Source organism: Erythrobacter rubeus, assembly GCF_014705715.1.
Lineage (GTDB): Bacteria > Pseudomonadota > Alphaproteobacteria > Sphingomonadales > Sphingomonadaceae > Erythrobacter > Erythrobacter rubeus.
This window is the reverse complement of the sequence record NZ_JACXLC010000001.1, coordinates 1518942-1575325: the sequence shown is the minus strand read 5'-3', so window position 1 is coordinate 1575325 and position 56384 is coordinate 1518942. Positions and strand designations below refer to the sequence as shown.

At 59.5% G+C, this 56384-nt stretch carries 56 protein-coding genes (1 of these 56 only partly in view); 25 read left to right on the top strand and 31 right to left on the bottom strand.

What is annotated here, in order from left to right; genetic code table 11:
- Nucleotides 1-66: 66 nt before the first annotated feature.
- The 5 genes from IB285_RS07715 to IB285_RS07695 form a co-directional block, all read right to left on the bottom strand.
- Nucleotides 67-1005 carry a nuclear transport factor 2 family protein gene (locus IB285_RS07715; protein ID WP_190787633.1) on the bottom strand — a complete coding sequence of 313 codons (939 nt, stop codon included), beginning with the start codon at nt 1003-1005 and terminating at the stop codon, nt 67-69.
- A 108-nt stretch (nt 1006-1113) separates the two neighbouring features.
- Entirely contained in the window at nt 1114-2130 is a 1017-nt protein-coding gene (locus IB285_RS07710) for an alpha/beta hydrolase (RefSeq protein WP_199803346.1), read from the bottom strand.
- A gap of 116 nt (nt 2131-2246) precedes the next feature.
- Complete coding sequence (locus tag IB285_RS14950) at nt 2247-2810, bottom strand: helix-turn-helix domain-containing protein (RefSeq protein WP_199803345.1); 564 nt, start codon at nt 2808-2810, stop codon at nt 2247-2249.
- Between the two features lie 432 nt (nt 2811-3242).
- Entirely contained in the window at nt 3243-4214 is a 972-nt protein-coding gene (locus tag IB285_RS07700; protein ID WP_190787631.1) for an MBL fold metallo-hydrolase, read from the bottom strand.
- A 63-nt stretch (nt 4215-4277) separates the two neighbouring features.
- Nucleotides 4278-5273 carry an alpha/beta fold hydrolase gene (locus tag IB285_RS07695; protein WP_190787630.1) on the bottom strand — a complete coding sequence of 332 codons (996 nt, stop codon included), beginning with the start codon at nt 5271-5273 and terminating at the stop codon, nt 4278-4280.
- 135 nt (nt 5274-5408) lie between these two features.
- On the opposite strand from IB285_RS07695, the gene IB285_RS07690 reads away from it, so the two are divergent.
- Complete coding sequence (locus IB285_RS07690; protein ID WP_190787629.1) at nt 5409-6296, top strand: LysR family transcriptional regulator; 888 nt, start codon at nt 5409-5411, stop codon at nt 6294-6296.
- A gap of 20 nt (nt 6297-6316) precedes the next feature.
- Here the strand turns inward: IB285_RS07690 and IB285_RS07685 are convergent, their stop codons facing one another.
- The 3 genes from IB285_RS07685 to IB285_RS07675 form a co-directional block, all read right to left on the bottom strand.
- Entirely contained in the window at nt 6317-7843 is a 1527-nt protein-coding gene (locus tag IB285_RS07685; protein ID WP_190787628.1) for an FAD-binding oxidoreductase, read from the bottom strand.
- Nucleotides 7844-7948: 105 nt separating this feature from the next.
- Entirely contained in the window at nt 7949-8422 is a 474-nt protein-coding gene (locus IB285_RS07680; RefSeq protein WP_190787627.1) for a nuclear transport factor 2 family protein, read from the bottom strand.
- An 847-nt stretch (nt 8423-9269) separates the two neighbouring features.
- The gene (locus IB285_RS07675; RefSeq protein ID WP_190787626.1) at nt 9270-11087 is read right to left on the bottom strand and encodes a serine hydrolase domain-containing protein; all 1818 of its coding nucleotides are present in this window, start codon (nt 11085-11087) and stop codon (nt 9270-9272) included.
- Nucleotides 11088-11205: 118 nt separating this feature from the next.
- Here IB285_RS07675 and IB285_RS07670 point away from each other — a divergent pair, with 118 nt between their 5' ends.
- Nucleotides 11206-12771, top strand: a complete 1566-nt coding sequence (locus IB285_RS07670) for a winged helix-turn-helix domain-containing protein (RefSeq protein WP_190787625.1) — start codon at nt 11206-11208, stop codon at nt 12769-12771.
- Between the two features lie 87 nt (nt 12772-12858).
- Here the strand turns inward: IB285_RS07670 and IB285_RS07665 are convergent, their stop codons facing one another.
- The 11 genes from IB285_RS07665 to IB285_RS07615 form a co-directional block, all read right to left on the bottom strand.
- Complete coding sequence (locus IB285_RS07665) at nt 12859-13269, bottom strand: DUF6691 family protein (protein ID WP_190787624.1); 411 nt, start codon at nt 13267-13269, stop codon at nt 12859-12861.
- Nucleotides 13269-13688, bottom strand: coding sequence for a YeeE/YedE family protein (locus IB285_RS07660; RefSeq protein ID WP_190787623.1), 420 nt, complete (start codon nt 13686-13688; stop codon nt 13269-13271). Before IB285_RS07660 ends, IB285_RS07665 begins: the two co-directional genes overlap by 1 nt.
- 23 nt (nt 13689-13711) lie before the next feature.
- On the bottom strand, nt 13712-14578 hold the full coding sequence (locus IB285_RS07655) for an MBL fold metallo-hydrolase (protein WP_190787622.1): 867 nt from the start codon (nt 14576-14578) through the stop codon (nt 13712-13714).
- The gene (locus IB285_RS07650; RefSeq protein ID WP_190789030.1) at nt 14575-14907 is read right to left on the bottom strand and encodes an ArsR/SmtB family transcription factor; all 333 of its coding nucleotides are present in this window, start codon (nt 14905-14907) and stop codon (nt 14575-14577) included. Before IB285_RS07650 ends, IB285_RS07655 begins: the two co-directional genes overlap by 4 nt.
- 119 nt (nt 14908-15026) lie before the next feature.
- Complete coding sequence (locus IB285_RS07645) at nt 15027-16427, bottom strand: hypothetical protein (RefSeq protein WP_190787621.1); 1401 nt, start codon at nt 16425-16427, stop codon at nt 15027-15029.
- 69 nt (nt 16428-16496) lie between these two features.
- Nucleotides 16497-17141 carry a peptidoglycan-binding domain-containing protein gene (locus IB285_RS15130; protein ID WP_190787620.1) on the bottom strand — a complete coding sequence of 215 codons (645 nt, stop codon included), beginning with the start codon at nt 17139-17141 and terminating at the stop codon, nt 16497-16499.
- Nucleotides 17138-17755 carry a hypothetical protein gene (locus IB285_RS07635; protein WP_190787619.1) on the bottom strand — a complete coding sequence of 206 codons (618 nt, stop codon included), beginning with the start codon at nt 17753-17755 and terminating at the stop codon, nt 17138-17140. Before IB285_RS07635 ends, IB285_RS15130 begins: the two co-directional genes overlap by 4 nt.
- A 269-nt stretch (nt 17756-18024) precedes the next feature.
- The gene (locus tag IB285_RS07630) at nt 18025-18741 is read right to left on the bottom strand and encodes a C39 family peptidase (protein ID WP_190787618.1); all 717 of its coding nucleotides are present in this window, start codon (nt 18739-18741) and stop codon (nt 18025-18027) included.
- Nucleotides 18742-18807: 66 nt separating this feature from the next.
- Entirely contained in the window at nt 18808-19911 is a 1104-nt protein-coding gene (locus IB285_RS07625) for a hypothetical protein (RefSeq protein ID WP_190787617.1), read from the bottom strand.
- A 21-nt stretch (nt 19912-19932) separates the two neighbouring features.
- Nucleotides 19933-20559 carry a hypothetical protein gene (locus IB285_RS07620; RefSeq protein WP_190787616.1) on the bottom strand — a complete coding sequence of 209 codons (627 nt, stop codon included), beginning with the start codon at nt 20557-20559 and terminating at the stop codon, nt 19933-19935.
- On the bottom strand, nt 20556-21014 hold the full coding sequence (locus IB285_RS07615) for a hypothetical protein (protein WP_190787615.1): 459 nt from the start codon (nt 21012-21014) through the stop codon (nt 20556-20558). The genes IB285_RS07620 and IB285_RS07615 overlap by 4 nt, the downstream gene beginning before the upstream one ends.
- Before the next feature lie 573 nt (nt 21015-21587).
- Here IB285_RS07615 and IB285_RS07610 point away from each other — a divergent pair.
- The 7 genes from IB285_RS07610 (at nt 21588) to IB285_RS07580 (ending at nt 29277) form a co-directional block, all read left to right on the top strand.
- A complete protein-coding gene (locus tag IB285_RS07610) occupies nt 21588-21857 on the top strand; it encodes a LuxR C-terminal-related transcriptional regulator (RefSeq protein ID WP_190787614.1) in 270 nt (89 codons plus the stop codon).
- Between the two features lie 69 nt (nt 21858-21926).
- Nucleotides 21927-22841: an aminotransferase class IV gene (locus tag IB285_RS07605; protein ID WP_190787613.1), complete on the top strand. Its 915-nt coding sequence runs from the start codon at nt 21927-21929 to the stop codon at nt 22839-22841.
- Entirely contained in the window at nt 22838-23560 is a 723-nt protein-coding gene (locus tag IB285_RS07600; protein WP_234033090.1) for a sulfotransferase-like domain-containing protein, read from the top strand. Before IB285_RS07605 ends, IB285_RS07600 begins: the two co-directional genes overlap by 4 nt.
- Nucleotides 23561-23629: 69 nt before the next feature.
- Nucleotides 23630-25264 carry an acyl-CoA dehydrogenase family protein gene (locus IB285_RS07595; protein ID WP_190787612.1) on the top strand — a complete coding sequence of 545 codons (1635 nt, stop codon included), beginning with the start codon at nt 23630-23632 and terminating at the stop codon, nt 25262-25264.
- A gap of 59 nt (nt 25265-25323) precedes the next feature.
- The gene (gene otsB, locus IB285_RS07590) at nt 25324-26067 is read left to right on the top strand and encodes a trehalose-phosphatase (RefSeq protein ID WP_190787611.1); all 744 of its coding nucleotides are present in this window, start codon (nt 25324-25326) and stop codon (nt 26065-26067) included.
- Nucleotides 26064-27866, top strand: coding sequence for a glycoside hydrolase family 15 protein (locus IB285_RS07585; RefSeq protein WP_190787610.1), 1803 nt, complete (start codon nt 26064-26066; stop codon nt 27864-27866). The genes otsB and IB285_RS07585 overlap by 4 nt, the downstream gene beginning before the upstream one ends.
- A gap of 7 nt (nt 27867-27873) precedes the next feature.
- Nucleotides 27874-29277 carry an alpha,alpha-trehalose-phosphate synthase (UDP-forming) gene (locus IB285_RS07580; RefSeq protein WP_190787609.1) on the top strand — a complete coding sequence of 468 codons (1404 nt, stop codon included), beginning with the start codon at nt 27874-27876 and terminating at the stop codon, nt 29275-29277.
- A gap of 9 nt (nt 29278-29286) precedes the next feature.
- Here the strand turns inward: IB285_RS07580 and IB285_RS07575 are convergent, their stop codons facing one another.
- Entirely contained in the window at nt 29287-29745 is a 459-nt protein-coding gene (locus IB285_RS07575; protein ID WP_190787608.1) for a response regulator, read from the bottom strand.
- Nucleotides 29746-29925: 180 nt separating this feature from the next.
- Between IB285_RS07575 and IB285_RS07570 the strand changes: the two genes are divergently transcribed.
- Together IB285_RS07570 and trxB are read left to right on the top strand one after the other, a co-directional pair.
- Nucleotides 29926-30717 carry a tyrosine-protein phosphatase gene (locus IB285_RS07570; RefSeq protein WP_190787607.1) on the top strand — a complete coding sequence of 264 codons (792 nt, stop codon included), beginning with the start codon at nt 29926-29928 and terminating at the stop codon, nt 30715-30717.
- Nucleotides 30718-30796: 79 nt separating this feature from the next.
- Nucleotides 30797-31774, top strand: coding sequence for a thioredoxin-disulfide reductase (gene trxB, locus IB285_RS07565; RefSeq protein ID WP_190787606.1), 978 nt, complete (start codon nt 30797-30799; stop codon nt 31772-31774).
- Between the two features lie 16 nt (nt 31775-31790).
- Here the strand turns inward: trxB and IB285_RS07560 are convergent, their stop codons facing one another.
- The 3 genes from IB285_RS07560 to IB285_RS07550 form a co-directional block, all read right to left on the bottom strand.
- The gene (locus IB285_RS07560; protein WP_190787605.1) at nt 31791-32249 is read right to left on the bottom strand and encodes an MAPEG family protein; all 459 of its coding nucleotides are present in this window, start codon (nt 32247-32249) and stop codon (nt 31791-31793) included.
- 19 nt (nt 32250-32268) lie between these two features.
- A complete protein-coding gene (locus IB285_RS07555) occupies nt 32269-32721 on the bottom strand; it encodes an MAPEG family protein (protein WP_190787604.1) in 453 nt (150 codons plus the stop codon).
- Nucleotides 32722-32790: 69 nt separating this feature from the next.
- Nucleotides 32791-33750: a threonine ammonia-lyase gene (locus IB285_RS07550; protein WP_190787603.1), complete on the bottom strand. Its 960-nt coding sequence runs from the start codon at nt 33748-33750 to the stop codon at nt 32791-32793.
- A gap of 271 nt (nt 33751-34021) precedes the next feature.
- Here IB285_RS07550 and IB285_RS07545 point away from each other — a divergent pair, with 271 nt between their 5' ends.
- Both IB285_RS07545 and IB285_RS07540 read left to right on the top strand, forming a co-directional pair.
- Nucleotides 34022-35233 carry a saccharopine dehydrogenase family protein gene (locus tag IB285_RS07545; RefSeq protein ID WP_190787602.1) on the top strand — a complete coding sequence of 404 codons (1212 nt, stop codon included), beginning with the start codon at nt 34022-34024 and terminating at the stop codon, nt 35231-35233.
- A 67-nt stretch (nt 35234-35300) separates the two neighbouring features.
- The gene (locus IB285_RS07540) at nt 35301-35636 is read left to right on the top strand and encodes an antibiotic biosynthesis monooxygenase family protein (RefSeq protein WP_190787601.1); all 336 of its coding nucleotides are present in this window, start codon (nt 35301-35303) and stop codon (nt 35634-35636) included.
- A gap of 106 nt (nt 35637-35742) precedes the next feature.
- Here IB285_RS07540 and IB285_RS07535 read toward each other — a convergent pair whose 3' ends face one another.
- Nucleotides 35743-37254 (bottom strand): winged helix-turn-helix domain-containing protein, encoded by a 1512-nt coding sequence (locus tag IB285_RS07535; RefSeq protein WP_190787600.1) that lies wholly within the window; start codon nt 37252-37254, stop codon nt 35743-35745.
- A 101-nt stretch (nt 37255-37355) separates the two neighbouring features.
- On the opposite strand from IB285_RS07535, the gene IB285_RS07530 reads away from it, so the two are divergent.
- The 5 genes from IB285_RS07530 to IB285_RS07510 all read left to right on the top strand — a co-directional run bounded on the left by IB285_RS07530 (nt 37356) and on the right by IB285_RS07510 (nt 42598).
- Nucleotides 37356-38075, top strand: coding sequence for a sterol desaturase family protein (locus tag IB285_RS07530; RefSeq protein WP_190787599.1), 720 nt, complete (start codon nt 37356-37358; stop codon nt 38073-38075).
- A gap of 131 nt (nt 38076-38206) precedes the next feature.
- Nucleotides 38207-39397, top strand: a complete 1191-nt coding sequence (locus tag IB285_RS07525; RefSeq protein ID WP_190787598.1) for a carboxynorspermidine decarboxylase — start codon at nt 38207-38209, stop codon at nt 39395-39397.
- Between the two features lie 148 nt (nt 39398-39545).
- A complete protein-coding gene (locus tag IB285_RS07520) occupies nt 39546-40766 on the top strand; it encodes a type III PLP-dependent enzyme (RefSeq protein ID WP_190787597.1) in 1221 nt (406 codons plus the stop codon).
- A 58-nt stretch (nt 40767-40824) separates the two neighbouring features.
- Nucleotides 40825-41688, top strand: a complete 864-nt coding sequence (locus IB285_RS07515) for a DUF5694 domain-containing protein (protein WP_190787596.1) — start codon at nt 40825-40827, stop codon at nt 41686-41688.
- A 73-nt stretch (nt 41689-41761) separates the two neighbouring features.
- The gene (locus tag IB285_RS07510; protein WP_190787595.1) at nt 41762-42598 is read left to right on the top strand and encodes a universal stress protein; all 837 of its coding nucleotides are present in this window, start codon (nt 41762-41764) and stop codon (nt 42596-42598) included.
- A 19-nt stretch (nt 42599-42617) separates the two neighbouring features.
- Here the strand turns inward: IB285_RS07510 and IB285_RS07505 are convergent, their stop codons facing one another.
- Both IB285_RS07505 and IB285_RS07500 read right to left on the bottom strand, forming a co-directional pair.
- Entirely contained in the window at nt 42618-43859 is a 1242-nt protein-coding gene (locus IB285_RS07505) for a GGDEF domain-containing protein (protein ID WP_190787594.1), read from the bottom strand.
- A 170-nt stretch (nt 43860-44029) separates the two neighbouring features.
- Complete coding sequence (locus IB285_RS07500) at nt 44030-45139, bottom strand: serine hydrolase domain-containing protein (protein ID WP_190787593.1); 1110 nt, start codon at nt 45137-45139, stop codon at nt 44030-44032.
- A 169-nt stretch (nt 45140-45308) separates the two neighbouring features.
- Here IB285_RS07500 and IB285_RS07495 point away from each other — a divergent pair, with 169 nt between their 5' ends.
- Nucleotides 45309-46259, top strand: coding sequence for a carbon-nitrogen hydrolase family protein (locus IB285_RS07495; RefSeq protein ID WP_190787592.1), 951 nt, complete (start codon nt 45309-45311; stop codon nt 46257-46259).
- On the opposite strand, the gene IB285_RS07490 is transcribed toward IB285_RS07495, so the two are convergent.
- From IB285_RS07490 to murI, 3 genes are all read right to left on the bottom strand, one after another.
- Nucleotides 46256-46948: a nitroreductase gene (locus IB285_RS07490; RefSeq protein WP_190787591.1), complete on the bottom strand. Its 693-nt coding sequence runs from the start codon at nt 46946-46948 to the stop codon at nt 46256-46258. The two genes, IB285_RS07495 and IB285_RS07490, sit on opposite strands and share 4 nt — an antisense overlap.
- Before the next feature lie 69 nt (nt 46949-47017).
- On the bottom strand, nt 47018-48238 hold the full coding sequence (gene hemA / locus IB285_RS07485) for a 5-aminolevulinate synthase (protein WP_190787590.1): 1221 nt from the start codon (nt 48236-48238) through the stop codon (nt 47018-47020).
- 105 nt (nt 48239-48343) lie between these two features.
- Nucleotides 48344-49105 carry a glutamate racemase gene (gene murI, locus IB285_RS07480; RefSeq protein ID WP_190787589.1) on the bottom strand — a complete coding sequence of 254 codons (762 nt, stop codon included), beginning with the start codon at nt 49103-49105 and terminating at the stop codon, nt 48344-48346.
- 147 nt (nt 49106-49252) lie between these two features.
- Here murI and plsY point away from each other — a divergent pair, with 147 nt between their 5' ends.
- The 6 genes from plsY (at nt 49253) to IB285_RS07450 (ending at nt 55440) form a co-directional block, all read left to right on the top strand.
- On the top strand, nt 49253-49849 hold the full coding sequence (plsY, locus tag IB285_RS07475) for a glycerol-3-phosphate 1-O-acyltransferase PlsY (RefSeq protein WP_190787588.1): 597 nt from the start codon (nt 49253-49255) through the stop codon (nt 49847-49849).
- Nucleotides 49846-50958, top strand: coding sequence for a DNA-processing protein DprA (gene dprA / locus IB285_RS07470; protein ID WP_190787587.1), 1113 nt, complete (start codon nt 49846-49848; stop codon nt 50956-50958). Before plsY ends, dprA begins: the two co-directional genes overlap by 4 nt.
- 30 nt (nt 50959-50988) lie before the next feature.
- Entirely contained in the window at nt 50989-51708 is a 720-nt protein-coding gene (locus tag IB285_RS07465; protein ID WP_190787586.1) for a glycerophosphoryl diester phosphodiesterase membrane domain-containing protein, read from the top strand.
- 162 nt (nt 51709-51870) lie between these two features.
- A complete protein-coding gene (topA, locus tag IB285_RS07460; protein WP_190787585.1) occupies nt 51871-54441 on the top strand; it encodes a type I DNA topoisomerase in 2571 nt (856 codons plus the stop codon).
- 97 nt (nt 54442-54538) lie between these two features.
- Nucleotides 54539-54850: a hypothetical protein gene (locus IB285_RS07455; RefSeq protein ID WP_190787584.1), complete on the top strand. Its 312-nt coding sequence runs from the start codon at nt 54539-54541 to the stop codon at nt 54848-54850.
- 113 nt (nt 54851-54963) lie between these two features.
- Complete coding sequence (locus IB285_RS07450) at nt 54964-55440, top strand: response regulator (protein WP_328705869.1); 477 nt, start codon at nt 54964-54966, stop codon at nt 55438-55440.
- A 9-nt stretch (nt 55441-55449) separates the two neighbouring features.
- Here IB285_RS07450 and IB285_RS07445 read toward each other — a convergent pair whose 3' ends face one another.
- Nucleotides 55450-56067, bottom strand: coding sequence for a hypothetical protein (locus IB285_RS07445; RefSeq protein ID WP_234033089.1), 618 nt, complete (start codon nt 56065-56067; stop codon nt 55450-55452).
- A 14-nt stretch (nt 56068-56081) separates the two neighbouring features.
- Nucleotides 56082-56384 carry the 3' portion of a GTPase Era gene (gene era, locus IB285_RS07440; RefSeq protein WP_199803449.1) on the bottom strand. The gene runs 600 nt beyond the window's last position, so 303 of the gene's 903 nt are visible here — the last part of the coding sequence; the start codon falls outside the window, past its right edge — the gene reads right to left on this strand; its stop codon occupies nt 56082-56084.

Below are 56384 nucleotides of genomic sequence, written 5' to 3'. Positions count from 1 at the left end.
GAAGTCCATCGTCTAACATGATGCTGCTGACACTCTTTAGATGGTCGGGGCAATCAAAACTTTGACCTACTCTCCAATAGCAAAGGCATAGCCGAAGGGTCTCGGGTCGTAGTATTCGCGAAATAGCGTGATCTTGCCGTCAGCGTTGACGTGGAACAGGCCGCCATAGGTCTGCTTGTACTCGCGTCCGGTCGGGATAATATCGACCCGCCCACGATACTCGGCGAAGACCATCTGGGGATCCTTGAGTGGATGGATGACCAGATGATCTGTGAAGTTCGGATTGGCGGCATTTGCAGGCCAGCCTGAATAGAGTTCAATCAGTGCTTCACGACCGACTACCCGACTGGGCGTGCCTTCGGTTGCAAATGGCATATCCTGAACCGCGTCTTCAGCCCAGACCCTGTTCACTTTGGCCATATCGTTCTGTTCGAGGCCGGTTAGGAAATCGACCACAGCCTGCCGAGTGCGCTGCCGCTGGATATAGGGTGCTGGGTCTGTGTTCGCTGCTTCAACCGCAGGATCAAAGACGTCGCGAGAACCTTCTTCTCCGGTCACGGTCAAAGTCATTGACGTAACCTGCCAGACACCTTCCTCTTCCGCACCGTCGAGCTCAAACGCATAATTGTAGCGACCGCTGACCTGCCAATGCTGGCCGTCGATCCAATGATCCGCGACGACATTGGCAGTCGCAGTCGCAAGCCGCCCATTCACATCGACATCGATACCAGACACGTCATGGCGGGTCCGGTCGAAGCCCGGCAGGGCGCTGGCCCATTCTGTCATCAAGGCTTGCGGGCTCTTGATCTCGGCTGGCGCGCCATTGAGGCTGGAATAGTCGACCAGAACTTCATCATCGAATAGCTTCTCGAGTGTCTCAAATTCAGACTGGTCAGCCAGATTGGCGATACTTTCGATGACCGTTTCGACTGCGGCGACATCGGAAGATTCAGTTTGGATAGGTTCTGCGAGAGCTGGCGTGGCGGTAGCGATTGCAAGTGCCATGGCGAGAGTCCTTTTTTTTAGGAGCATGTTGAGGGTCCCTTGTTGGAGAGGACTTCCCGGTACCGATCGGGAGGGGAAAGGCACCGGGAAATATGGAGATGGTTAGGCTCAGCTGCGCTCGAAGTGAGCGGTGACAGCTTCAATTGCAGGATCAACGCCGTTGGCTTGATCGTAAAAGTCGAACTGGGTCACGCCATCGAGCCAAACTTGCGACTTGGGTGCGGTCAGGCTTTCGTAGAATTCCTTGGCGCCGTCAGGGATCGCGGCGGCCTCAGAATGCACGATCAAGGTCGGTTCATTGATGCCGCTCGCTGCACGCACGCCATCGAAGTTCAACCAGCCTGTCCAAGAGGCAAGATTGAAGGTGTTTTCCCATTCCGGGATCATTCCACGGCTTGGATCGGAGTAATATCCATCTAGCGCCATCAAAGCGTCGGACCCTTCCGGGCCACCTGCGGTAATCAGCTGAGGCTCGCCAGTTGAGCGTTCTGTCGCCTTTGCATTGCGGGCAGTTTCGAGAAGGCCGTTGACGCCATCTTGGCCTCCATAGACAGCTTCAACGATCGGTTGATTGTGCAGCCAAGGCGCTACCAAAGCGATTGAGCGGAAGATGTCAGTGCGTTCGGCAGCGGTGGCCATGTATCCTGAAGAGGCGCATATCCCGAGTCCATGCACCTCACGCACCTCTGCCCGGGAGGCAAGGTAACGGCCTGCTGCCTCGATATCGGTGATCTTCATTTCCGGATTTTCAAGACTGCGGGTCGAACCTTCGCTCTCACCCCATGTGCGAAAATCGAAGGCAAGAGCGACCATGCCGTTCTGTGCCAAACGTTCGGCATAAAGTGCAGGCATTTGTTCCTTGATGGTTGTCCACGCTCCGGTAACCACCACGGCCTTCGCTGCGTTTTGTGCATCGACACCCGTAGGTACATAAAGTGTACCAACAATGGTTTCACCTGCGGATTGGAAGGTCACGCGCTGCGTCGTGAATGCCGCTTGCTGAGTGTTGGTGGCGGCAATTTCGTTGGACATGGCAAACGCTCCATTGGTTGTCGCCGGAAGGGCTTCAGCAGAGAGGACGACGGCTGAAGCCGACAGTGCGATAGTCTTGAGGGAATTGAGCACTAGGGGTCTCCTTGGGTTCGTTCTGATGAACCCTAGATACGAGACCGCATTCGCCATTGCTTGACGTTGCCTGCTTGAGATTTGAAGATTCCGACTATTGCACCAGCATGCATCTTTTAGGCGTGGCGACGCTGCCAAGCGCTAGGTGTTTCGCCCCGATACTGCTTGAAGACCCGTGACATATGCGGCTGATCGGAAAAGCCACAAGCGTGCGCGACTTCGATCGCTGCCTTGCTTTTGTCAGCGAGCATTTTGGCAGCCTGTTCCACCCGATACCGCATCAAGAATTGATGCGGCGTATCACCCACTGTTCTCTTAAACAGGCGCGTGAAATGCGATGCAGACAGCCCAGCTTCGCGGGCAATGTCTTCGATCGAAATTGCATCACCAAACCGCTGCGACACAAAATCGAGGACGCGTTTGTAATGAGCGGGAGTAAAAGCGCGCGAGAATGCAAGCTCCTCGGATTGTTCATCTCCATAACGCTCTACAAGTTTGACAAGAAATATCCGCGCCAGACTTTCGAACATGATTTGCGAACCGCTGGAGGACTGCCGCAGCGCCTCGTACAGCATAGTCGCAGCCGCAGTAAGGTCGGCATCCTCGAACTGCGGCGTATCGACCAATTGCTGATGCGTGAGCACCTTTCCGAGCTCATTCTGCGTGAACGCCTCCAGCATGGCCGGATCGAGAGTTATTACGATGCATCGTGAGTGCTCGTGCCAGCGCCATCCACTCTTGATCCCTGACGGGGTGACAATGACTTCATTCTTACGGAACGTGAAATCCCGGTGTTCTTCCCCGCGCCAGTTCTCAACTCGGTGCGGTTCGGCTTTCAGATTGATCAGAATGTGATGCTGTGAAAACACCTCATGCGGCATACTTGCCGGTTCGGCTTCGAAATACTCGAGCGAAAGCAGCTCGGCCGCACTCGGCCGAACTGAGCCGTCGCTCATTAGTATCGGAGCAGAAGGATAGATGTCTTGATATCTTCGCATGGCACAATAGCTGTCGTGTCTGAAGTATTCCATTATGGAACGCGGTCAAATCTTAATGGGATCTGGAGGCGGGCTCTGGGTCGAAAGCGGTCGGCCCGCTGTTTGGCAACTTGTTCAAGCAGGCGGCCAATCGAAGTTAATGACGTCACCATCGGCAGGCGCGAATACGCGCCTCTGAATATCGGAATCGACCTTAGCAACCGCTGCCATGAAGTCTTTACGCGACGAAAAACAATGGTCGAGAGCCTCCATGTGAACCGCGATCACAAACGCGTTCTTATTGTAGCGACTAACCATTTCGACCAGCTCGGCTCCTTGCGCTGCATCCATGAGCAGGATTTCCGGTGACAGCGCTTCGACGACAGGCCCGCCAGTGTGGGCGATCACGATGTCCGGCTTATATAGTGAGAGGATGTGATCCATCTCGACTACGTCGAGGATGGTGTCACCGGCCCAATAAATGGTGGGCATGCCTGGCGCGGAAAGCACTATGCCGTTCACGCCGCCCATAAGCTCCCCGACCTTTCCCTCCCCGTGAAGAGCCCAGGTTTGGGTTAGCGTGACGCCCCTGAATGTCGTCGAGTTGCTGTCTTCGTCATCGATTTCGCGCACATCGGTGAAACCATAGTCCTTCAGTCGCTGGCTGTGGCTCACTGTCTTGGCAGGGTCACGAGGGCTTATTGGCGCGCGATTTCGCGGTGTGATGAGCGGGATGTCCTTTGAGAGGATTTTGGCCGCAGCGTCGTCGAAATGATCTTCGTGAAGGTGGCTCACGATGACCGCATCGATGTCCGCCACGATGTCGTGCACAGGTGCTGGCAGCTCAACCGTCGGATTGGGTGCGATTCCTGCAAAAGACGGCAGTTCTCCCTTCGCGGACAGCATCGGGTCGAGCAGAAAAGTCATCCCGGCGTAGTGAAGTCTGGCTGTCGCGTTGCGGTAGAGCTGATATTCAACCTTGGCGACATCCAGCGCAATGCGCTTCTTTCCCGTCGCGATCGGAAGGCCGACCAAGGCTGAAGCGATCGCCGCGGCGCCGGTTTGTCGAAGAAATGAGCGCCGGGTCGGGATTTGGTGCAATCTCATGACACGTCCTTTCAGGAAAGGGGTGCGAGGCGGCGTCCTCCTGAAACCGCCTCGCAAACTTGTTCAGTCGATGCCGCGCGCAGTCAGGAAGGCGCGGATTTTTCTGGCAATCAGCTGGGCGTCCTCTTCCAGGGCGAAGTGCCCGGTATCGAGCAGGTTGAAGTCGAGATCTTCGACATCGCGCTTGAATGCTTCGGCGCCGGCAGCCGGGAAGAACGCATCGTTCTTTCCCCAGACGACGAGCACGGGCGGCTGCTCATTGCGCAGATAGGCTTGCCACTCGGGATACATTGCGACGTTGCTGCGATAGTCATAGAACAGGTCGAGCTGCACCTCGTGCTGCCCCGGACGCGAGAGGCGTTCATGGTCGAGAATCCAGTTGTCCGGGAGAATAGCGTCGGGGTTTCGCGTTCCGTGCGTGTATTGCCAGCGCAGACCTTCAAGGCTGAAAACGTTCTTGGCGATATTCGCCTCAAGCTCAGCGTTTTGGCCGCGACCCTCTTCCCACAACTGCATGATCGGGCTCCACGCCGCTTCATTCAGGCCCGCTTCGTAGAGATTGCCGTTTTGAGTAATGATCGATTGCACACGTTCAGGGTGCTGTGTCGCAATCCGAAGGCCAACGGGCGCGCCGTAATCCTGGATCACAAGAGAGTACTCATCGACGCCTTTCTGTTCGAGGAATGTGTCGACGGTTTCTGCGATATTGTCGAAAGTGTATGCGTATTCGTCGCGCGATGGGAAGTCGCTGGCACCGAAACCGGGATAGTCAGGCGCAATCAGGTAGTAATCTTCGGAAAGTAGGGGGATGAGCTCACGGTATTGGTGCGAGGAGTGTGGAAAGCCGTGGAGCAGAACCAGCGCCGGATTGGAAGGATCGCCGGCTTCACGAAAGAATATCTCGGTATCGCCGACCTCCTCAAATCCATAGGCAACGCTTTGCGATGTGGATTGGGCGATGCTTTGTGGCGCCGCGAAAAGAGCAGTTCCGGCGCCAACAGTCGCCATCGTAGCGGCGACCGAGGCGAGGAGAGCGAAGCTGTTGAAGTGTTTTTTCATGGCTTATTCCTTTGATCGGCTAGGGAGCGGATTTCTTGCTGTCGAAAAAGGAACTAGCTTTGTTGTCATGCGATGATAATCAGCTCATTGTAAAAGAACTTGTTCCGTTTTCAGGAATAATCTAGAGCATCGGCCATGGATCAACTCCGCGCCCTCACAGCGTTCGTTGCTGTCGCCGACGCTGGGACATTATCTGGTGCGGCGCGGTCACTTTCTCTCAGTCCGCCGTCGATCACGCGACTGGTTGGCGACCTTGAGGCCCATGTCGGCACGCAGCTGTTTCATCGGACGACCCGGTCCGTCACCCTCACCGAGGCGGGGACAGCCTATCTGATTGACGCGCGTAAAATCCTTGCCGCGGTCCAAGCGGCCGACGACGCGGCGCGCGGGGCGAACGAACGGCCTCAAGGCACGTTGCGCCTAACCGCATCGGTCCTGTTTGGTCAGCACTACATTTCGCCGATCGTGGCGGAGTTCTTAAAGAGGTTTCCGGAAGTGTCGGTCGACGCATTGTTCGTCGATCGGATCGTCAATATTGTCGACGAAGGGATCGATCTCGCCGTTCGGATCGGGCATCTGCCAGATTCCGCCCTCATCGCATCGAGGGTTGGCAAGGTGCGTTGGGTGCTGTGTGCCAGTCCCGACTATATCGAGAAGAACGGCGTGCCAATGTCCCCGGAAGAGCTAGCGGATCACGACATTATTGGCTTCGGGCCGTACCGCATCGAGAATTGGAGTTTTCGCGACAACAAAACCGTGGCTGTGCATCCACGTCTCAGCCTTTCAACTGTCTCAGGCACGATCGAGGCGGCAAAGCACGGCTTGGGATTAACACGGGTCCTGTCCTATCAGATTGGCCCGGAACTGGGCGATAGCGGGTTGCGGACCGTCCTCACGAACTGGGAAAAAGAACCAGTGCCCATTCACCTGGTCCACGCGGAAGGGCCCCTGGGTTCGGCAAAGGTCCGCGCGTTCAAGAGCTTCGCTGCCGATGCGCTACGATCCAATCACTTCTTGAATTAAAGGTGGTTGCTATGGCCTCTCTAAGAAGCGGGGCCGAAGGTTTCGAAGTGAATGCGATCCGTAGCCACGCCCTGTTGTTCGAGACCCGAGCGGAGGTCCGCGATAAAGGCTCCCGGACCACAAATCATGTAATGTGCCGCGTCCCCCGCATTGAGAGCGATCAGCGTCGCCGCATTGATCCGGCCGGCTGTATCGAAATCTATGCCTTGCCTGTCTTGGCTGTCAGGTCGGCTGTAAGCCATCAAGCTGCTGATTTGTCTATTTGCAGCGACCAAAGTTGCCACCTCCGATCGCATGGCGTGGGTCGATCCGCTGCGAGTACCATGGACGAACCACACCGGCCGATCACTGCTTTCGCCCGCAACGGCATGTAGCATGGACACCATTGGAGTGAGCCCAACGCCGGCGCTGACGAGTATCAGCGGGCAGTTGGTGCAGGGGACTGCGAAATCGCCTGAGGGCCGGCGCGCACGGATACGGTCGCCCACTTTCAGCACATCATGCATATAGCGCGAAGCAAGGCCTTTGCTCTCGCGTTTGATGGTCAGCCGGTAAAATCCCGAGGCGGGCGCGCCCGACAGAGAATAACTCCGGCGCACGGGTCCGGGTTGTCCCGGAATATCCAGCTCAATCGGTAGGTGCTGACCAGCTTCGACGGGTTCGAGAGGTAATCCATCGGCTCTGGCCAAATGAAACGACGTGATCCCCGCCGCTTCCTCGACCTTGTCGATGACGGTGAATTGGAGAAGGTCCTCGTCGTCTTCCGACCAGCGCAGGGACAGTGCAGCCGGTCGTTCGATAACCGCGTCGATTGTCATCTCGATCATTCGTCGAGCGCCCGGATCATGGCTGTCTTCGGGTTCCCAGTTGATTTGTGTTGTACCAGATACATGGAGCAACGCGCCGCTTTCGAAGTCAACGAAAACAAGGCCGATCTTCGGATTTACAAGGAGGTTCCCGATAGTGTTGAAAAAGTTGTTACCTGCGTAGTCGGGAATACGTAGATGGCCCTTGTCTATGACCGCCACGAAGCCAGGCTCGCCGCCGCGATGTGAGGAGTCGAAACCGTTTGATGAATGCTCGCCGTGGCGACGCTGTCCGGTGCCAATAAACATTGTATCTGCCGACTGGATAAGCGCGATTTGGCTCTCGCTCAGCGTTTTAGAACGGATTGCACGCTGCGGCGAAACTTTGCTCACACGTCTCCAACGGCGTTCACGGATATACTGCGGGCAATTCCCAAAGCTCTGAACAACCTTGATGCGCAGGCTCGAATCTGAAGGGAGCACCCTCCCGTTTATTCGATTGCGGCGACGGGTTGCCAATTCAATACCAAGAACACCTACGTCGCCGCCGTCCATCAGCGTTTCGACAAGTGGGTCATGCGCATCGGGTTGCGTTCGAACCGTCAGTGTTCGCTCATCGGGCGAAGAGATGAAGCCCTCGGGCCCGTCAATCAGTGTAACCCAGTGCTTCCCATTCGCATCCGCACCTGACACGACCAAGAAGGGCAGCTCGGAGAAAAACGTACGGTGCTGATCGGGCATGTACGGTCGGATGAAGTCCGCCGCCCACTCTGCGACATCTGTTGCACCCACGCGTTGCTGGGCGCGGATCTCGCCTGGGTGAAAGGGAGTTGCGGTACTCACGGCTTAGAAACCAAAATGGCTCAGGCCCGGATGATCTTCGGGCCGCCGGCCAAGTGGCCAGCGGAATCTGCGGTCGCCTACCGGAATCGGATGCTCGTTGATGCTGGCATGGCGCTGATCCATCAGCCCATTGGCGTCGAATTCCCAGTTCTCGTTACCATAGGCCCGAAACCAGTGGCCGCTGTCGTCGCGATACTCATATGCGTAGCGCACCGCGATGCGGTTGCCATCGTGGGCCCAGAGTTCCTTGATGAGGCGATAATCTAGCTCCTTCGCCCATTTTCGAGTGAGAAACTGCTCTATCTGCTCGCGCCCCTGAATGAACTCGGCGCGGTTACGCCAACGGCTATCCGGCGTGTAGGCGAGCGCCACCTTGGCCGGATCGCGCGAGTTCCAGCCATCCTCTGCAAGGCGGATTTTTTGCGCAGCAGTCTCGGCGGTGAATGGCGGCAAAGGTGGGCGCGTATCTGCGGTCATCTCGACTATCCTTAATCGTTTGGCCCAAAAAGACGGGCTCATGATGAAGACCTAGTTCACTTCGAGGATCGGATGAATGTCAGCATCTTGAAAAGCACTATTCCGAATATCGAAATAATGAGGCACCCCTTAGAACGGGCCACAGTGTACGGTTTTCCACCTTCATGACCGACGCAGGAGATACTCATTGTCCTGCTATTCCTAGTCTCTGTGTGATCCAAGAACGATAGCGCTGTGATTGGACAGTAAGCACGGATCGCATTTGTTCGCTGCGATCAACATGGCTCAGCCTCGCGCAGGCACAAAGGTCAGAGGTGGAGCGGGATGGAGCGCCGCCAGAGCGGACGCGGCGCCACACATCTTCTCGTAAATCCACCGATTGGAGAGCCGGGAAGTTTCGCTTGCTGCTATTCTCGCCAAAGTTCTCATGTTTGGATGGCAGCGGCAAGTGGCTACATGTTGCGAGATGTCTCGCTTTATGACGCTGCACTGCGGACAGAACGCGCCTCATTTGCCATGGCAAACAACACCGGGCGCAATACCCTGGCGGATGCGTAGGCATGCGCGCGTTCGTCTGGGAATATAAGTTGGGGTACCGGCCCAGTTTTCTCGAACTAAATTCATATATTTTGATATTATAAGTTCTCGATTTACGTCCCGCCTCTTCTGCCAATCGTGGATTTTCAGACTTGGGCAGAAGTCCGACACCGAACCAAAACGGTTGCGATGCCTAAAAAGACGATTTCGAAGCGCCAGCTCAACCCCGCAGAGTCGATATTCGTGCATTTCTAGGCCGGTCCCTGGGCGTTTGATTCAATATGAACAAAATCGATGAGCAGGCATTGACTTACAAAAGATCGGTCAATGCAGGAATAATGTACCCCCCGACGATTTGATCGCGCCAGCGGCCCCAAATGCCGCCCATGCGGTAATTACCGCCGGTGATAGCGACCACCAGCTCAAGATCGGGGACGACAATCAGCAATTGCCCTCCATTGCCGCTGGCCTGATATGACGTGTAGCTGCGATCACCCACAACAATAGGGTTCAGAACCCAGATGTACGCTTGCAATCCGCCGAAGTAGCTGTTTTGGAAGGCTTCCGGTGTCATACCCGTCGTTTCAGGACTGATCTCGATATAGGGCTTTGTCGACTCTTCAACCCAATTGGCGCTTATGATCTGGCGCCCATTCCACCTGCCTTCGGACACATACATCTTGCCAATCTTAAGGATGTCGCGTGGCCGGATATAGGCACCGCCACCCAGATAGCCTTCGCCGTTTGGCGCAAGCGCCCAGTGATAGGGACCGAAGTCTAGTGGTTTTGCTATGAGTTCGTCGAAGAGCTGATGGACAGGAGCCTCGCCGAATTCGACCAGACTGGCGCCAACAAGATTAGCGCTGCCGGAACAGTAAGCGTAGCGGCTTCCCGGGTCATGAAACATCGCGAGTTTCGCGGTGTAAAGCCAGTAGTCTGGCTCCTTTTCCTGCTCCCACATGTTCCACTCGTTGCCAGCCGACTCGCTAGAATTGACATCGCAATCGAGGCCGCTGGTGAAGGTCATCAAATCGTGTAGCGTGATATCGGCTTTGCGGTCGTCGCCGGCAGGGATGCCTGCATCCCGCAGCAATCCGGCGACAGGGCGATGCTCGGCCGTGATGGCGTGCCCTTGCTGCTGCAAGGCACCCACCATGACCGAGCCGAACACTTTGCCGAGCGATCGTACATCATGGCGCTTCTCCCAACCGTGACCGTAGAAATACTCCTCGTATACGAGCGACCCTCGTCGTGAGATCAACAATGAATGGATAAGATGCGGCTCGGTCCTGGGATCGAGCCCTGCGATCCTATCCGTCAGCTTGTGCAGCGCTTCACGGTCGAAGCCCGCCTGTTCGGGTGTGCCGACGCGCCATCCGTCATTAAGCTGCGGCGGAGGGCTGTAGCTTTCCGTACCCCGATTATCAGGCCGACTGACGTAAGCCAATCGGTCGGTATGGCTTGCCGGGATTAAGCCGATGGGTTCATTGAAACGATCATACTGGAGCCTTAGCCCTCCGTGTTCCTGTTGAAAGAGGCGATGTCGCTGTTCTTGTTCACCGCTTCCGCTGACGAGGCTCCATCCACCTGTAGATTCTGCCTCCACCCTAAACTGACTTGCGCCCAGAGTATTGTTACCCTCAGGGTTCCTGATGACGGCTGCAGTGCTCCCATCTTTGCCTTTGAATACATCCAGAAATACTGTGAATGGCCGGGGCTGAATTTCAATGTTGGCTCGCCACTTGTCCCGATCCGTGGACTTCAGCACCACAGGCGTAGCGACATATTGGTAGTCGAGTAGATTTGGCGGCTGAAACCAGTATCCGCTCACTTCGGATCTATCGGCATTCAACTGGCCGCGAAAAGCCTGCCCGTCGGGCAGCATCAACAAAATCTCGCTCTTGCTTCCCCTCGCCTTTACTATGGAGCCATCGACGTCGGCGAGCCAACTACCGTCGATCATTTTGAGCGTCAGGGCGCGCGAAGGATCTGGCTCCTCGGCACTCCACACCCACAAGCCGAACGGTGCGGTATTTGCTGCTTCGCCGCTTTGCTCCTGGCTTGTCCCAGAGGCGCTTACCGAGAGCAATGCCGCTCCGAGTGTGGCGCGTGCGATGCGCTTTTTCATTTCTCGTTTCCCAAATGACATCAATCAGCGAAGCATTGTCCCGGCGACTTTTTGCGTCACGTGAAGAAACTTGAAGATTCTTGAAGCATCGCTTTTCTGCGGCGATAAGAGATGCATTGTGCAATATGTCCTCAACGATGTGATCATCGACACTGAAGCGCGTTCAGTCTGGCGAGGCACGCGCGTAATAAGGCTCTCCGATTTGAGCTTCGATACGCTGCTATGCTTGGTTCGGGCAGCTCCCGAGCCGGTCAGCAATTCGGTTCTCGCGCAGGCCGTCTGGAATGCCGAGCATGTCAGCGACGAAACCGTTTCTCAAAGGATCGCGCTGCTGCGGAAGGCCTTGGGCGACGATCCGAAAAACCCCATTTACATTCGCACTGTGCGCGGGTCCGGATATGCTATCGCCAGTACAGCTGGAAGACTGGAGACTAAGGCCGCTAGAAGGAAGTGGCCATCCCTTAAGGCACCACAAGATGCCGCGGCGACCTATGGACTGGCGAGCGTGTTGATTGCGGTCGTCATTTTCTTCGTTGCGCCCGATATCGGTTCGGAAACCGCGCAAGACACATCGGAAGCTAGTAAGGCTTCAGAAGTGTCTCTTTTGGTGACGCGTGCCAACCAGCAGCTTGGTCTCCATCAATCCGTCGAGACCCATCGCGCTATTGCCATGCTCCGCGATGCCTTGCACCGAGAGCCTGACAATTTCGACGCGCGCCTTACGCTCAGCTTTGCTTTGTCGACCAAGGCGACCAAGTTTGGCGGTGGCCTCGAAAACAAGGAAGAAGCCGAAGCTCTCGCTCGCGCGCTGATCGAGGAAAGGCCCGAGGACAGCAATGCTTGGTCTGCGCTGGGTTATACGCTCGGCTCTCAAGGGCGCATGAATGAGAGCTTGTCGGCGCTGCAATACGCTTATCAATTGGATCCGGACAATGCGCCTGCAGGCTCGAGCGCAGCCTACGTGTTGCTGGTACAAGGACAGCTATATCAGGCACTCGATCTGGAATTTCAGGTGCTGGCGGCGGGCGGGAGATCGCGCTACGCCGAGATACAGATCGCTCAGAGTCTCGAACTGATCGATCATCCGGCCGCTGAGCGCTGGCGTAAAAAGGCCCTCACTCTCAATCCGGGACAGGTCGTCGTATTAAGCGAGATCGCGAGATCTCACCTTCGCAATGGCCGCGCTAGTGCTGCACTCGAAGCGCTCGAGCAGGCCAAGGGTGACGATCGCTCGGCTCCCTCGATCCTCCAATTAAAAGGGCGCGCGAAAATCGCGCTTGGACATGTCGATGACGCGAGGCGCGCCCTGGAGGCTGCCGGCTGGAAAGGTCAGTACGATCTCGCAGCGCTGGATGCGATGGCTGGGCGTAAAGCGCGCGCTGGCCAGCTACTTTCACCTTCCAAGCTCTCCGAACTCGACAGCGATCCCGATCCGGAATTTCGGATACAGTTGGCTGAGGTATTCGCTGCCCTCGGCGAAAACGAGGAGGCAAAGGCTTTAATGGCGCAGGCAGTCAACCTGGGCTGGAGGGATATCAAGTGGCTTGAGCAGTCCCCATTTCTCGAAGAGGTAATAGGCTCGATCGAATGGCAAGATTTGGAGGATCGGATCATGCGCGAACTTATTGCGCAGCGGCGATTGACAGAGGGCAACACAAAGCTTGCTCTTGCAATCAAGAGCTGAGCAAGCAGGGCAACATATTTCCGTCACCAAAGATCAGCACGGTGCTGCTTCGCCTGGTCTTTCGAACGCGTGTTGCATGGTCGTCGATCAGAGCTTTGCGGCGCGATGAACTGCCATTCCTGCGACCATGCTCGCGACGAAGATTCCGGCCGACATGGGCTCGATAACCAGCGCTGCGAGCCCGGGGCCAGGGCAAAGCCCGGCCAATCCCCAACCGATGCCAAACATGGCCGAGCCTGTCACCAGCCTGAGGTCGATCAAACGCGTGCCAGGCAACTGAAACTCGTCGGCAAAGGCGGGTGCTGGCATGCGGCCCTGGATGAGCCAGCCCAAGGCCATGACAGCTGTTGCCCCTCCCATGACGAAAGCGAGTGTTGGATCCCAATCGCCAAAGATATCGAGAAACCCTCTGACGCGTTTCGGGTCCATCATGCCGGAGACCGCCAGGCCGGATCCGAACAGGCCGCCTGACGCGAGCGAAACGAGGGCACGGCGCATCACCATGCCCATCCCGCCTCATTTGCAAGTGCGACCGTAGTTATTCCGCTCGCGATAAAAGTCAGCGTGGCGACGAAGGATCGACGGGAGAATCGGGACATCCCGCAAACCCCATGACCGCTGGTGCAACCACTCCCCAGCCGGGTGCCGAACCCCACAAGCAAGCCGCCGAAAATGAGCAAAGCGTTTGAAGGAGGGAAGCTGGATTCGATCGGGGAAATCAGGAAATGAACAGCGATGGCTCCAAGCAGCAGGCCGCCCATGAACATCCATGCAGACGACGCCGAAATGCCGGACTGACTAAGCGATAATGCTCTCGCAGCGATGCCGCTAATCCCCGCTATGCGTCCAGAACCCAGCAGCAGCAGCGCAGCGGCTAACCCGATCAGGAGCCCGCCAATCAGGCCTTCGAAGGGCATCGCTCCAGGGAAGGCTGTTATGGTCACAAGGCGTCTACCGGTACCTTAAGATAGGCGACCCCGTTGCTTTCTGCAGGGGGAAAAGAGCCTGCGCGCATGTTGACCTGGACGGAGGGTATCATCAGGTTCGGCATTGCGAGGGCAGCATCGCGTTCTGTCCGCATGGCGACAAAATCATCTTCGCTGATCCCTTCCCGGACATGGATGTTTTCGCGGCGTTGCTCAGCGACGGTGGTTTCCCAGCGATACTCGGTGCGTCCGGCTGGAAGATAATCGTGATTGAGAAATATGCGCGTCTGGTCGGGCAGGGCGAAGATACGCTTGATCGAGCGATACAGGGTCCGCGCATCGCCTCCGGGAAAATCGCAGCGTGCAGTTCCATAATCGGGCATGAACAGAGTGTCGCCAACGAATGCTGCGTCGCCAATCGCGTGGGTCATACAGGCTGGTGTGTGGCCCGGAGTGTGGATGGCACGTGCCTCGATATTGCCGACTTGGTATGTTTCCCCATCGCGGAATAAATGATCGAATTGGGAGCCGTCCGGAATGAAGCACGATCCGGTGTTGAAAACCTCGCTGAAAACGCGCTGAACTTCGGAAATGTGTCCCCCGATGCCCAATCGACCACCAAGCTCGGCCTTGATACGCTGCGCGGCAGAGAGATGGTCTGCGTGTATGTGGGTGTCGATAATCCAAGCCACCGAAAGACCCTGGCTCTTCACATATTCGATGATAGCATTGGAAGATTCGGTCGACGTTCGTCCCGAGGACTGATCGTAATCCAAAAGCGGATCGATGATCGCGCATTGGCGTGTGTCCGGATCGGCCACGATGTGGCTGACATTCTTGGTTGCTTGGTCAAAGAAAGAGGTGACGACCGGATTGCTCATGCCCGTTCAACCTCACTTTCCGCGCCGGACACCGCGAGGTTTTCCGCGTCGTCGCTGCAAAACCGAGCATAGAGGAAAGACATGATCGCCACGGCATCTTCGTGGCAGATCCGATAGAAAATCGATTGGCCTTCGCGCCGGGCCGCGATGATGCCTTCGCGCCGCAATATGGCGAGCTGCTGAGACATGGCAGGAGCTTTGCGGCCTAGTGCCTGTCCCAGCTCGCCCGCAGACATTTCTCCCTGCGCCAAATGGCATAGAACCATAAGCCTGTCCCGATGCGAAAGCAGTCTGAGGAGCTCGCTTACCTTGGAGGCTTTTTCTTCCATCGCCTTTAATTGCATATTTAATGAATTATGCAATTAAAGGCGATGAGTCAAGTTTCCGCTTCTCAGTGGGCGCCGTGGTATATCTCGCTGGTACCGTGTCCATAGGCGTGCTTGGGAGCCTAAAACCGGAACGGCACGCGCGCGCTCACTGTCACGTCCGGTGCATCGGTTGTCATCCCTACGCCGACGCTGGTGAGCAGTGAAATCCGGTCCGAAATGGCAAAGGTGGCGCCTAGGTTGAGCAGCCCGACGGTAGACCCGCTACCGATGACATCGCTGAATTCTCCTTCGTCAAACCGCAAACGCGTTTCATCGCCATAGCGGAGAGTGAAGCTGGTTGAGATGCTCGATTTTTCGTTCAGGGCGAAGGCGAAGCCTGCGCCGAACTGAATGGCGTTGCCAATATCGACGTCGCCCGGCTGCAAACCTTCTATCTCGTCGATATCTTCGAATCCGCGCTGGAAATTATGGAAGTAGGTGAGGTTCCCGAAAACGATCATCGGATCGAGCGTCTTCAGCACGGACGCGCCGACGGATGCTGCCCAAACGCCGCTGCCCGTGGATAGCGATTCCGGAACTTCGAGATTACCCTCTGTGCCGGGCACTTCGACCAGCCCGATCCCGAACGGGTCGCGGCCGGTCGGACCCTTTACACGGGCGTTTATGACCACATCGGGCCGCCTTACGGTTTCGCGCAGCAGCCGATAGCTCACGCCGCCATTGATATCGCCGATGCCGAATTCCTCGACACGCGCATCGGCGAGGCCAGAGGCGTTACCGCCGGCGCCGCCCGACTGGAAAACGGAGGAGCGGTAGATCACCGGAACGTTCACGTCGAATTGCAGCCGGTCACTCGGGGCAAAGCGTCCGGTGAAATCGGTAGTGATGATATCGGAGCTCTGTTCATCGATGCTGATGAGGCCGAGAAAGATCGCATCGAGCGCCAGGAACCCGCTCAGGTTGATGCGCGCGTCATCGAAATGCGCGTAATTGATGCCGGTCTCGAAGCTGAAGCGCCGCCCGAAATAGCCTTGCGCATCTTCCGTTATATCCGTGACCGACTGTGACGGCGCAGGCTCGCGCCGGGTGGCGGATTCCGTCTCTTCCGGTTCCTGGTCCTGTATGGCGCTCACGAAGCCGCTTGGCCCGCGAAGCAGCTCGATTTGGTCGCCGCGATAGGTCGGTGACATCACGTTCGTACCGAAACCCCGACCGCGCATCGCCGCTTGTTCCGCGGCATTGAGCGGGTATGCACCGGCCAGTCCAGCGACCTTTTCCAAACGGTCTAGCCGGTCCTCAAGATCGGCAATTCTCTGGCGCGAAGCGCTGTCACGCGCGCGCAGCTCTGCAAGTTCTGTAGCCATGTCCGGCTGAACCGCTTCATCAAGCTCCTGGCTGAGATCGTCGCTTTCGATCCACTCCGCTAGAGGATCTGCATCCTGAGCCGCGGCGGTCGTTGCAAAAGGCAGCGCGGTGGCCGTGGCAAGCAGCACGCTTGCTCTTCTCGCTATGTCGGGCATTTTTCACTCTCCCCTCTGGTCAGATGTTTTTCTCTCTGTGCGACCCGGAAGGTTGTGCGCTCCTGCTTGCTATGGGTTGAGCAGCACCCACAAAGTCGCGACGTCGGGGACGCCGCTTTCATCGAGCTTTGCGAGCCGCTGGAATTGGGTGAGCGCTTGCCTGAACTGCGGAGAATCCTTCCCATCGGGTTCGCCGCGATAAAGCCCGCGGCGCGCGAGCTGGTTCTGCGCCCGCCAGATTATCCTCTCGTAGACGACGGCGCTCTTGTCGCCCTCGCGCACCTCGACCAGTTCGGATTTGCTTGCGAGGCGGTGCGGCATCATCGACACGACGAGCCGCTGCGCGACCATCGCCAGACCTTCTTCCTTCGCGCGCTTGCAATGCTGGTCGAGGATCAGCGCGAACGCCTCAGGCGTGTGCCATGGTGTCAGGTCAATAGTGTTGGGTTCGTACCGATTGGCGGCGGTCAGATACCCCTCGATAAAGCCGATGTAGCGGGCCGATTGCCTCGTTCCGCCCTCGCGCGCCGCGAGGTAGTCGGCGCAATTGGCCCGCCCGGCATCCTCGACCGCGAATTGGTGATCGACCGTCTCGGCCCTCGCATGAGGCGCGCTGAAAATGCTCAAGGTTGCAAAGGCGATCAAAGCGCAGGTCGCCCCGCCGATGCCATCCTTGATAGGCGATGCCAGTCGCCGTGCGCTTTCCCTGTTCACATTCCTCTCCCCTTCATCGCTGATAGGGCGGTTTGCACGCTGTGCTGCCTTGCTTGATTGAGGTCATTCACGCCGACGGTGATCGCCATCTCGTTGCGGATTGCGTTGAGGCTGCTTTGGAGGATCACGTGCTGAGCCGCCTGGTTGAGTTCGCCGCTGATGCCTTGGCGAACGGATTCGCTCCCGCGGGTCATCGCGATGCCGAGCTCATTGCGGGCCACGTTGAAATCGATGGATTCGCCTTGGTCGGTCAGATGCGACACGCTCGATGAAATCGAGGAAGCCTCATCAGCGGGAAGCGACTGAAGCGACGCCGCGGGGACGACGGACACGCGCATATTATTGAGGACATTGTTATCCGATCCAGCGAGTTCTTGCGTCTGCACGAGGCCGTCGATGCTGCCGAATTTGCCGATCGAGAGCGCCGGTTCGGACTGGGCCAATTGTGCGCTGTTGGACAAATCGGACTGTATGCCGGACACGTCCATGGTGGAGTCCGCGCAGGTTGCGCAGACGCGATTCCACGAGATCTGAACCGTCGGGACCGCGCCATCCAAGTTGCCCGCGCCGTTCGCGAAGTCGACGTTGAATTGCAGGGTCGCCATCAGCGTCACGCCGTCAGCCGATTGCCAGCTCTGCAACAGTTCGACGCCGAAGAAATGAATGGAGTTGGACCTGATGAATTTACCGCGCATATCCGACATTTCATCGTCGGAAATCTCGCGCCCTAGGCCCTCGAGGCCGGTTTCGGGCGGAGCTGCGGAAATTAGCGAAAGCGATCCAACCGTCAGCAGGCAGCTTCGGAATGCCCGGTGCCAATTCGCGATGGGGCGGGTTCTCGTGCTCTCTTTTTCAAATGGTGAATGTGCCATGGCCGTTTGTCCTAGAAGACGAAGTTGAAGGCTGGCCCGAGACCCTGGTCGTAAATCTCCGCGTTTCTGACGGGAGAGCGCAGGCCATAAAGCCGCGCTGCGGAAAGGGGCGGGGGCGGGTTGAGAAGGACCGTGTCAGGATCGAAGCCATCGCCGACGATGACGAAGACGACGTTGTTCCACGATTTCAGAAAATCGCGCCGTGACATGGTCCGGTTGCCAAGTGCGGGATCGCCGATCTGGACGAAATCATCGCGCACCTTCTTTACGACCACGAAGTGTTTGTAGTTTTTGATATCCAGCAGAGCGATCGCCGGAACCTTCAGGTTCTTGAGCGCGTCGTATTCGACTTCGTAACCCTGCCCGGTCATGCCGACCGCGAGAACGTAATTCTTCATGTCGAGCAGTGAAAATCCCTTCTCCCGGATCACATCCGGATCGGCGATTTTCAGCATGTTCACGAGGACTTGCTGCTCACTCGTATTCTTGCCGTATGCGTAGTTGAATATCGTCGCCAGCGCGGCAGCACCGCAGCTGAAATCGGTCTGCTGACGTACGAGGTTGGTGAATTTGCGGGTCCGCCAGCTGGATACCGGCTTGTAGAGCGGCTGGGCGCGGAGTCCCTCCTGCCCGACGGCAAATGGCTGGATGCCTCCGGGCGCGCTCGCGCACCCTGCAAGGCTGCAAAGCATCCCGATGCTGATCAAGGGCAGGCAGACAGTTCGCATGATCCCGTTGCTTTCCAAAAAAAGGTTGGGGAGCCAGCGAACCGGCTCCCCAAACAGTGGTCAGCCTCAGCTGGGGTCGTCCGGCGGGGTACCGCCACCATTCCCGGCTCCAGCCAGACCGACTGCAGCGATCAGCGAGTTCATCTGATGGTTCATGCTGCCCGCGGCGATATTCACGCCGAGATTGCCTGCACCTTCAAACGAACCGGGGCTCACGATGTTGATCTCATCCTGTACGTCGATGAGGTTTCCGACGCTGGCCTGGATCACACCGGCTGTCGCTTCGGCCATGGCCGAATCGGTCGCGACTGCCAGGACAAGCGCATTCTTCTGCGTGTTCATCGCACCGGCAGCAGCGTTGATCCCTGCATTGCCGTTCACGGTAACCGAGCTATCGGTTGCGAACACGGTGTTCCGGATACGCCAGTCATTGGCGGAGCCACCGGCCTCCTCATCGTCTTCAGCCTGATCGTTCACAGGATCTTCGCCGATAAAGTTGAGCGTCGACAGCTGAAGCGTCGTGAGCGAAGCTTCCGCCATGCCACCGGCATCATCGTCAGTCCCTTCGAAGTTCGAAACTGCCAATGCCGCGATGTTTTCCTGGATATTGTAATACCCGGCGGAAAGGTTGATCCCGACATTGCCTTCAACGTCGAGTGTCAGACCATCGACCGTGTTGACCACGGGCGCGAAGAATCCAACACGGATTTGCGGTTGAAGGTCACCATCGAGGAAGTCGAATGGCGCACCGAGATCACCGTTTTCGCTAAATCCTGGTCCGAAGACCGGATCGACGAAGCCATTTTCGCCATTGAGCTCGTTTTCTTCACTGAAATAGAGCGTGTTTCCGATAAGCGCTTGCTTGTTGTCCACGATCGCAACTGCGGCGGCATCGACATTGATGTCACCATTCAGATTGACCGTACCGACAAGCGTGACATCCTTGGTGAAGTCGACATCGGTTTCGATTTCCGTTTCGATTTCGTTCTCATAGTGCACTTCGGCAGTGCCTTCGAGACCAAGGCTGACGCCTTCATCGGGCCGCTCTTCGAGTGAATCGCCGAGTTCATCGACGATGTCGGCCAGGGTACCATCCTGGGCGATCGTGGTGGCTGGTGCAAACGATACGGCTGCTGCCGCTACGCCTGCGAGGAGCACATGTTTTCGCATTTCAATTCTCCTGTTCTGGGCTCAATTCGTGCCGACCTCCATGGACAGCACAGCGACATTGGCCGAGGTGTTCCCCGTGCCACCGATGAGGCTGACTTGAACGATCCCACTGCTGTTTCCGAACGCAGTCGGATCGATCTGCGCTGTGTATTCGGATGCTGCGGAAGAGTTATTCGCCCCCTTCGGGTCTGAGGAAGCGCGGGTCTGCGAAAGCAATGCGGTGCTCGCGATCTGCCCTTCCAATCCGGTTGTTATCAATGTGAGGTTGGCTTGCTGGTTGTCGGACCCTGCGGCGATATTGATCGCCGTCAGGCCGTGGCTGTCTGCGAAGGCTTCACCGACAATTCGTGCAGAATAAGTGCGACTTTCCTCGGGCTGGGTGTGGTCCGCGGCTTGTGCGACGACGGCCGTGTTGATCGCGAAATCGCCGGAAGCGACAGAGGCGACATTTGCCTGCTGGTTCCCGTTTCCTGCGGCGATATTGAGCTGACGGACGCCATCGAATTCGCCGATCTCGTTACCGATCTCGATATAGTCACCGGGCTTTTCGGGGGAGGGCGCCTGGGCGTCCTGCGCGTCGGCGGTCGCACTGAAGCTAAGTGCCAGAGCAAGACCAAGAATTGAGAGGGGGCTGCGCACTTTGGTCATTGCCCGGTTCCGTTTAGACCGCCGAGTGCGCCTGATACCGAGCCTAGGGCGCTTCCGATCGCCGAGTTTGCTGCTGCTAAGCTCGCATCGACCGAGCCGGAAACGATCGATCCGGCGGACGTCGGTCCCGAGCCGTTCAGGAAGGACAGCCCGTTTTGCTGGAGACTGTCCGCGATCAACGAGTCCGTCGCCGCACTGCCGGCATCGACCTGATTCAGAAAGCTGAGGCCGTTCATTACACTTGAAGTGATCGTTGCCGCCTGCGCATCGTCGAGTTCGGCAAGGCCAAGATCGAGCGCATCGGCGAAGGCGTCATTGGGTGCGAGCGTCACGGTTAGCGCCTCGCCCGCCGCATCGTGCTGAGCGGGCCGGGTCGGGACCTCTCGCAACACGACCATGCTGCCCGGGCTTGTTTCGGCTTCCATCTGGGCGGACTGTGCCGACGCGCTGGTCACCGGAGCAGCCGCAACCAATATCGCCGCGATCGCTATCGGGGCATGGGTTACAGGCCGAAACCGTATGTTCGCGAATATACGTTTGGTTTGAGGTGCCCGCATGTTTTCTCTCCCGCAACGGACCGCCCACCGTGTTCGCCAGTGGGTTGCCGTGTTCGAGATTGATTGTGCCGATACCGCGTGCCGCGGGCTATCCGGCTGATTTACAGCATGATTGTCCCGAGTCGCTTTCCCTTAGGCATTTGCGCTTGGTAAGAACCTGTAGGTAAATTTAACCAAGAGTTCTTCGGGGCGGCCGAAACACGGCGTCATCTGCTCTAGTTCTTCGCGGAAAAAGCGCTTTGACAGTCAGACGCTTATCTATCGATCTTCACAGATCCGAACTGAGAAGCGATCCAGCTGCAGCGCGTCAGTTGACGATAATGCAATAAATATACTATTCTGGATTAGTGAAAAATAAATAATAAAACAAAAATTAGTGTAGTTAGCTAAACAGGCTAACCTATCTTATATTTGAAATTCACAGTTTTGGGTTCGCATAGTTAGTAAAACAACGATGCAGGGATAAAGCTTGTGATTATCAGCGATACCGAGAATTCGATACCGTTAACCAGGCGGGAGAACGAGATACTGAGATGGGCAGCTCGAGGTTTGACGACTAAAGAAATTGCAAAACATGTCGAAATCGCGCCTAGAACCGTCGAACGTCATATTGAGAATGCGAGACTGAAAATGCGAGCGCGAAACCGCGTTCATATGATCAGCAAAGCTGTCGCGTCAGGCATCTTGACGATCGAGGACAATACTCTCCATCCGCAGACGATCCGGCTCGACCCGGTCTGATCCAAACGCGGCAGTGGCACGTCCCAAGTGAGCTATTGCCAGTCCCGGCGATCCGCCTAAACAAGGCCGATGGCCAAGGGGACACACGATTTCGCGCCCGATCCGCGCAATGATGCGGTGCTGATCAACGTCAACGGAACGCTGGTGCCACGCGCCGAGGCGAGCGTATCGGTGTTCGATAGCGGGTTCATGCTGGGAGACGGTGTCTGGGAAGGGCTTCGCCTGCAACGCGGCAGACTCGCGTTTCTGGAAGCTCATCTCGACCGCCTTTACGAAGGCGCGAAAGCCATAGCGATGGATATCGGGCTGAGCCGCGAGGAACTGACCGGCCGATTGTGCGCGACCATCGATGGCAACAACATGCGCGGCGAAGACGGTGTGCACATCCGATTGATGGTCACACGCGGTATCCGCTCGACGCCTTACCAGGACCCGCGCGTGGTGATCTCGCCTGCGACGATCGTGATAATCCCGGAATACAAGGCGCCCCTGCCGGCGACCATCGAAACCGGGATCAGGCTGTTCACGGTCCATGTCCGGCGCGGCGATCCAGCGGTTCAGGACCAGAAGCTCAATTCGCACAGCAAGCTCAACTGCATCACGGCCTGCATTCAGGCGGCGCAGGCAGGGGCGGACGAAGCGCTCATGCTCGACCCGCACGGCTTTGTCGCGACGTGCAACTCGACGCATTTCTTCATTGTCCGGAGAGGCGAGGTCTGGACATCCAGCGGCGATTACTGTCTCGGCGGGATCACCCGCAGCAATGTCATTCAGCTATGCCGCGAAGAAGGGATTCCGGTGTTCGAGAAAAACTTCTCGCTCACCGACGTTTATGGCGCGGATGAGGCATTCGTGACCGGGACCTTTGCAGGTGTCGTACCCGTGACCGAGGTGGATGGAAGGCATCTGACAGATGGGCGTGGTCCGATGGTCGAGCGGTTGCAAGGTCTTTATAAAGCGCTGATGGATCGAGACGCCGCTTGACCGTCCGCATTGCCATGTGGAGCGGCCCGCGAAACATCTCGACCGCGATGATGCGCAGCTTCGGCGCGCGCAGCGATTGCGCGGTGTCGGATGAACCGTTTTACGGCGCCTTTCTCAAGCACAGCGGCGAGCCTCATCCGATGGCCGCGGAGACAATTGCGGATATGGACTGCGACTGGCGAAGCATTGTCGAGACGCAATCCGGCGATGCGCCAGAAAACCAACCTGTCTGGTATCAAAAGCACATGCCGCACCACATGATCGGCCCGGTATCGATCGCCGATTTTCCGGAGCACAGGCACGCTTTCCTTATCCGCGCGCCGGAAGGGGTTGTCGCGAGCTATCGCGCGAAGAACGAGCTGCGCCGGCCCGAAATGCTGGGCTTCGCAAAGCTGCGAGAGTATTTCGATTTTGAAACCGAAAGGGCGGGCGCGCCTGCGCCGGTGGTCGATTCCGACGACATTCTTCGCGATTCGCATCGCACCTTGTCCAGGCTTTGCTCCGTCCTCGGAATTTCGTGGGACCCAGCGATGCTTTCGTGGGAGAAAGGCCCGCATGAAGATGATGGTGTTTGGGGCGCGCATTGGTACGACAAGGTAAACGCGTCGACTGGATTTGGTTCTGCATCGGGCCCGCTGCCTGAACTGGAGGGCGAATATGCGGAAGTCGCGGAGGCTTGCCGTGGGGATTACGAAGCGCTCAAAGCCCATGCAATCTGATCCGGGCCGAGGCGCCTCGCAAATTGAATTGGTCCCTCTTTTGAAAAAGCTCTGCTAGCAGACCTCCCTATGAGTGAATGGATAGACTTGGCGCGCGATGCCGCGCGTGCGGCGCAGGCTTACTCCAACGCCGTTCGAGAGGCCGTTCGGGCGCGGGTTGCATCCGATCCTGCTCTGATGTCAGCGGAGCAGCACGCGGTTCATGGCTTTGCGTGGATCGCGGCGACTGTTGCAGCGATGGAAGCGACGGTCGATTGGTGCGCCCGCGTGGAAGCTGTCGGGCAGATGGGGCCTATCGAAGAACTCACCCTGCGGATCGGGTTCGGCGAATATTGTGCGCAGCTTGCCAATGGCGTCCCAATGAGCGCCAGCGAAGTGGTTCGTCCCTACGCTCTTGGCATGGGTGATGCTGCACATACCCTCGGTAGCGATCCCGCGGTTGGACGTTTTTTCGCAGAGGGAAGCACGCCGGAAACGCGCGCCGACTTCACGCATCTGCTTGTAAGCGGTGCAAGGCCGAATGACAGTTTGGGCGATGAAACGCTCGACCTGGTGCGCGAGCAATTCCGCGCTTTCACCGCAGACCGCATCACGCCGCGCGCGCATCAATGGCATCTTGCCGACGCGCTTATTCCCGAGAGCATCATTGCCGAGATGGCCGAGCTCGGAGTGTTCGGGGTCTGCATTGACGAAAGCTATGGCGGGCTCGGCCTTGGAAAGCTCGCCATGTCGATCGTCTCCGAAGAGCTTTCTCGCGGCTGGATTTGCGCAGGGTCACTTGGCACCCGCTCGGAAATTGCAGGCGAACTGATCGGCGAAAACGGTACCGATGCGCAAAAGCAGAAGTTCCTGCCCGGCATCGCCAATGGATCGATCCTGCCCACGGCGGTCTTCACCGAGCCAGACACCGGTTCCGACCTCGCGAGCGTCCGCACACGCGGGCGGAAGACCGAGAGCGGACAGTGGCAGATCGACGGCGCGAAAACGTGGATTACGCACGCGGCGCGCACCGATCTTATGACGCTGTTGGTGCGCACCGATCCGGATCAGCCCGGCTATCGCGGGCTCTCGATGTTCCTCGCCGAAAAGGCGCGCGGCACGGATGAAGAACCATTCCCCGACAAAGGCATCGACGGCAGCGAGATCGAGGTGCTCGGCTACCGCGGGATGAAGGAATACGCACTCGGCTTCGATGGGTTTGCCGTGGCGAGCGGCGCGCTGCTTGGCGATGCCGAGGGGCAGGGCTTTAAACAGCTGATGCGCACTTTCGAAGGCGCACGAATCCAGACAGCTGCGAGGGCCATCGGCGTGGCTTGGAACGCCTTCGATCTCGCGCTCGACTACGCCGAGGGACGCAAGCAATTCGGCGAGCCGCTGACGCGCTTCCCCCGCGTGTCGGATAAGCTGGCCTTGATGGCGGTAGAGATCGTTATGAGCCGGGAGCTCACCTATTTCGCCGCGCGGCAAAAAGATCGCGGAAATCGCTGCGATATCGAGGCTGGCATGGCCAAGCTGCTGGCGGCTCGCACGGCGTGGAGCGCAGCCGATAACGCCGTGCAAATCCATGGCGGAAACGGCTATGCGCTCGAATACCCGATTAGCCGTGTCCTCTGCGATGCGCGTATTCTCAACATCTTCGAAGGCGCTGCGGAGATACAGGCGCAGGTTATCGGGAAGGGTCTGCTGTCGGCTCAGCGAAGCTGATTCCTGTTGCGGTGCAGCATGTTCATTGACGCCCGGGCCTGACGCTCTATGCCAGCATCATGCATTCCCGCATTGCTCTCGGTCCGCCGCCAACGCTTGCCTCGCTGATCGCGGAGCAGCCTGCCGCGCTGTTTTTGGATTTCGATGGAACACTGGTTGAATTGGCGCCGGGGCCCGATGCAATCGAGCCGCGCGCCGGATTGGCCCGCGAGCTTTCCAAGCTCGCGGATCGGCTGGAGGGGCGCTGCGCGCTCGTCAGCGGGCGCGGGGTTTCCGATATCGAACAGCATCTGGGGTCGCTCGACATTGCAGTGGCAGGCTCGCATGGATCGGACATGCGCCGCCGCGATGGTACGGTGCTTGGTCAGGGCGCCTTGAGCCTCCCGGCGGAGATCGACCACGAAATGCGCGCCTTCGCTACCAGCAACATGATCGATTATGAGGACAAGCCTCACGGGGCTGCGCTCCATTATCGCTCCAATCCCGAAGCTGGCGAGGCTGCTCGCTCGTTCGCCGAGCAATTGGCGGACCGGCATGGATGGGCTGCGCAGCATGGCAAGTCCGTGGTCGAGATTGTCGCCAAGTCCGCCAATAAAGGTGCTGCTGTCGCCGCTTTCATGGCGGAGGAACCTTTCGCAGGTGCGCGTCCGATTTTCATCGGGGATGACCTGACCGATGAAGCAGGTTTCTCCGCCTGCGCGAAGTTTGGCGGGGCGGGCATTCTTGTCGGCACGCGCCCCGGCACAGGTGCGCAATACTCTCTCCCCGATGTTCAATCCGTGCATGAATGGCTGGAATTATGACCGAAGAACGCCTCCCAAACCTTGAACTCTGGCCTGTTGGCAATTGCCAGGTTTCGGGCCTGATCGACCAGACGGGAGCGCTGGTGTGGGGCTGCGTACCGCGCGTTGATGGCGATCCTCTGTTCTCCTCGCTTCTGAATGGCGACCAGCGCGATGCAGGCATCTGGCGGTTTGAATTGGAAGGGCAGGTAAGCGCGAGCCAGGAATACATCCGCAACACGCCCAATCTGGTCACGAGGCTTGAGGCGAAAGACGGCAGCGCTGTCGAAATCCTCGATTTCTGCCCGCGTTATGAGCGTTCCGGCCGGATGTACCGCCCGGTTGCCTATGTCCGCATCGTCCGCCCCATCGCCGGCAATCCGCGTGTTCGGGTCGTTCTGAAGCCGGTCAAGAATTACGGGGCGCAGGTGGCTGAGACCACGCACGGAACCAACCACATTCGCTACCTTGTCGGTCCGCAAGCACTTCGCCTCTCAACCGATGCACCGGTGGGTTACATCATGGAGGGCCGCACTTTTCGGATCGAGAAAGACACGCACTTCTTTCTCGGCCCGGATGAACCCTTTGTCGGGAATGTCCGCGAGCAAGTGCGCTCGATGGAGCAGGCGACGCGCAAATACTGGCAGCGCTGGGTGCGGATGCTGGCGATCCCGCTGGAATGGCAAGAAGAGGTCATTCGCTGCGCAATCACGCTGAAGCTGTGCCAGCATGAGGAGACCGGCGCGATTGTCGCTGCGCTTACCACCTCCATCCCGGAGGCTGCGGATTCCGAGCGGAACTGGGATTACCGATATTGCTGGATCAGGGATTCCTACTACACGATCCAGGCGCTTAATCGGTTGGGTGCGCTCGATGTCATGGAGAAGTACCTCTCCTATCTGCGCAACATCGTGGACGGCGCGAGGGGAGGGCAGATCCAGCCGCTTTATTCGGTGATGGGAGAAAGCGAGCTCGACGAGACCACCGCAAGCTATCTCGCTGGATATCGCGGCATGGGACCGGTGCGCCGGGGCAATGCCGCCTACAAGCAGATCCAGCACGATTGCTATGGTCAGATCGTCTTGCCGAGCGTGCAGGGATTCTTCGACACCCGTTTGCTGCGCATGGCGGACAGCCATGATTTCGAGAATCTCGAGCAGGTCGGGAAGATGGCATGGGCGATGCATGATCAGCCCGATGCCGGCCTTTGGGAGTTTCGCACCCGGCAAGAGGTGCACACCTACTCAGCGGTAATGAGCTGGGCGGCTTGCGACAGGCTCGCCAACGTGGCCGAGCATATCGGCAAGACCGACCGGGCGAAGCTGTGGCGCGAGCGTGCGGATGCCATCCGCGAGAAGATCGAGGCCGAGGCGTGGAAGGAGAACGGGGAGGGCGGGCATTACGGTGCAAGCTTCGAAAGCGATTACCTCGACGCCAGCCTCCTCCAGATGGTCGAATTGCGCTTCCTTTCGCCGGAAAATGATCGTTTCAAACAGACCTTTGCCGCCGTCGAAGAGCACCTGCGCCGCGGCGACCACATGCTGCGCTATGCCGCCGAGGACGATTTCGGCGCACCCGAAACCGCTTTCAACGTGTGCACCTTCTGGCTGATCGAAGCGCTTCATCTCGCTGGACGGGATGCAGAGGCGTGCAAGCTCTTTACCACCATGCTCAGCCACACCACCCAATCGGGCCTGCTTTCGGAGGACCTCGACTATGAAACCGGTGAGCTTTGGGGGAACTTCCCGCAGACCTACTCGCTGGTAGGGGTAATCAACTGCGCCGGATTGCTGTCCAAATCCTGGAGTGAAGTGCGATAATCCACTTATGAGCCGCCCGTCATCAAGACTTGTCGTCATCTCGAACCGCGTCGCTGTTCCCAAAGCGCGCGGGGCGGCAGGTGCGCAGGGCGGACTTGCAGGCGCGCTGAATGCGGCGCTCAGGGATCGCGGCGGCCTGTGGTTTGGATGGTCCGGTCAGGAGAGTGAAGACCGCACTGGGAATATCAACGTCCAGCGCGGTGGAGGCGTAACTACCGCCACAATCGACCTCAGCACCCGCGACGTGGATGAATATTATAACGGCTATGCCAATTCGACGCTGTGGCCGCTGTTTCACTATCGCATCGATCTTGCCGAGTTCGAAAACGAGACCGGTCGCGGCTACGAGCGGGTGAACGAACGCTTCGCCGAAAGCGTCATGCCGCTGATCGAGGAAGATGACCTCGTATGGGTTCATGATTATCATCTGATCCCGATTGGTGACCGTCTGCGGGAGCTTGGCGCGAAAAACCGGATTGGGTTTTTTCTGCACACGCCGTGGCCACCAACACGGCTGCTGACTTCGCTGCCTTTCCATGAGCGTTTGGTTCGCACCATGCTGAGCTACAATCTCATCGGTTTCCAGACCGAGGAATGGCTATCGAGTTTCGTGCATTATTGCGAGACCGAGCTGGGTGCCGAGGTCGAAAAGGAAAGCGGGCGGATCACGCATGAGGGGCGCACCACAACGGCGCGCGCTTATCCCATCGGGATCGATTGGGATCACTTCCAGGAGCAGGGTGATAGCGGCGAGGCACGGCAGGCGACGCAGCGCCTGCTTTCCTCCACTCGTCATCGCACCGGCATGATCGGGGTGGACCGGCTCGATTACTCAAAAGGCCTGCCGGAACGGATCGATGGTATCGGCCGTTTCTTCGACCAGCATCCCGAGCGCGTGCGCGACCTCGTATTCATACAGATCGCCCCGCCGAGCCGTGAGGATGTCGAGAGCTACCAGAAAATCCGCGCCGAACTCGAACAGAAAACGGGGCAGATCAACGGGGCGCGCAGCGAGGTCGACCTGGTCCCTATTCGGTATGTAAACCAGGGATACAGCCACGCGGAACTCTACGGTTTTTTCCGAGGAGCGAAGATCGGATTGGTTACGCCTCTACGCGACGGCATGAACCTGGTCGCCAAGGAGTACGTTGCTGCGCAGGACCCCAACGATCCGGGTGTACTGATACTCTCGGATTTCGCTGGCGCTGCGCACCAGCTCGGATGCGGCGGCAATGGTGCGTTGCTCGTCAATCCGCATAGCCCGGATGCGCTTGCCCGCGCGATCGAAACCGCGCTCGATATGCCTCTAGGGGAGCGCAAGAGCCGCTATGAGGCGATGATCGAAACGGTGCGCGATGACAATGTCCAAGCGTGGACGAAGACGTTTTGCAGCGATCTTGCCACTGGTTGACTGCGTCCTCTAGACCAAGCGCCGCTCCAACGGGCTGCCCTCATCGAGAAAGCCAGCTTCGCGTGCCAGTCTTGTCTTCAGATCGAGATGCCCGAAGTCACCTCGCTTGGCCAAGACCCTATCGATCCGACTAATGAGCCCCGACGGTGTGAAAGGCTTTCGCAGATATTCCTGAGCCCCGGCATAGATGGCCCGGTCCTCGTCCGCTTCGCCGCTCATCGCGGTAAACATGATGACCGGTAGATCGTAGAATTTGGCTGAGCCGCGCAGTTTACGAAGCAAGCTGACGCCGGAGATGCCGGGCATGTCCTGATCCAGCAGCAGGATGTCGGGCCGTCTCTTCTGCATCAGATCCCAAGCTTCCTCGCCGCTCGTCACCCAGCCGCACGCGTGTCCTTCATCGATCAGCAAATCGCACGCCATCTCGGCGATCAGTTCGTCGTCGTCAGCGATGAGTACGTAAGCCATTGATGTGCCTTTGGATTATATGGAATGTCGGCGCGATGGCGATGTGGTTATCCGGAAGGTTACCTCTTTCGCCTTTGCAATGGGCTACGCATGGATACGTAGCGGGGCGTGGCCATTATTCGGCATCCGCGCATTCGGGCGGTTGTACGGGGCCCCGTGCACTGCCAAGTCTTTCGAGCAATGATTCGAGACACGAAAACCGGCCCGTTCCTCTCAACCGAGGCAATTCACAACCTGCGTGACTACGGCGGATACGCAGTCGCTGGCGGGGGGCGCGTCAAGACCGGGCTGCTGTTTCGATCGGGTCACCATGCCAAGGCGACCGAGAGCGATCTCGAAACTGTTTCCGGGCTGGACCTGAAACACGTGGTCGATCTCAGGGGAGACAGCGAGCGCGAACGCCACACCTGCCGGCGGCCCAAGGGTTTCGATGCCGAGGTGCTCTTCTTCGAAGGCGAGACGGCTGGCCTCGCACCGCATCTTGAAGCGGCAGAGGGCAGCGTCGATGCATCGACCGCTCACAAGGCGATGGTCGATCTGTACGGCGCTCTACCTGACCGAACCGGCCTGAACTCGGTCCTGCGCGACTATTTCACCGCCCTGGCATCGGGGACGGGGGCGAGTCTCGTCCATTGCGCCGCTGGGAAGGATCGGACCGGTATCGCGGTCGACCTCCTGCATCACATCCTCGGCGTGCATGCCGATGACGCGATGCACGATTACCTGCTGACCAATCATTCACCGCGCAATGAAGAGCGTATTGCGCATGGGATGGCGTTGATGGGCGGCAAATACGGTGCAAAAGATGAGGCGACTATGCGCGTTCTCATGGGCGTTGATGCGGAATTTCTTGAAGCCGCGCGCAAATCCATGACAGACCGGTTTGGTTCGACCGATGCATATCTGGAACAGGTTCTCGGGGTCGATGCTGCGAAACGTGAGCGGATCAAAGATCAGCTTGTGGATGCATAAGACAATCCTCTCCACCGCGAATTGAAGCGGCGCTGCCGAACGCTTAAGTCGGTGCTTCAGAACAACAGGAATTCGAAATATGGCCACCCATCGCACCAAGATGCTCATCATCGGCTCCGGCCCTGCAGGATATTCCGCTGCGATCTATGCCGCGCGCGCCATGCTTGAGCCGATCGTGGTCCAGGGACTTCAGCCCGGCGGTCAGCTGACGATCACGACCGACGTCGAGAATTACCCCGGCTTTCGCGACGTGGTGCAGGGGCCGTGGCTCATGGAAGAGATGAAAGCCCAGGCCGAGCATGTGGGAACTCGCATGATGTGGGACACGATCGTCTCGGTCGATCTCGAAAATGGACCGCCTTACAAGGCGATCGGCGACAGCGGCGATGAGTATATCGGCGATACGCTGGTGATCTGCACCGGCGCGCAGGCAAAGTGGCTTGGTGTGCCGGGTGAGCAGGAATTGGGCGGGAAGGGCGTGTCAGCCTGCGCAACCTGCGACGGTTTCTTCTATCGCGGCAAGAAAGTCGCCGTGATCGGTGGCGGCAATACCGCCGTGGAAGAGGCGCTGTACCTCACCAACCATTCGGACGATGTGACCTTGATCCACCGCCGAGATGAGCTGCGGGCGGAGAAGATCCTGCAAGACCGCTTGCTCAAACATCCGAAGATTTCGGCTTTGTGGAACAAGACCGTGACAAGTTTCGAGGCGGGCGAGGACGGCGCGCTGCATCACCTCGTGCTCGAAGACACCGTGACCGGCGAGACTTCGACACTGGAAGTGGACGGTGCTTTCGTCGCAATCGGCCACGCTCCCGCGACCGAGCTGTTCAAGGGCAAGCTGGCGATGGATGACAGCGGCTATCTCGATGTGGAGCCCGGCACTCCCAAAACGGCGCTGCCCGGTGTGTTTGCTGCCGGAGACGTCACGGATCACGTCTACCGGCAGGCGGTCACGGCTGCGGGAATGGGCTGCATGGCCGCGCTCGATGGAGAACGCTTTCTCGCAACCATGGAAGCCGCTTCAGCCGAGCCCGAAACCGAAGCGGCTGAATAACGCCCAGAGCGCTTTCCTAGGCGGAGAGGAAGGGGCTCTGATCAGCCCCCGCGCCAAACACGATCATGGCCGCGCTGACAATGAGCGCGATCAGTATCATACTAGACAAGGCGAACAGGACGAAGCGCACCATCACCTTGTTGGCGGTGACCTGAACGACGCTGTGGATCACGCGCAGCAGAACGTATAGCCATGCGAGGAAGGCGCTCATCCCGTCGCCCGCGCCCAGCAGCGCGAGCACGATTGCGACTGCATAGAACACGGTAGGTTGTTCATGGAGGTGATTGTAATTGTGCGCTTTCCACTGGACTTTGTTTGGCAGCTTCTGATCCAGCAGGCCAACGACCTGAGCATCGTCGGGCTGGATGTTCGCCTTGTTCATCGCGGGAATGCGGCTCGCATACATCCACGCCCACATGATCATCGTCCAGATCATCAGCGCGACTGCGGGTTGAAGGATATCCATTCCGATCATTTTCAGTTCCCGTAAGTGTTCAAGAGACGACGCTCGGGTCGGCGAACAGCGTGGCGATCACCGCGCGGACTGCCAAGACCACCAGCACGATTGAGCTCAGGAGGAACAGAACAAAGCGCACGGGCACCTTGTTCACGAGCACTTGCCAGAGTGAGTGCAGGATCCTGAGACCAACGTAGATCCACGCCATCAGAATGTCGAAAGTGCCTGATCCCATGAGCGCAAGCACTACTGTGACAGCATAGAACAGCGTGGGCTGCTCATGCAGGTGGGTGTGATTGTGCGCGGGCCAATTCGCCCGGTCCGGGATCACCCCTTCGAGATCGCCGCCGCGGACTCCTTCCTTTCGAGGGAGAACGGATTTGTCCTCAATCCTGGCAATCGCGCCGAAGCGCGATGGTATGATCCAGAACAGCATGATCAGTGTCCACAGCACCAGCACCGCTGCGGGCGCGAGCATTTGCGCTAGCATTGAAGTGATCCCCTCATTTCCTCGAAGCGTTTCCTGCGCAAACCACGATCGATTGTCAAACGCAACCGATCACCCATCGGCAATGGTCTCGGCGAAGCGCGCGGGATCGGCATTGCCGCCGGTGAGCATGATGACGGTGTCGCTGTCGACCGGCACCTTCCCCGCAAGCGCCGCGGCGAGCGCGGCTGCTCCGCCCGGTTCCAGCACCATGCGCAGATTGGCGAAGGCCCAACGCTGCGCACCCCGCACTTCGTCATCGCTGACCGTCACTCCCGGCTCCGCGCGCCCGCTCAGCATGTCGAGATTGAGCTGCTTGGTCACGTCGGGTTGCAACGCATCGCAGATCGTCCTGGGCGGATCGGCGGCCACGCGCACGAGCTCGCCTGCTTCCAGAGCCTGGCCGACCATGTCCCAGCCTTGGGGTTCGACGATGTGGATGGCGGCATTCGGGCAGGCGAGCGACAGGCCGACCGCCAGCCCTCCGCCGCCGCAGCAGGTGACGACGCGGCTCGGCTCACGCCCCAGCTGCCGGGCCGCTTCCAGCCCTGCGGTGCCCTGACCCTCCATCACCCATGGATCGCCGAATGCGTGGACGAGGGTACCGCCGCGCTTCTCGATCAGCTTCGCTGCAACCTCGTCGCGGTCTTCGCCCCCTTGGTCCTTGGGCGCGCGCTCGTAGAGCACGACCTCGGCTCCCAGAGCGCGCGTGTTCGCCAGCTTCACCTTGGGAGCATCGCGCGGCATGACGATGGTCGCCCTGATCCCGAGGCGCCTTGCCGCCCAAGCGACGCCTTGCGCGTGATTGCCGCTCGACACGGCGACGGCATGGTCATCCTGAAGGTTGCTCAATCGCCACCACGCGCCCCTGATCTTGAAGGCGCCGATGGGTTGCAGGTTCTCGCACTTCACGTGGCACCGCATGCCGTCGACCTCGACAGGCAAGAGCGGTGTCGGGGGGAGGGGGATCGCCCCCAGGCTCGCGAGCGCCTTTGCCACACCCTCGCTCGTCGGCTTGCGCAGTTCAGTCATCGATCTGGGTCGTCCTTTGTTGCGGGCCGGGGCGACCCGCGCCACCCAGCCAACCACCAGACATGGACCGCGTGTTACACGGTCCAGGGACAAGAAAATCTCCCGGAATTCCGCTATTTTCGCACCCTGACACGTGCGCAGCTGTTGGAAATGGATTTGCCATGATTCCGCTATGCCGAATTCGCGCCGCGTAGGAAACATCGGATCAATTGTCGTGGGTCCTGCATTGCCCTAATGCGCGCGCAAGAATCGAGTTTGAAAGGTCAAAGACATGTCGACAGTTCTGGTGATCGGGGCAGGGGGCGTCAGCTCGGTCTGCATCCACAAAATGGCGATGAACGCCGAGATATTCCCAGACATCCACCTCGCGAGCCGGACCAAGTCGAAATGCGATGTCATCGCCGACAGCGTGAAGACCCGCACCGGCGTATCGATCGAGACCTATGAGATCGACGCCGAAGAAGTCCCGGCGATGGTTAACCTCATCAAGAAAGTCGGCGCCACCCTCGTCGTCAATCTTGCGCTGCCGTATCAGGATCTGCCCATCATGGATGCCTGTCTGGAGGCGGGCGTGCACTATCTCGACACCGCCAATTACGAGCCCAAGGACGAGGCGAAGTTCGAATACAAATGGCAGTGGGCCTATCACGACAAATTCAAGGAAGCAGGGCTCATGGCCCTGCTCGGCAGCGGTTTCGATCCGGGCGTGACGAGCGTGTTCACGATGTGGCTCAAGAAGCATCGTCTGAAGACGATCCGCCAACTCGATATCCTCGATTGCAATGGCGGAGATCACGGTCAGGCATTCGCCACCAACTTCAATCCCGAAATCAACATCCGCGAAGTGACTGCGCCCGCGCGCCATTGGGAAAACGGCGAATGGGTGGAAACACCCGCCATGCAGGTATCCACACCGTTCGATTTCGAAGAGGTCGGCACGCGCCAAGCCTACCTGATGTATCACGAGGAGCTTGAGAGCCTCGCGAAGTTCAATCCAGAAATTGAGCGGGCGCGTTTCTGGATGACGTTCGGCGATGAATACATCAAGCACCTGACCGTGCTCCAGAATGTCGGCATGACCAGTATCGAGCCGGTGCGGTATCAAGGCAGGGAGATAATACCGCTGCAATTCCTCGCTTCCGTGCTGCCCAAGCCGGAAACGCTGGGCGAGACTACCAAAGGAAAGACCAATATCGGCGTCATCGCGACGGGCGAGGCGCTGCATGGTTCGGGCGAAAAGACGTACTACATCAACAATATCTGCAGCCATGAGGCAGCCTATGCCGAAACCGGCAATCAGGCCGTGAGCTACACCACCGGCGTTCCCGCCATGATCGGCTCAGCCATGATGTTCACCGGCACGTGGAGCGGTGAGGGCGTTTTCAACATGGAAGAAATGGACCCCGACCCCTTCATGGGAATGCTGAACGAACACGGTCTGCCGTGGAAGGTGAAGGAATTGGACGGACCGGTTTCATTTTGATTGAAACCTTTCGGACGATGCTTCGCTGGTGAAGTGGCGGGGACCACTTGAAACCAGGAATTGAACCGTGTCCGACATCGTAACGCTCATCAATATCTTCACCCCGAAAGAGGGTGATCTCCAGAACTTCGTCGACGCGCAGATCGCCGAATACCGCAGGCTCGATGGGAAGGTGGATGGCGCGATCTGGAACCGGCTTCATGTCAATCGCGAGAACGGGACTGCGGTAAATGTTGCGCTGTTCGAGAGCCGTGAAAAATACGATGCGTGGATCGATAGCGATCTGTTCGAAGAGCACATCGCCAAGATCAAGCCTTTGCTCGATGACGTGTCGCCAGCGCTTTACGAAGTATCCTACGATGCGTTTGGAGCTAAAGATGAGGCATTCCCAGCCGCGAATTGAAGGTTGAACCAGCCACCATGGAAACAAAAGCCGGCGATCCGGAAGTGTTGGATCGTTTCCATGTGATCTGACTCTCACGCAGAGCCATTCATGCCCGAGGCCTGGCCTAGGTTTCCCAAGCCGTCCTGAACGCATTCTGGACCATCGCGGCCTGATCCGGATCGGGATAGCTGTGCGCGATCCTTGCCAGCTGAAGCTCAAGGGCTTCTGCACCGTCCAATTGTTTCAATTGCTGCGCAGCGCTTTTCATGAGCGGCTCGTCTTGCTTTAGGGCGCCGAGGATCATCAGCGACATCCATGAATAGGGATAGCGCGGATTGAGTAGGGCAGCATCGCGCATCAGGTGTTCTGCCGCGTCCGTATCGCCCTGCATAAACCGGGCGAGGCCGCGCTGCAGCATGGGGAAGTATTTCCAAGGAAACAGCGGCGCGACGCGTGCGTGATCGTCCAGGGCCCGCTCGGCATCCTCGGGCCTGCTGTGATGGAGGTAGTGCCGCGCCAGATACAGGTTCGCGATCCAGTGGGCGGGCGCGAGATCGACGGCTTTCTCGGCCAGAGGCAACCCTTCGGCGGGGCGAGTGATCATGAGCAGGGCATGCGCGGTCCATGCGAGGACGGTGGGATCCTCCGGAGCCAATGCCAGCGCCATATCGCACGCCAAGCGGGCTTCTTCCGCGATCGATTGGTCCGCCGCGCCGCCCAGCTCATATGATGCTGCAAGGGCATTGGCGAGCGCGGCATGGGCGGCTGCGAAATCGGGCTCCATCGTCAGCGCGCTGCGGGCTTCTTCCACGGCGACCGAGAGGTTTTCGAGATTGATCCGCTGATAGGCTGCGTTCGCTCTGACCACCGCTTGCCAGGCGGACTGCGCGCGCGGCTCGCTGAGGGATGCGCGCGTCACCTCTTCGATGACGACTGCGCCGATCCGCCCGGCAATATCGAGGACGAGCGAGTCCGCTGGCAGGCCGCTTTCGAGGGCCCGGGGCTCGCCGCCATCGATCGAGGTCGACCATGCGAGCCGTCCTGTCGCAGTCTCGGTCAGGCTGCAATTTATGCGCAGCGTGTCGCCGCTCTGTCGCACTTCGATACCAGCGCGAAAGTCGGCGGGTTGATCGGTTGTGCCGGTTAGGACCACGATATCGCGATTGATGCTGAGCGCAGCAGCCACGTCCGCGCAAAGCAGTTCGGAAAAGTCGCTGCCTTTGGCCGCGTCTCCGCGAAACATTGCCTGCTCGAATTGTAACCGCGGAGGCGAGGCTATGCGATCTTGGCTCCGCGGCGGCGTGGAACCAGTCGGCGCGCCCTCTTCCAGCAGACGGTAGCCGACTTTTGGGATCGTTTCGATTTCGTAGCCGCCAACCTCAGCGGCGAGGCGCCGCAACCTTCCGATGCAGCGCTGGATTGCATCATCGCCGACGATGACGCCGTCCCAGCATTGCTCGACCATCGTGTCGCGGTCCACCGGTTCGCCCGCGCGGCTGGCGAGCAGGACGAGCACCTGCATCACCCGCGGTTCCAGCGAGACGCGCGCACCGTCTGCCTGGACGGCGCGCAGGGCCGGTTCGACGAGCAAACCGCCAAGTGTGAAACTGCTCGTCTTGGAGAGCTCGACAGTCATCGGGTTCTCATCGGCAAATCATCGGGCCTTCAACCTATCTGCGCGGCGCGGGGCAGGCAACAAGCGCGCATCTTCCGCAAAGCAATAAAGGGAAATGTTCGATGTTGGAATTTGTCGCGATACTCGTGGCCATGTTTGCCGTGTTCGCGGTGTTCGATGCCGTGCTGCCGGCTCGCCACCTGCCTGAGAAAAAGCTGTGGCGCACGCGCGGCGTCATCGGTTTTATGCTCTATTACCTGATAGCGTTCACCGCGCCGTTCGCGTGGGATGGTCTGCTGGCGCAGTACACGCTGCTCGATGGCTCTGCGCTGCCCTTATGGGCGCAGGTGGGCGGCGGATACCTGCTGTTCAACCTGTTCATGTACACCTGGCACCGCACGATGCACGGGAGCGATATCCTGTGGCGGCATCTCCACCAGATGCACCATTCCGCCGAGCGTGTGGACATCTGGAGCGCCTATTGGTTCCATCCGCTCGACATGACGGGATGGGCGCTGTTGGGCAGCCTCGTTTTCGTGGGCGTGTTCGGAGTATCGCCAGAGGCAGCCGTCATCATCAACCTGATAGGCAGCTTCATGGCGATGTTCACGCATTCGAACATCAGGACGCCGCATTGGCTTGGCTATTTCATCTCCCGGCCAGAGATGCACGCCGTCCATCATGAGCGCGGCGTCCACCGCTACAACTACGCCGACCTTCCGTATTTCGACATGCTGTTCGGCACGTATCGCAATCCGCGCAAGGCACCGGAAAAGGCGGGCATCGTGGACGGCGGCTCCGATCGAATCGGCGATCTGCTGATCGGTCGCAGCATCGGCTGATCTCGAAGGGTTTCGGGAAGCCTGACCCTGGCCCCTTGCGGCGTGCTTCCCATTGCGGAGGGTCCGGCCCGTGCGCATGCCGCGCGGGCCGGGCCTTTCGCTTTGACGACGGGGACACTAAGTGCAGGGGCATGGAAACAAAAGCCGGCGATCCGGGCGCGTTCGCCCATTTCGATCTCTCCCGTGTCGATAGCCCCGCTTTCGTCGTCGATGCGGCGAAGCTGCGCGCGAATTGCCAGATCCTCGCCGATATCCGTGACCGAGCGGCTGAGGATGGCGCATCGATCAAGGTGTTCGCCGCGCTCAAGGCGTTTTCGATGTGGTCGACCGCGCATATCATCGGCGAGTATCTCGATGGCGTATCCACCAGCGGCCTGTGGGAAGCGCGGCTGGCGTCCGAATTTTACGACGGTGAAATCGCAACCTATTCCGCTGCGTTCAAACCCGAAGAGCTCGACGAGATTTGCCGCTTGTCCGAGCATGTGATCTTCAATTCCCCCGGTCAGATGAAACGCGCCGCGCTGATCCTCGATCAGGCGGCGACCACGGGCGGCGATGTGTCGGTCGGCCTGCGCATCAATCCCATGATCGCAACGGGAGAGGTGCCGAAATACGATCCGTCCGCGCCGGGATCGCGATTGGGCTTTCCGCTGGATCAATTGACCGAAGAGGCGATGGAGGGCGTCGAAGGCATTCACTTCCACAATCTGTGCGAGCAGACCTTCGAGCCGCTGCGTGCAACATGGGACCGTGTCTTCGACGCGATTGAGCCGTGGTTCGGGCAACTCAAATGGATCAATATGGGCGGCGGGCACCACATCACCCGCGCCGATTACGAGCGGGATCAGCTGGTCGAGCTGCTGCGGGACGCCGCCGCCGATACCGGGGCGGAGATCATCATCGAACCGGGAGAGGCAATCGCGCTCGATGCGGGTATCCTTGTCGGGACACTGCTCGATATCGGGTTCAACGAAGTGCCGATCGGCATCACCGATATCTCCGCAACCTGCCACATGCCCGACGTGCTCGAGGCACCGTATCGCCCGGCCATGCTGGGCGAACTGACCGATGACAGCATTGCCATTCGCCTTGGCGGGCCATCGTGCCTCGCAGGTGATGTGATCGGAGATTACCGCCTTCCCGTTCCCGCAGAGGCGGGTGCGCGCTTCGCGTTCCTCGACCAGGCGCATTATTCCATGGTGAAGACGAACACTTTCAACGGCGTGCAGCTTCCGAGCATCTGGCTGTGGGACAGCGAGACCGACGCGCTCGAATGCGTCAAACGCTTCGATTACGAGGATTTCCGCAATCGCCTGAGCTAGCGCTCGCATGATACGGAACTTTTGCGCGCCGCGCGATTTGATCTTGCGAGAGCCCGCAGACAGACTATATGCGCGCTTCCGCTGCCCCAAGGGACACTTTTCACCGCAAGGCAGCCTCAAAAGCTAAATCTTCTGGGGGTCCCTTGAATTGCACACTTACCCTGACGCCCGATATCCTGACGCGCGCTCCGTAGCGCGGGCCCTCCAGCCCGACGAGCCGGTCATCCTCAATCGTCCGCACGCCGCCAAGCGTGCGGCAGAGTTCTTCGTTGGCAAGTTTCCGGGCAAGGTGCTGTACGCGGTCAAGGCCAATCCTGCGCCCGATCTAATCGAAGTGCTGTGGGACGCAGGCGTCACGCATTACGATGTCGCCTCGATCGCCGAAGTGCGGCTGGTGCGCGGCGTCCTGCCCGATGCGACCCTGTGCTTCATGCACCCGATCAAGACGCGCGGCGCGATCCTCGAGGCGTATCACACGCACGGCGTCAAAACCTTCAGCCTCGATACGCTGGAGGAGCTGGAAAAGATCGTCGAGGCATGCCGCGACCCGGAAACGGGCGAGCCGGCGAGCGATCTGCGCCTGTGCGTGCGGCTGCGTGTGTCGTCCGAATATTCGGAACTGTCGCTCGCCAGCAAGTTTGGCTGCGATCTCCTGGAGGCGCCGGAATTGTTGCAGCAAGCGCGCCAGCATTGCGACTGGCTGGGCGTGTGCTTCCATGTCGGCAGCCAGGCGATGACGCCGTTTGCTTTCGTCCAGGCGCTCGATCGCACCCGTGCAGCCATTGCCGAGGCTTCGGTCGTGATCGACATGATCGATGTCGGCGGAGGCTTTCCGAGCATCTATCCCGAAATGGAACCGCCTCCGCTCGAGGACTATTTCGCGATCATCCACCAGCATTTTTATGCGCTGCCGATCGCCTACAATGCCGAGCTGTGGTGCGAGCCGGGAAGGGCGCTGTGCGCTGAATATTCCAGCATGATCGTGAAGGTCGAACGCCGCCGCGGCACCGAGCTTTACATCAATGACGGTGCTTACGGTGCGCTTTACGATGCGGCGCATGTCGGCTGGCGCTTTCCGGTAAACGCGCTCGAAGACGACCTGCTCGATGGGCTGGAGGACTTCGCCTTTTACGGACCGACCTGCGACGATGCCGATTACATGGCAGGGCCCTTTCCGCTGCCGGGCGATATTCAAGCGGGCGATTACATCGAAATCGGCATGCTCGGCGCCTATGGCGCAGCGATGAAGACCGGGTTCAACGGCTTTGGCGATGCCGAATGCGTCGTGGTCAGCGATGAGCCGATGCTCAGCCTGTTCAATGGAACGCGCGTGCGCGAGCCGAGCGACAACGTGGTGAGCCTGCGCTAGCTCTTGCCCGCCTCTTGATTTGCTGTATTACTACGGTAAATCACGAGGAAGAGTTGCTATGAAAACTCCGAAGCTCCTGCTTGTCATAGCCGGCATGCTCGCCTTTCCCGCTGCCGCTCAAAGCGATGACGGCGCGGCGGAACCGGTCGAAGTCATGGTTCTGGGTATGTATCATTTTGCCAATCCCGGTCTCGACGCGGTCAACATGGAAGTCGACGACGTCCTCGCGCCGAGACGGCAGAGGGAAATCGAAATTCTCGCCGCAACTCTCGCCGAATGGCAACCGACCAGGATTGCCGTCGAGAACGAAGCCAGCGCGCCATCGTTCGAACTCGATGGCTACGCCGAATATGGTGACTTGGTGACCTCCCAGCGATCCGAGAGCGTACAGGTCGGATACCGGGTGGCACGCATGCTCGGCCACGAGGCGGTGTTTGGTTATGACGAACGTGGCGGACCCGATGAACCCGACTACTTCCCCATGGGAAAGGTGATGGAATTCGCCAAGGCTGCGGGCCAGGACGGTTTGATCGAGGAACTGCTTGCCGAACTGCAAGAGACAGTGGCCGCCGAGCAGGCGAGATTGCCGGAACAATCGATCGCAGAATCGCTCATCTTCCATAACCGCGAGGATATTGTCGGCGCGCAGCATGACCGGCTTTACTATTCGCTGCTTTCAATCGGAAACGGTAATGAACAGCCGGGTGCCGAACTCAACGCGTATTGGTACATGCGCAATGCAAAGATGTTCGCAAAGCTCGACATGATCGCTGAACCGGGAGACAGGGTACTCGTTCTCGCGGGGAGCGGGCACGCAACCTGGTTGAAGCACTTCGTGCGGAGGATGCCGGGCTACGAGCTCGCCGATCCGCTGCCGCTTTTGCAAAAAGCCGCAGCGCTTTCGGAGGATACTGAGCGTTAGAATTGCCATGCTATTGAGAATCAATTGCGGGCATAAATGAGATGGTGTATCGCTGATTTCCAAGGAGTAAAGCATGCCCATCGATACCATAGCCGTTGCTACCGATTTCAGTTCGCGTGCCGACCGCGCCATCGATCGCGCCCGGCAATTGCGGCAGAGCACCGGCGCGAATTTGCGCTTTATTCACGCGACGTCGCTCGCCGAAGATGATCCGGCCGATATCGCCGCTCTGACCCAGAGAATGCGCCTCACGACCGGCCTTGATGACAAGGAAGATGGCGTCGAATTCGTTTTCCCCGCCGGCTCGCCGCCCGCCGCCATCGCCAATGCATGCGAGCGCGACGATATCTCGATGCTGGTCATCGGCCCGGCGCGATACAACACGCTTGGCGACTTCTTCCTTGGCACGGCGGTCGATTATGTCCTGCGCAATATGGCGAAGCCTGTGCTGGTGGCGAAGATGCGCGCCAATGGGCCGTATCGTCAGATCGTCGCCGGTACCGACTTTTCCGTCGGTTCCGCTCATGCGATCCTTACCGCAGCCAGAATGTTCCCCGAAGCGGCCATCCATGTCGTGCATGCGTGGCACGTTCCCTTTCAGGCGTGGCAAAAGGACAGCTATGTCGCCGAAGAGGTTGAGAAAGCCGAGCTGCAAAACATGAAGCAGTTTCTGGCACGGCTCAAAGAGCACGAAGCACGGCTGGGCGATGCAACCTACGAGCTCGTGATGAGCAATGCGAGCGAGGCCATTCGCCGCGGGCTCGAACTCGATCCGTCGGCGCTGGTCGTACTTGGCAGCCATGGAGCCAGCGGGTTCCGGCAAGCCGCGATCGGCAGCGTCACCAGCGATCTGCTGCGCGCGATCGAGGCCGATACGCTGGTGGTCAACACGAAGGATGCCGAGGTCTGAGAGAGCCAAAAGGCCCGGGTCAGGCTGCCACCTTGATCGCCCGTTCTTCCCGACGCCGATCCACCCGCGCGATGAGGCGGTTGCGCCCTTGCTCCTTTGCCTCGTACAGCAGCGCATCCGCTTCGCGCAGCACTTCGCGCAAGTCGCGGTCGCCGGTTACCATCACGAGGCCCGCGCTCGCCGTGACGATCAATCCGGGCTGCACATCGGTGGCCTGTTCGCTGATCGCCTCGCGCAGCGCCTCGGCCTCACGCGCGGGATCGTCGCTGAAGAAAAGCACTGCGAATTCCTCACCGCCAAGGCGTGCAGCAAGACCGGATGCCGCCCCCAGCGCATCGGCGGTGTGAACCAGTACCCGGTCGCCGATATCGTGGCCGAAAGTGTCGTTGATCGCTTTGAAACGATCGAGATCGAACAGCGCAAGCGCGGTCACATCCGGGCCGTAGGCGTTCTCAAGACCGCGCCGATTGGCAAGGCCCGTCAGCGGATCGGTTTGCGCCAGGGCAAGCAGCATTTCCTCGCGCATCTCCGCGCGGTCACGCTGGCGCCGCAGTGTCATGAACCTGTCGGTTATGCCGAGAGCGGTCACCACAAATTCGATGCCGAGGCTCACGAACAGCAGCGTGAGGAACTGGGGCAGAGGATTGCCGGTCGCGATATGGTAGGGGAGATTGACGATATTGAGCGCGAGGATCGGAGCCCATCCGGCCAATTGAAAGCGCGCCGTGCGGCTCTTGCGTCTCACCGCAACCGCAACGCTCACGATGAGCAGCACAAGGATGCCGAGATAGGCGACGAGCCGGCCGAAATAGTAGGCTGCCGGCGGTTCGGTCATCCAGAAAACCGGTGCAAACATGAGCGCGAAAGGGAACGCCCAGAACAGCGCCCGCCGGAGCCGGTCCGGTATGGCGTCAGGCTCGAGATAGGCTGCGAGAAAGGGCCCGACGAGCGCGACCATCAGGTCGAAGGCGAAATAGCCGATCGTATGGCGCGCCATGCTGTCATGTTCGAAGAACGGGCCAAGATAGACCGGCGAAAGCATCAGCGCGAGAACGCCGATGGCGATGCACCGAGCGGAATACCAAAGAAGGTAGCGCTGGCGCAGCACGCCGAAGGACGCGGCGCTGAAAACGCATGTGAGCAGCACCACGCCCAGGAACAGACCGGCAGTCAGGCCGGACCAATTTACGCTCAGGAATTCCGCCGAGAACATTTTCTCGTGGAATGTGTCCCACGCATCGAACTTCCAGTTGATTTCCATCTTGAATTGCGCCCCGCGACCCCTTCAGCGGGGATAGGCCGGGCGCGTTAAGATAGGGTAAGCGTTGGCCGGAAATCCCGCCCTTTCAGTCTTTGCGGATCGGATCGCGGCTTACGCCAACTCGAGAGACCAAGGCATTGGAAAACATAAGATAGTTCGATGCCTTCGCCCTAGCCGAAAGGCGCGTTGATGAAGGCGATGAGGCGTTCGTCGTCATCGAGCACGTCGACGATTTTCCGGATGACGTCAAAGCCGTTGGCGCCGTTGGTCAGGATCACCATGCCGCGCCTCGCATCGGGGTCGTAAAGCGCGAGCGTCCTTTCGCCGTGATCGCCGCCGGAATGTTCGAAAATCCGGCGGTCGTCCCATTCGTAAATGGTCCAGCCAAGGCCCCATCCCTGGCGCACAGGGCAGAAATCGGCGCGTTCTTCGCCCTTGCAGGCGGCGCGGTATCGCACGTCATCGGCAATCGAAAACTGCTGCGCGCGAAGCTCCTTCGACACGTCATCGCCTTCGAAAACCGAAAGCATGAAGTTCGCATATTCGCGCGGGGTGGTGCGTAGGTCATCCGATGCAGAGGGCTCACGGCGCACGACGTTATAAGGGGCCTCACCCGCCTTGTATGGCACGGCGAGTCGGCCCGGAAAATCACTGCTGAGTGTATAGGACGTTGTCGGCATATCGGCAGGCTCGAAAAGGTACGTTTCGGCAAGCTTCTCAAAGTCTTCGCCAGCGGCGGAGGCGGCGGCTTTCATCATCCACTCATAACCTTCGCCCGAATAGCCGACCTCGGTATCGGGATCGCGCAGGAAGCGCAGTGTGCCCTCTGTTTCGTATCGCCAATTGGGAAAGCCGGTCTTGTGCCGCATGACGAGAAGCGGCGTCAGCTGCGCGCTCCTCGGATCGTCGGCCACATCCTCCTCGACGTGATGATCGATAAGAGGCGTGTCGAGCGCGAAGCGCCCCGCGTGCACCAGCCGCATGACCACCTCCGCGGTGATCGGCTTCGTCAGCGAGGCGACATTGTAGAGCGTCTTGTCATTGGCCGGATAGCCCCAGGATTGATCACCGAAATGCGCGACAAAGCTGATGGCGCCGTCTTCGATATAGGCAATGCCGACGCTTGGGACGTCGTGCTGAGCGAGCCAGAGCGGGACCTTCTTGGTAAGTTTGGCCTGTCGTTCGGCTGCGCTCGTGACGGCGACCTCCTGTGAGAACGCACCCTGCGGAACAGCGTGTGCGAGCGCCGCCGCTGCGGCTGGCGCGAAATACCGAAACATATGAACCCCTCCGATAAGCCTAGCATCGGGCCGTATCGGGATTTTTCGCACAATCGCCTGCCGCTCGACCAAGGGCTGAGTGCGCTCTGCGAACCGGTGCGCGATTGGAACCGCCACTGCGCGGCGTTTTCGGTTTGCCAGCTAGCACTGGTGGGCTATCCGCTCGTCCATGACCAAAGCCACGATTGCAGCCCTACAGATCGGATCGCACCCCGAAAGGAAAGCGGCCACCCTCGACAAGATCCTGTCCTACGAAAGGGAAATTGCAGGAGCGGATCTCGATCTGCTCGTGCTCCCTGAGGCTGTTCTTGGCGGATATCCCAAGGGCAGCGATTTCGGAACGCGCCTCGGCTACCGCCTGCCGGAAGGGCGCGATGCCTTTGCCAAGTATTACGGCAACGCCGTCGATCTTGACGGGCCCGAGGTCGGCGCGCTTGCCGATCTGGCGAAGAGATGCGGCACGACCATCGTCGCCGGCGTGATCGAACGCGGCGGCAATTCGCTGTTCTGCACCGCGCTGTTCATCACGCCGGAAGAGGGGCTTGTTGCCAAGCACCGCAAGCTGATGCCGACCGGGAGCGAGCGGCTGGTCTGGGGGCTGGGCGATGGCTCGACCATGCCTGTGATCGACACACCGTTCGGCCGGATCGGCGCCGCGATCTGCTGGGAGAACCACATGCCTCTCTTCCGGACGGCCATGTACGCGAAAGGCGTCGATATCTGGTGCGCACCGACGGTCGATCACCGTGACGTCTGGCGCAGCTCGATGCGCCATATCGCGCATGAGGGCCGGTGCTTTCTCGTCAGCGCGTGCCAGTATCAACCCAGCCCGGCGGCGCTCGGCGTCGAGGCCGATGGCTGGGGCGAGGACCGCGATCTGATTGCAGGCGGAAGCATGATTGCAGGGCCGCTTGGAGATGTTCTTGCCGGATCTGTCGCGGCGGAAGAAGGGTTGATCACGAGCGAGATCGACACCGCCGACCTCGCCAAGGCGCGCTACGATTTCGACGTCGTCGGCCACTATTCGCGGCCGGACATCTTTCAGCTCAACGTCGATGAAACCGCGCGCCCGGGGGTGCGCTTTTCGGACCGCGACACCGAGGACGCGCCGGAAGACTAATCAAAACCCACGAACCGCGCGGCTTCGCTCACCTTCCGGCGCGTGATCTTTACGGGATTTGCGGGGAAATCGGGATCGGGCCAGCCCATCGCGACGGCTTTAATGATGATCTGATCGTCCGGAATATTTGCATGTTCGCGCACGACCGGCGACTGCATGATCCCTTGTGAGTTGATTACGCAGCCGAGCCCGCGTGACCATGCCGCGTTCACGAGCGCCGTGGTGACCGCGCCGCAATCGAAGGCCGTGTCGTCGCTGGTCGACAGCTCCTTGTCATAGGTTACGATCATGCAGACCGGCGCATCGAACTGGCGGAAGCCGCGAAGCACCCAATCCTGACGCTTTTCCTTGTCGTCGCGCTCGATCCCCATGGCTTCGAACAATTGCACGGCGCAGCCGATTTGCCGCTCGCGGTGAACACCGGCGAAGGGCTCGCCGCGGCGAAATTCGCGGCTGTCCGGCTCGCCTGCAAGAATGCGCTCGGTGTTGCCCTTGCGGATGCGGTCAAGCGGCTCGCCAGTGATCACGTGGAAGTGATAAGGCTGCGTGTTCATGGAAGAGGGCGACCGCATGGCGAGCGCCAGCACCTCTTCGATGAGCTCCTGGGGCACCGGCTTGTCGAGATAGCCGCGGATCGAGCGGCGTCCTTGTACGACTTCGGCAAATGTCTGGTTCTCGCTACCGCCCACGGCGTCTCTCCCGAATCTGTTCGAGGCGAGAGCTAGCGCAGCGCCGCGCCTGCGCAAAGGACGCTACGGTCAGGCTGCCTCTGCTAGCTGCATTTCGAGGCGGTCCCAGATTTCCACCAGAGCCTCTGTCAGCTCGTCCATCATGTACTCGGTGTGGTTGGGGCCGGGGGTGAAGCGCAGGCGTTCCGTGCCGCGCGGGACGGTCGGGAAATTGATCGGCTGAACGTAGACGCCGTATTCGGCGAGCAGGATGTCGCTGATCTTCTTGGCGCGCACCGGATCGCCGACCATCAGCGGGACGATATGCGTGGTCGAATCCATCACCGGCAGGCCAGCTTCGGCGAATTTCAGCTTGAGCATGGCGGCGGCTTGCTGCTGAGCGCTGCGTTCGACGCTCGATGATTTCAGATGCTTTACCGAGGCAAGCACGCCCGCCACCAGCACGGGCGAAAGTGACGTCGTAAAGATGAAGCCGGGCGCGTAGGATCGAATGCAGTCGATGATGCGCGTATCGGCAGCGATATAACCGCCCATCACGCCGAACGCCTTGCCCAGAGTGCCCTCGATAATGTCGATCCGGTGGGCTGCGCCATCGCGCTGCGAAATGCCGCCACCGTGCTCGCCGTACATGCCGACGGCGTGGACCTCGTCGATGTATGTGAGGGCGTTGTACTTTTCGGCGAGGTCGCAGATCGCGTGGATCGGGGCGACGTCGCCGTCCATCGAGTATACGCTTTCGAAAGCGATCACCTTCGGCGTATCGGCGTATTCGGCGCGCAGCATCTCTTCGAGATGTGCCATATCGTTGTGGCGAAACACCCGCTTCTCGCAGCCCGAATTACGGATCCCGGCGATCATGCTGGCGTGGTTCAGCTCGTCGGAGAAAATCACGCAGCCTGGCAGCAACTTGCCGAGCGTCGAAAGCGTGGCGTCGTTGGAAACATAACCGCTGGTGAAGGTGAGTGCGGCGTCCTTACCGTGCAATTCGGCCAGTTCCTTCTCAAGCTCGACGTGAAGATGCGTGTTTCCGCCGATATTACGCGTGCCGCCGGAGCCCGCGCCGACATCGTGCAGCGCCTCTTCCATCGCGCCGATCACTTTTTCGTGCTGCCCCATGCACAGGTAATCGTTCGAGCACCAGACCGTGATCGGCTTGGGCCCGTTGTGCCCGTGAAAGCACCGTGCGTTGGGGTAGGCGCCCTTGTTGCGCATGATGTCGATGAAGACGCGGTAGCGCCCTTCCTCGTGGAGGCGATCGATAGCCTGGTCGAAGATGTGCTCGTAATTCACGGTCGTACTCGTAGCGTTTGCGGCCTGCCGGGCCGCTCTGAACAGCGGTCGAAATAGGCGTTCGGTTCCCGGTTTGCCACCGCGATCTTTGCGAACGGATCGCAGCTAGAAAACGCGAACCTGGTGCAGCCCGTATTCCTCCAGCAGTGCCGGGACCGAGCCGAGTTCAGCTGAGCCAGAGGAAGAGGTTATCACTGCCACATCGTCCCCGCTGCGTTCGAATGACTGCCCCTGAGTGAGAGCGGCAATCCTGCGCGCGATGCCTTGTGCGCCGTGGATGAAATTCACGCCTGGCCCAAACACCTCGGACAATTCCTGCTCCAGCAGCGGAAAGTGTGTGCAGGCTAGGACCACCGTATCGATCTCCTTGCCGCGCTCGCTTTTCAGCAGCCCCGCTACTTCTTGCCTCACTGCGGTGATATCGATCGTGGCTCCGGCAGACTTTGCCTCTGCCATTTCCACCAGGCCCGGAGCGGCCGCGCGGATCAGCAGCTTGTCCGCCGCGAATTCCGCCTCGAGCCGGTCGACATAGGGCTGGCGGACCGTGGCGGCCGTGCCCAGCAATCCGATCACGCCGGACCGCGTCATCATCGCGGCAGGCTTGATCGCGGGCACGGTGCCGACGATCGGGATTTCGAGGACATCGCGGACCATGCCGAGCGCGATCGTGCTGGCGGTATTGCACGCGATGCAGATCAGGCGCGGGCGGTGCCTTTCCGCCATACGCCCGAGCAGCCCGCATACGCGCGCGGCGACTTCGGCCTCGGTCTTCGTGCCGTAAGGAAGTCCCGCGAGATCAGCGGCGTAGATAACCGGAGCCTCGGGCAAGATCCTCCGCAGCTCGCCCAGCACGGTAAGCCCGCCCATTCCGGAATCGAACAGCAAAATCGGGGAGGATGGGTCAGTAATGGTCGTTAATGTCCGCTGTGAACTTGTCGCGGGGCGGTCTATTACTTACGCAGCGACAAAAGAAAAGCGTACGCTTGATCAGCGCGCGCTTGTGCAGGGGTCACGATGGAACCGATTTACGCCGCCATTCTGGGTTATCTCGCCGGATCGATACCGTTCGGCCTGCTGCTGACCAAGGCGGCGGGATTGGGCGATGTGCGCAGCATCGGCAGCGGCAATATCGGGGCGACCAATGTGCTGCGGACCGGGAACAAGGGGCTGGCGGCGGGCACGCTGCTGCTCGACCTGCTCAAAGGTTTTGCGCCAGTGTTTGCCGCAGGGATCATCTGGGCAGGGGATAGCGGCGATGTCGCGAAAGCCTTTGCTGCGGGCGGCGCGGTTATCGGGCACTGCTACCCCGTCTGGCTGAAGTTCAAGGGCGGGAAGGGCGTCGCGACCAATGCCGGCGTCGCCTTCGGGCTCGCTTGGCCGATTGGCCTCGCCTACGCGCTCATCTGGCTTTCGATGCTTGCGATATTCCGCATTTCCTCGCTCGCCGGGATGAGCGCGGTCGTCGCCGCAGCTGCTGCAGCGCCGCTATTCGGATATCCGCAGTTCTTTCCCGTGCTGGGCGCGATTGCGGGTCTGATCATCTATCTCCACCGGGAGAATATCGCGCGTCTTGCCAAAGGCGAAGAACCGAAGGTCGGCAGCAAGAAGTGACGCTTTCGCAGGATGAGGCTTTCGCGCGGATCAGGCTGCTGCGCTCGCCCAATGTCGGGCCGGTCAGCTATGCAAAGCTGCTCGCGCGTTTCGGCACCGCGGCGGAGGCTATCGAAGCACTGCCCGATCTCGCAGCGCGGGGCAAATCGCGCTACCGTCCGGCACAGAAGGACCGGATAGAGGCCGAGATTGTCGCCGTGCGCAAAGAGGGCGCGCGTTACCTTTTCCACGACCAGCCCGATTATCCCGCGCTGCTCGCCCAGCTGGAAAGCGCGCCGCCAATCGTCACATGCCGGGGCAATCTCGCGCTCGCCTCTGAGCCTTGCGTCGCAATGGTCGGCGCGCGCAATGCAAGCGCGGCAGCCGTGAAGCTGGCGCGCGAATTCGCCTCCGAGCTGGCTCAGGCCGGGTTTACCGTCGTATCCGGGCTGGCCCGCGGCATCGACGGGGCAAGCCATGAAGGTGCTTTCCCTCGGACCATCGGCGTGATCGCCAGCGGCATCGATATCGCCTATCCGCCGCAGCATGCCGACTTGCAGGAGCGGATCGCAACCGAGGGGCTGCTGATCGCCGAACAGCCGCCGGGCACCGAGCCGCGCGGTCGCCATTTCCCGAGCCGCAACCGCATCATCGCGGGGCTCGCCAGTGGGACTCTAGTGGTGGAGGCCGCGCCCAAATCCGGCACGCTGATCACCGCGCGGCTGGCGGGCGAGGCGGGGCGCGAGGTCATGGCGATACCCGGCTCTCCGCTCGACACCCGCTCGCTGGGTTGCAACCAGCTCATTCGCGACGGTGCGGTGCTGGTGCAGACGCCCGAAGAAGTGATCGAGCTGCTCGAAAGTTTTACTGGAGCGCCGCGCTCGACCTTTCGGGTGGAAGAGGGCGGGAGCGAGTTCGATTACAGCGAGCTTGCCAGTGCCGACCCGGCGGAGGGCGCCGATGCGATCAGCGGGCTGCTGTCCACCGCACCGATTGCCGTCGATGAACTCATACGGCAATCCGGCGCGAGCGCATCCGCAGTTCAATTGGCGCTGCTCGAGCTCGAGATATCCGGCGAGCTGGAACGTCATCCGGGCGGATTGATCAGTTTGAATGGCGCGGACGAATGATCGCCGATCGATGAGGAGCACCGATATATCATGAACCGCGAAGCGACGCTCTCGTCCCTACTGGACCAGACTTTCACAGAACTCAGCGATAGTCGCCGGATGGTGGCGATCTTCCTCGCCATATGGATCCCCATCACCGCCGTTTCGGGCTATTTCCAAGGCGGTCGATCGGACTTCGACGTCGGGTTCGGCTTTGGGTTCCAGCTAACAGAGAGCCTGCTGGCGCAAGGGGTGCTGGCAGTGGTGGCGGTGATCGGGGCAGCGATTGCCGGTTTGCTGCTTTCCTACTGGCTTTACGCCGCGCTTGTCGGGCGCACGACTGCTCCGGGTTTCGGGCGGTTCTGGCCGTGGCTCGGCATATACATCCTCTATCTGCTTGGCATCATGTTTGGATTAGTCCTGCTGATAGTCCCCGGCCTGATCCTGGGCGTGCGCTGGGCGATGGCGCTGCCGCTTGTCGTCGGTTCGCGGCTGCCAGCGATGGATACTTTTGGTGAAAGTTGGGAGAAGACGCGCGGTCGCAGCTGGTCGATCTTCGGAAGCTTCGTGATCTTGGTGATTGGTGTCGCCGTTTTCAACGCCATCATGGGCAGTCTCGCCGTCCTGCTGGGCGGTCCCGGCTCCATTGGCGGATTATTGTTGCTGGCGATCGGCGACGGCGTCTCCGCAGCCATTTTTACCGCACTTCCGGTGGCGATCTATCGGTTGCTCCACAACAACACCGATGAACTCGCCGAAGTGTTCGAATGAAAATCCGGTGCTGACATTGGGCGGTGAAGGCGTATAGGGCGGTGCCTAATAGCGGCACCGGAGAAACCGTCGGGGTGTCCGCGAATGATACTTGACGCACTGCGAACGCCGACCCCACCCTCGCGCGTACGTACACGTGTAGGGACTTGAGACCAGACCACCATGCAACTTGTCATCGTTGAATCGCCGGCCAAGGCGAAGACTATCGAGAAATATCTGGGCAAGGACTTCAAGGTTCTCGCAAGCTACGGCCATGTCCGCGATCTTCCGCCCAAGGATGGCAGCGTGCGCCCGGACGAAGATTTCGCGATGGATTGGGAACTCTACCGCGACAAGCAGAAGCGGTTCAAGGAAATCAGCGACGCGGCGAAGGATGCCGATCGGCTGGTCCTCGCGACCGACCCCGACCGTGAGGGCGAGGCGATCAGCTGGCACGTCCAGGAACTGCTAAAGAAGCGCAAGAACCTGCCGACAATGGTCGACCGCGTTACCTTCAACGCCATCACCAAGTCCGCCGTGACCGAGGCGATGAAGTCTCCGCGCGAGCTCGACCAACCGCTCATCGACGCATATCTCGCCCGCCGCGCGCTCGATTACCTGTTCGGCTTTACGCTCTCGCCTGTCCTGTGGCGCAAGCTGCCCGGCGCGAAATCGGCTGGGCGCGTGCAATCGGTGGCGCTGCGACTGATCGTCGATCGCGAGCGCGAGATCGAGGCGTTCAAGGCGGACGAATACTGGTCGGTTCTGGCGAAGCTCCAGCATGACGGAACCGCCTTCGATGCCCGGCTGGTGCGATACAAGGGCGAGAAGCTCGACAAGCTGTCGCTCGGCAATGAAGGTGCCGCGATGGAGGCGAAGGCCGCTGTCGAAGGTGGGCGTTTTACCGTTGAAGGGATCGAGACCAAGCCGCTCAAGCGCAATCCCGCGCCGCCATTCACCACCTCGACCATGCAGCAGGAGGCCGCGCGCAAGCTCGGCTTTTCCGCCAGCCACACGATGCGGCTGGCGCAGTCGCTCTATGAGGCAGGCGCCATCACCTACATGCGGACCGATGGCGTGCAGATGGACATGAGTGCGATAATGGCCGCGCGCGATGCGATCGCCGAACGCTTTAGCGACGATTACCGCCCTGAAAAGCCGCGGTTCTACAGCTCCAAGGCCAAGAACGCACAGGAAGCGCACGAGGCGATCCGGCCGACCAATTTCAGCCGCGATAAGGCTGGAACGGGTGACGAAGCAAAGCTCTATTCGCTGATCTTCAAACGCGCCATGGCAAGCCAGATGGCCGCCGCACAGCTTGAGCGGACCACCGTTACCTTGCGCGATGCAACCGGCCAGCACGAGCTGCGCGCGACCGGTCAGGTCATCAAGTTCCCCGGCTTCTTCGCGGTCTATCAGGAAGGCTTCGACGACAAGGAAGACGATGAGGACGGCCTGCTGCCCGCAATGAAGGAAGGCGACGTTCCGGCCAAGACCGCGGTCGAGGCGAACCAGCACTTCACCCAGCCACCGCCGCGTTTCTCCGAAGCCTCGCTCGTCAAGCGGCTGGAAGAGCTCGGCATCGGTCGTCCCTCGACCTACGCATCGACTATCCAGACCTTGCGCGACCGCGATTACGTGCGGATGGAGAAAAGCCGTTTCCATGCCGAGGAAAGCGGGCGCTTGCTCACCGCCTTCCTCGAACGCTTCTTCCCGACTTACGTCGCCTACGAATTCACCGCCAGCATGGAAGAGGAACTGGACGTCGTTTCCGACGGACGCGAGGAATACAAGGAATTGCTCGCCAAGTTCTGGAAGGACTTCAAGCCCAAGACCGACGAGGTCATGGAGAAGCTGCCGAGCGAAGTTACCGAGGTGCTCGACGAGTACCTTTCCGATTACCTCTTCCCGCCTCGCGAAGACGGCAAGGACCCGCGCTTTTGCCCGCTATGCGAGCAGGAAGGGCGCGAAGGCGGAAAGCTCAACCTGCGCGGCGGCAGGTTCGGTGCGTTCATCGCGTGCCAGAACTATCCCGAATGCAAATACACCCGCCGCTTCGCCCAGCCGGGAGCGGACGGTGCGGATCCGGCAGAAGACGGCCTGATGGGCACGCATCCAGAGACCGGCGCGGAAATCCACCGCAAGTCCGGGCGGTTCGGGCCCTATGTCGAAATGGAACACGAGGAAAAGAAGAAGCGCGCCTCGATCCCCAAGGACCTCGACGATTTCGATCTCGAATGGGCGGTGAAGCTGCTCGACCTGCCGCGGATCGTCGGTGCGCACCCGGAGACGGGCAAGGAAATCGAAGCGGCCATCGGTCGCTATGGCCCGTATCTGCGGCATGACGGCAAGTATGCAAAGCTCCAGAGCACGCGCGATGTTTTCGACACCGGCATGAACGCCGCCGTCACGATGCTCGCCGAAGCGGCCAACCGCAAGGGCGGCGGTCGCGGCAAGGCGGAACCGATCAAGACGCTGGGCGAGCATCCCACGAGCGGCGGCGAGATCAAGGTGATGCCGGGTCGCTACGGCCCTTACGTCACCGATGGCAACGTTAACGCGACGATCCCGAAGGACGTGAAGCCCGAGGATATCGAGGCCGCGCAGGCGATCGAACTGATCGATGCGCGCGCGGCGAAGGGGCCCGCCAAGAAGAAGCGCAAGAAAGCTCCGGCGAAGAAGAAAGCGCCTGCCAAGAAGAAGGCTTCGAGCGCGAAGAAAAAGGCTCCGGCGGCGAAGAGCGAAACCTCCTAGTAACCAATATCATAGCGGAAATTTTGACGCTGCGGCGTTGGCATTTCGTCAAGCTTTTGGGCGTATCACGATTGTCTCAGACCAGGGACACCGCCACGTGATTGAAATCGAAGTCCAGAACGAGACCCATCAGAGCCAGGAGCGCATCCGCTTCGCCGCTGTTCCGCGCATCGGCGAAGGCATCCGTCTGCGCGCACCCGATGGGATGTGGGCGAGCTATGACGTGCTCGACGTGTGGTATCAAAAGGCCGAATTCGGCGACGTCTGGATGCCATATCTGCATGTCCGCATCACGCCGGGGGAGGGCGAGACCATCACCCCCCTCGGTGATGAAGACGAGGCGCATGATCTGAGCGGCGAGCATGAGTTCGCCACGCTCGGAGGGGAGCACGAGCCATTCAAAATCTGATCAAACGCAACACCGGCCCGAACCGCAATCGCCGTGAAAGCGACGGCAAAAGCCTCGCCGAGCGGCTGACCGAGGCGCGCGATGGCGCGCAGCCGGTCGAGGTGCCTGAGGATGTGAAGGAAACGATCGCCGAAACCCCCGAACCGGGCAGCACCGAGGCAATGGTCCAGCAGGCCAAGGCGATGCGCGACCGGTTCGGCGATGACGTGCCCGATCAGGATGCAGCGGAGGTGTGCCTGATCGTCGATGACAGCCGCGTGATCCGCAAGGTTTCCTCGAAGATCGCCAAGGGCCTCGGCTATATTCCGGTCGAAGCGGAGAACGGCGAAGAGGCGCTTGCGCGCTGCAAGAAGAGCATGCCTGCCGTGGTCCTCACCGATTGGAACATGCCGGAGATGGACGGGATCGAATTCGTGTCGAAGCTGCGCGCCATTCCGACGCCGAAGGAGCCCATCGTTATCTTCTGCACCTCGAACGGCGAGGCGAAGGACATTCACGAAGGTATCGGCGCAGGCGCCGACGATTATATCGTCAAACCCTTCGATGAAAGCGCGCTCAAGGCGAAGCTGGAGAAGTTGGGGCGGGGGTGAGCCTTAGCTTTAGCTAATCCAAGTCGGCATCGTCTCGGCTGGCGACCAATTGCCATCGTCGGCTCTCCGATAGGTGACGACCGCTCCATTCGCGCATTCCGGCCCACAGACATAACTAGTCTCGAACACTGCCTCGCCTTTCGCGAGATCGACCAGCGGAACCTGTACGCTGTACGTATCGTAAAGGAAGAACAGATTGTCATCCGTGAGCGGTGGATAATCCTCATCGTCATCGGGCTTGTGCGAGTTTTCCGCCTTCAAAGCCTTCAGTGCAGGGCATTCCTTAGTTGGACTAAGATCGCCCAATTTATTCAGCGCTTGAGCCTTTTCTATATGCTCTGGCGTCACATTCGTGTCCTCACCGGGTTTTTCGATCTGCGCCAAAAACGCAGCGGTGCCGGTCACCTCATCAAAAGTAGAGCGGTATGCCCCGTCGGTCAGGAACAACGGTTTGTCCGTTTCTTGGAACCGGGATGACATGTAATCAACAAGAATGGCGCAGCCGATCTCGCGCGCTTCCTCGCTCAGATACGAACTTTGGCTTTTTGCCTCTTCCTGTCCGCGCACCTTGACCGGCCCGGCTTCCTGGCATGCAGAGAGAAACAAGACCGCGGTAGATAGTATCACGATGCAAATTCGCGCTATTTGGTCCATTCCAGCCCCATTTCCTCGAACACTTCCTTGTCCTCGGACCAGTTCTCCAGCACCTTAACGTGCAGGAATAGATGGACCTTCACTCCGAGAATCTCGGACAGCTCCTTGCGCGCGGCCTCGCCGATCGATTTGATCCGCTGTCCGCCTTTTCCCAGCACGATGGGGCGCTGGCTTTCGCGCGCGACCACGATCTGCTGGTGAATTTCGAGCGAACCGTCTGGCCTCGCCTTGTACTGCTCGGGCCGAACCGCGGTGTCGTAAGGCAGTTCTTCATGGAGCTGCTGGTAGAT

What these genes read in the sequence shown, in the direction of transcription:
- IB285_RS07715 (WP_190787633.1), bottom strand. Translation starts at nt 1,005, where the DNA reads ATGGCACTTGCAATCGCTACCGCCACGCCAGCTCTCGCAGAACCTATC.
- IB285_RS14950 (WP_199803345.1), bottom strand. Translation starts at nt 2,810, where the DNA reads ATGCTGGAGGCGTTCACGCAGAATGAGCTCGGAAAGGTGCTCACGCAT.
- IB285_RS07700 (WP_190787631.1), bottom strand. Translation starts at nt 4,214, where the DNA reads ATGAGATTGCACCAAATCCCGACCCGGCGCTCATTTCTTCGACAAACC.
- IB285_RS07695 (WP_190787630.1), bottom strand. Translation starts at nt 5,273, where the DNA reads ATGAAAAAACACTTCAACAGCTTCGCTCTCCTCGCCTCGGTCGCCGCT.
- IB285_RS07690 (WP_190787629.1), top strand. Translation starts at nt 5,409, where the DNA reads ATGGATCAACTCCGCGCCCTCACAGCGTTCGTTGCTGTCGCCGACGCT.
- IB285_RS07685 (WP_190787628.1), bottom strand. Translation starts at nt 7,843, where the DNA reads ATGCCCGATCAGCACCGTACGTTTTTCTCCGAGCTGCCCTTCTTGGTC.
- IB285_RS07680 (WP_190787627.1), bottom strand. Translation starts at nt 8,422, where the DNA reads ATGACCGCAGATACGCGCCCACCTTTGCCGCCATTCACCGCCGAGACT.
- IB285_RS07675 (WP_190787626.1), bottom strand. Translation starts at nt 11,087, where the DNA reads ATGAAAAAGCGCATCGCACGCGCCACACTCGGAGCGGCATTGCTCTCG.
- IB285_RS07665 (WP_190787624.1), bottom strand. Translation starts at nt 13,269, where the DNA reads ATGCGCCGTGCCCTCGTTTCGCTCGCGTCAGGCGGCCTGTTCGGATCC.
- IB285_RS07660 (WP_190787623.1), bottom strand. Translation starts at nt 13,688, where the DNA reads ATGCCCTTCGAAGGCCTGATTGGCGGGCTCCTGATCGGGTTAGCCGCT.
- IB285_RS07655 (WP_190787622.1), bottom strand. Translation starts at nt 14,578, where the DNA reads ATGAGCAATCCGGTCGTCACCTCTTTCTTTGACCAAGCAACCAAGAAT.
- IB285_RS07650 (WP_190789030.1), bottom strand. Translation starts at nt 14,907, where the DNA reads ATGGAAGAAAAAGCCTCCAAGGTAAGCGAGCTCCTCAGACTGCTTTCG.
- IB285_RS07645 (WP_190787621.1), bottom strand. Translation starts at nt 16,427, where the DNA reads ATGCCCGACATAGCGAGAAGAGCAAGCGTGCTGCTTGCCACGGCCACC.
- IB285_RS07630 (WP_190787618.1), bottom strand. Translation starts at nt 18,741, where the DNA reads ATGCGAACTGTCTGCCTGCCCTTGATCAGCATCGGGATGCTTTGCAGC.
- IB285_RS07625 (WP_190787617.1), bottom strand. Translation starts at nt 19,911, where the DNA reads ATGCGAAAACATGTGCTCCTCGCAGGCGTAGCGGCAGCAGCCGTATCG.
- IB285_RS07620 (WP_190787616.1), bottom strand. Translation starts at nt 20,559, where the DNA reads ATGACCAAAGTGCGCAGCCCCCTCTCAATTCTTGGTCTTGCTCTGGCA.
- IB285_RS07605 (WP_190787613.1), top strand. Translation starts at nt 21,927, where the DNA reads ATGGCCAAGGGGACACACGATTTCGCGCCCGATCCGCGCAATGATGCG.
- IB285_RS07595 (WP_190787612.1), top strand. Translation starts at nt 23,630, where the DNA reads ATGAGTGAATGGATAGACTTGGCGCGCGATGCCGCGCGTGCGGCGCAG.
- otsB (WP_190787611.1), top strand. Translation starts at nt 25,324, where the DNA reads ATGCATTCCCGCATTGCTCTCGGTCCGCCGCCAACGCTTGCCTCGCTG.
- IB285_RS07585 (WP_190787610.1), top strand. Translation starts at nt 26,064, where the DNA reads ATGACCGAAGAACGCCTCCCAAACCTTGAACTCTGGCCTGTTGGCAAT.
- IB285_RS07580 (WP_190787609.1), top strand. Translation starts at nt 27,874, where the DNA reads ATGAGCCGCCCGTCATCAAGACTTGTCGTCATCTCGAACCGCGTCGCT.
- IB285_RS07575 (WP_190787608.1), bottom strand. Translation starts at nt 29,745, where the DNA reads ATGGCTTACGTACTCATCGCTGACGACGACGAACTGATCGCCGAGATG.
- IB285_RS07570 (WP_190787607.1), top strand. Translation starts at nt 29,926, where the DNA reads ATGATTCGAGACACGAAAACCGGCCCGTTCCTCTCAACCGAGGCAATT.
- trxB (WP_190787606.1), top strand. Translation starts at nt 30,797, where the DNA reads ATGGCCACCCATCGCACCAAGATGCTCATCATCGGCTCCGGCCCTGCA.
- IB285_RS07560 (WP_190787605.1), bottom strand. Translation starts at nt 32,249, where the DNA reads ATGATCGGAATGGATATCCTTCAACCCGCAGTCGCGCTGATGATCTGG.
- IB285_RS07555 (WP_190787604.1), bottom strand. Translation starts at nt 32,721, where the DNA reads ATGCTAGCGCAAATGCTCGCGCCCGCAGCGGTGCTGGTGCTGTGGACA.
- IB285_RS07550 (WP_190787603.1), bottom strand. Translation starts at nt 33,750, where the DNA reads ATGACTGAACTGCGCAAGCCGACGAGCGAGGGTGTGGCAAAGGCGCTC.
- IB285_RS07545 (WP_190787602.1), top strand. Translation starts at nt 34,022, where the DNA reads ATGTCGACAGTTCTGGTGATCGGGGCAGGGGGCGTCAGCTCGGTCTGC.
- IB285_RS07535 (WP_190787600.1), bottom strand. Translation starts at nt 37,254, where the DNA reads ATGACTGTCGAGCTCTCCAAGACGAGCAGTTTCACACTTGGCGGTTTG.
- IB285_RS07530 (WP_190787599.1), top strand. Translation starts at nt 37,356, where the DNA reads ATGTTGGAATTTGTCGCGATACTCGTGGCCATGTTTGCCGTGTTCGCG.
- IB285_RS07525 (WP_190787598.1), top strand. Translation starts at nt 38,207, where the DNA reads ATGGAAACAAAAGCCGGCGATCCGGGCGCGTTCGCCCATTTCGATCTC.
- IB285_RS07515 (WP_190787596.1), top strand. Translation starts at nt 40,825, where the DNA reads ATGAAAACTCCGAAGCTCCTGCTTGTCATAGCCGGCATGCTCGCCTTT.
- IB285_RS07510 (WP_190787595.1), top strand. Translation starts at nt 41,762, where the DNA reads ATGCCCATCGATACCATAGCCGTTGCTACCGATTTCAGTTCGCGTGCC.
- IB285_RS07505 (WP_190787594.1), bottom strand. Translation starts at nt 43,859, where the DNA reads ATGGAAATCAACTGGAAGTTCGATGCGTGGGACACATTCCACGAGAAA.
- IB285_RS07500 (WP_190787593.1), bottom strand. Translation starts at nt 45,139, where the DNA reads ATGTTTCGGTATTTCGCGCCAGCCGCAGCGGCGGCGCTCGCACACGCT.
- IB285_RS07495 (WP_190787592.1), top strand. Translation starts at nt 45,309, where the DNA reads ATGACCAAAGCCACGATTGCAGCCCTACAGATCGGATCGCACCCCGAA.
- murI (WP_190787589.1), bottom strand. Translation starts at nt 49,105, where the DNA reads ATGGGCGGGCTTACCGTGCTGGGCGAGCTGCGGAGGATCTTGCCCGAG.
- plsY (WP_190787588.1), top strand. Translation starts at nt 49,253, where the DNA reads ATGGAACCGATTTACGCCGCCATTCTGGGTTATCTCGCCGGATCGATA.
- IB285_RS07465 (WP_190787586.1), top strand. Translation starts at nt 50,989, where the DNA reads ATGAACCGCGAAGCGACGCTCTCGTCCCTACTGGACCAGACTTTCACA.
- topA (WP_190787585.1), top strand. Translation starts at nt 51,871, where the DNA reads ATGCAACTTGTCATCGTTGAATCGCCGGCCAAGGCGAAGACTATCGAG.